This is a genomic window from Phytoactinopolyspora alkaliphila (genome assembly GCF_010550695.1).
Lineage (GTDB): Bacteria > Actinomycetota > Actinomycetes > Jiangellales > Jiangellaceae > Phytoactinopolyspora > Phytoactinopolyspora alkaliphila.
On record NZ_JAAGOB010000018.1, the window covers coordinates 57,672 to 98,194 of the forward strand.

The following is a 40,523-nucleotide window of genomic DNA, read 5'->3' on the forward strand; positions in this document are numbered from 1 at the left end:
ATCGAGCCCTTTCCCCGGCTCTCGCTGGTTCGCCAGGTCAGCGACGACGGCGCTGCCTACCTGGGCCCGTTCGGCTCCCGGCGGCTGGCCGAGGCCGCCATGACCGCCGTCCACGAGGCGGTACCGATCCGGCAATGCACCCAGCGGCTGTCACCACGCAAGCCTCAGGCAGCGTGCATCCTCGCCGAGATGGGCCGCTGCGGTGCGCCCTGCAACGGCGGAGAGAGCGTGGAGCAATACGCCGCTCACGTCGAGGCGGTGCGCTCTGCGTTCACCGGCGATCCCGGGCCTGTGGTCCGGCGCATCCGTGAACGTATCGACTCACTCGCACACCGGCAGCGATACGAGGACGCCGCATCTCATCGAGACCGGCTGTCCACGTTCGTCCGCACGGCGATGCGATGTCAACGCATCGCTGCGCTGGCTGCGGTGCGGCAATTGGTCGCCGCCCGGCGTCTGGAGGCCGGAGGTTGGGAGTTTCACGTGGTCAGGCATGCCCGTCTTGCCGCGGCCGGCACGTCGCCGCCCGGCGCTGATCCGCGTCCGTACGTCGACGCGCTCGCCGCCACCGCGGAGACCGTGCTGCCGTCCCCTCCACCCCAGCCGGCAGGAACCTCGGAGGAGGCTGAGTGCATCCTGCGCTGGCTGGAGATCCCGGGAGTACGGCTGGTCGAGGTGGATGGCAAGTGGTCCTTCCCAGTGCCCAGCGCGGCCGCCTATGCCCACATCGTCGGCGCCACCGAACAAGATCGGGCGCATGCCGCGCCGTTCGCCGACCGCCGGGGGCTGCGTCCGGCCGGCTGATCGCCGTCAGTGTCGAGTACTCAGCTCGCCCACCGGCCACATTCGCCACGTGCGTTCCCAGAGGCATCCGGCGGCTGCATTTCCCGAGTTGCCCCCTAAGTGCCAGCGCTTGGCGTCTTCCCGGCACGGGCGACACGCCGCCTCGCGGTCGGTCGGCGCGCGCCCACGGGTAGGGTCGGTGGCGAGTCGTGCACCGAAGGAGAGACTGTGATCACCGCGATTGTGTTCATTCAAGCCGATGTGGCCCGGATCCCAGAAGTCGCCGAGGAGATCGCAGCACTCGACGGTGTCAGCGAGGTGTACTCGGTCACCGGTGAGATCGACCTCGTCGCACTCGTGCGGGTCCGCACCCACGAGGCCATCGCTGATGTCGTCGCAGGCAGTTTGAACAGGGTGGACGGCGTCTTGAGCACCGAAACCCACATCGCCTTCCGGGCCTTCTCCAAGCATGACCTCGAAGCGGCGTTCGCGCTCGGCGCCGCCGACCCCAACGACTAGAGGCGTGCGCGCACCCTGTTTCCCGAATGCCGGCACGGGCGCCACGAACGTTCGGCGTAAAGCCGTGTGACATCAAAGCACCATGACCCGTTCAGATGACCTCGCCGACTCTAGGGCCGCGGCCTTCCCATCTGATCGTTTTCTGTCCGATCACTGAGACGGGATCAGGCGGCAAACCTCGCCCCAAGACGGGGTCTTCGTCACCTGATCTCGAGTCGCCGAAACGATCAGCTGACAAATCGACGATCAGGTGGGCAAACCGGGGAGAGTGTCACGAGCGTGCGGCAGTGATCCAGCGGTCCAATACGGCCGCGGCCGCGCCCGAGTCGATGGCCGCGCGCGCCGCGTCGAGTCCCGCCGCGAGCCGCTCCGTGAGATCTGCGCCGGAGTCGCGGTACGCGGCCAATCCGGCCGCGGCGTTGAGGGTCACCACGTCGCGCACCGGCCCGGCTTCCCCGTCCAGCATCCGGCGAACCACCGCGGCGTTGAAAACCGGGTCTCCCCCGCGCAGGTCCTCGCGCGTGGCGGGAGCGAGCCCCAGCGCCGACGGGTCGAACCGCTCCTCTGCCACCTCACCGTTTCGGACTACCCACACCCGTGACGTCGTGGTGGTGGTCAGCTCGTCGAGGCCGTCGTCGCCGCTGAACACCAGCGCGGACACGCCGCGCCCCGCGAGCACGCCTGCGAGCACGCCCGCCATGCGTGGGTCGGCGACGCCCACCGCCTGCGCCGTGGGCCGCGCCGGATTGGTGACGGGTCCGAGGAAGTTGAACACCGTCGGCACGCCGAGCTCACGCCGGGGCACGGCGACGAACCGCATCGACGGGTGGAACGCGGCCGCGAAACAGAAGGTGATGCCGACCTCGTCGGCGATCTGCGCAACCCGCTCCGGCGGGAGGTCGAGCTTGATACCCAGTGCCTCCAGCACATCGGCGGCACCGCTGGCCGACGATGCGGCCCGGTTCCCGTGCTTGACCACCCTGGCCCCGGCACCGGCGGCCACCATAGCGGCCATGGTCGAGATGTTCACGGTGCGCGCACGGTCTCCGCCCGTGCCGACGATGTCGAGCGCGTCGCGTGTCGGGTCCGCCGCAAACGGAGTGGCGTTGGCGTACATGGCCTCGACGAAGCCGTCGACTTCGGCCGCCGTCTCGCCCTTGGCCCGCAGCGCGATCACGAAGCCCGCGATCTGAACCTCGGTCGCGTCGCCGCGCATGATCTCGCTCATCGCCCACGCGGTCGACTCCGCGGGCAGGTCCTGACGAGCCAGCAGCGTGGACAAGATCTCCGGCCAGCTCAACGGGGCCGCGCTCATGACGCGGTTCTCAGTGCCTGGCGACGGCGCATCATCTCTGCGACAGCGGAGGCCAGGACCCGCGGGTCGATCGGGTGGGAGACCGCCGCCTCAGCCTTCGACCAGGTGGCCAGCCAGGCGTCCTGCGCCCGGCCAATGAGCAGCAGTATCGGGGGCGCCTGGTAGATCTCCTCCTTGACCTGACGCGCGATTCCCATGCCGCCGACGGGCACCGCCTCACCGTCGAGAATGGCGATGTCCACACCCCCGGCATCGAGCTGCCGGATGACCGCGGCGTGCGTCGCCACTTCGATGAACTCGACCAGCGGCACGTCGGCGGCCGGCCGGCGGCCCAGCGCGAGCCGGACTTTCTCACGCGTGGCGCGGTCGTCGCTGTAGACGAGGATCGTCATCTTCGGCTCGGTGCTGCTCATCACTTCGTCCTCGCTGGCGTCGGAACGCCGGTATGCGGTTCACCCGGCGGGGCGGCCCACGGGCGTCTCACGGGCTAGGTCTCGTCAACGAAGAATGGTACTGGCTCGCGAAACGCCGTGTGGGCGGGGCGCTGTCACATTCGCCGGGCACGCCCGCCATAATGGCGATGTGGCTTCCACAACTGCAGTCGACGCTGCCCACCCTCAGTCGCCGGTGCGGCCCAACCTCACGTCGGTCGGGACCATCGTGTGGCTGTCGAGTGAGCTCATGTTCTTCGCCGCGCTGTTCGCCATCTACTTCACGCTGCGGTCCAACGCGACCGAGCTGTGGAGTGAGCAATCACAGCTGCTGAACATCCCGTTCTCGCTGACCATCACCACCATTCTGGTGTTGTCCTCGGTGACCTGCCAGCTCGGCGTACTGCGCGCCGAACGCGGCCAGGTCGGCCGCACCGGCAGCCTGCTCCAGGTCGGTCAGTGGGGCATGCGGGAATGGTTCGTGCTGACGTTCGTCATGGGCGCGCTGTTCATCGCCGGCCAGGTGTTCGAGTACGCGGAGCTGGTGATGCACGAGGGCCTGACCCTCTCCAGTGATCCGTACGGCTCGATCTTCTACCTCGCCACCGGCTTCCACGGCCTGCACGTGACCCTCGGGCTGTTCGCGTTCCTGCTTGTCCTGGGACGTACGTATATGACCAAGCGGTTCACCCATGAGCAGGCCACCAGCGCCATCGTCGTGTCCTACTACTGGCACTTCGTCGACGTCGTCTGGATCGCCCTGTACCTCACGATCTACATCATCCAGTAATGAGGAGAAACGTGTCCCGATCTTCTTCCGGGCGGGGCGGCCGGTGGCTGAGCCGGGTGCTGTCGACACGCCGACGCCATCCACTGGCGGCGGTGGCGGTCCTGCTCGTCGCCTTGTTCGCCTGCGGTAGCGCGTACGCAGCGCTCTCACCGTCGACCGTCCCGGCAGCGGTGAGCCAGACCGCGCAGTCCACCCAGGTCGAGGAAGGGCGGCAGCTGTTCGCCATCGGCTGCGCCTCCTGCCATGGGCTCGGCGGTGAGGGCCTGGTCCGGGAGGACGGGACCGTCATCGGCCCGTCCCTGGTGGGCGTGGGCGCGGCATCGGTCGACTTCCAGGTCGGCACCGGCCGCATGCCGATGGCCGCACCGGCGGCGCAGGCACCACGCAAGCCGGTCGCCTACGACGACGAGCAGATCGCCGCCCTGGCCGCGTTCGTCGCCTCGCTGGCGCCCGGGCCGGAGATTCCCGACGACGCCATGCTGGACACCAGCGCCGACACCGTCGACATCGCGCGTGGCGGCCTGCTGTTCCGCACCAACTGCGCGCAGTGCCACAACACCACGGGACAGGGCGGCGCACTGACTTACGGCCAGGAAGCGCCCAACCTCACCGGCGTGGAGGCGAAGCACATCTATGAGGCGATGCGGACGGGTCCGCAGGCGATGCCGGTCTTCAACGACGAGCTCCTCACGCCGGAGGACAAGCTCGACATCATCGCCTACCTCGAGAACGTCGAAAGTCAGCCGGATCCGGGCGGCTTGGGCATCGGACGGGCCGGGCCGGTCTCCGAGGGCCTGTGGGCGTGGCTGGTCGGCATCGGCGGCCTGATCGCCTTCGCCGCCTGGATCGTCACGAGGTCCGCTTCTGCGAGGTCATCGTCATGAGTACGCCTAACAACGAGGAAATGAGCGGCGAGGCGACCAGCGCGGTGCAAGCACGTGATTCGCATGTTCCTGTCGATCACCCCGAGCAGACCGGCGAAGTAGAACGACGCTCCACCAGCGCCGATCCGATCCCCGACCCGGGTTTCCACGACCCGGGTCCCCGGTACACCGACGTCGAACCGAAGGCTGCCAAGCGTGCCGAGCGGCAGATCGCCGGCATGTTCATCCTCGCCTCGGTATTCATCGTCGCCTCCATCGCTGCCTACATCTATTTCGGCATCGACGGCGACGAGGCCACTGGAAACATCGGCGAGGTCCAGGCGTCCAACTTCGCGCTCGGAATCACGCTCGGCATGGCGTTCCTCCTGATCGGCGTCGGCGCCGTGCAGTGGTCGCGCGCGTTGATGACCAGCCCCGAGATCGTGGAGAAGCGCAAGCCGCTGCGGTCTCAGGACGACGTGCGCGAAGACACACTGGCGAGTTTCAACACCGGCACGGAGGAGACCGGCTTCGGCCGTCGCACCATGATCCGGAATTCTCTCCTCGGGGCGCTCGCCTTGCTGCCGTTGCCAGCCATCGTGCTATTGCGCGACCTGGGTCCGCTGCCGGGCGACACGAAGGAGAATACGGTCTGGGCCGAGGGCGTCCGTCTCCTGACCGACGTGACATACCAGCCGATCACCCCGGAGCAGATGGAGCTGGGCCAGCTCGTCAACGTCATGCCGGCCACCTATCGTGACCTGCCCGAACACGGGCCGGATCGGCTCAACGAGCGAGCCAAGTCCCCGGTCATGCTGATCCGCATGCTCCCGGAGGAGATCCTCGCCGCCGAAGGGCGGGATAACTGGCACGTCGACGGCATCATCGCCTACTCCAAGATCTGCACACACGTGGGCTGTCCCATCAGCCTGTACGAGCGGACCACGCATCACATGCTCTGCCCCTGTCACCAGTCGACGTTCGACCTGGCGGACAACGGTAAGGTGATCTTCGGTCCCGCCACGCGGCCGCTGCCCCAGCTTCCGCTGGCGGTCGACAGCGAGGGATACTTGGTAGCCCAGAGCGACTTCACCGAGCCCGTAGGCCCGAGTTACTGGGAGCGCGGAACACGATGAGTACCACGACGCCGCCCACACCGGGCACCAATGGCGCCCATCCGGTGGTCAAGAGCGCCGGTCGGGTGGTCGACTTCGTCGACCAGAGAATCACCGCCTCGAACTGGCTGAAGCGGAACATGCGCAAGGTGTTCCCCGATCACTGGTCCTTCCTGCTCGGCGAGATCGCTCTGTACAGCTTCATCCTGCTCCTTCTGTCCGGCGTGTTCTTGACCCTGTGGTTCAAGCCCTCCATGGCGCACGTCTATTACGACGGCGCCTACGTGCCGATGCGGGGCATCCTCATCTCCGAGGCCTACGCATCGACACTCGACCTGTCTTTCGAGGTGCGCGGTGGCCTGCTCATGCGGCAGGTTCACCACTGGTCGACCCTGGTCTTCCTGGCGGCCATGTCGGTACACATGCTCCGGATCTTCTTCACCGGCGCATTCCGCAAGCCTCGCGAGCTGAACTGGCTCATCGGCGTGCTGCTGCTGGTGCTCGGCGTCGCCAACGGCTTCACCGGCTATTCGCTCCCTGACGACCTGCTCTCCGGCACCGGCCTTCGTATCATCGAGGGCGGTGTGCTGGCCGTTCCCGTCGTCGGCACATACCTGTCGTACTTCATCTTCGGCGGGGAGTATCCGGGCGAAGACATCATCTCCCGGCTGTATCCGATCCACATTCTCCTGGTTCCCGGCTTGATCCTGGCGCTAGTCGTGGCTCACCTGATGATGATCTGGTACCAGAAGCACACCCACTGGGGAGGTGCCGGCAAGACCGACGAGAACGTCGTCGGCTACCCGTTCTTCCCCATTTACGTGGCGAAGGCCGGTGGGTTCAATTTCATCGTCTTCGGCTTCATCTTCCTGATGGCGGCCACCATCCAGGTCAACCCGCTGTGGTTCTGGGGACCGTACGATCCGTCGCAGGTCACGGCCGGAACCCAGCCCGACTGGTACGTCGGTTTCCTCGATGGCGCCCTGCGGGTGATGCCGCCCTGGGAACTGGACATCTTCGGGTACAACCTCACGTTGAGCGTGCTGATCCCCGCGTTGGTCCTGCCCGGGCTGATCTTGGTGCCGCTGGCGCTGTATCCCTGGCTGGAGCAGAAAGTCACGGGGGACACACGCGAGCACCACGTGCTGGACCGGCCGCGCAACGTGCCGGTTCGCACCGGGCTCGGCGTGGCGTTCATCGTCTTCTACATCTTGCTCTGGATCGCCGGCGGGAACGACTTCTTCGCCACGGTTCTCAATATGCCGGTCAACTGGATCTCCAGGTTCCTGCAGTTCAGCATCATTCTGATGCCACCGCTGGCGTTCTGGATCACCAAGCGGATCTGTCTCGGGCTGCAGCGCCGGGATCGCGACAAGGTGCTGCACGGGCGGGAGACCGGAACCATCATGGTCAGTCCCAGCGGGGAGTTCACCGAGCGCCACGCCCCGCTTTCGGTCGGCGAGGCGTACGCCCTCACCGCGCACGAGCGGCGCGAGCCGATCGAGCCCGGACCGGCAACCGACCCGAACGGGATTCCCAACCCGGCCTACAAGCGGGAACGCCGTCAGGCCCGCCTCTCGCGCTTCTACTTCGGCGACGTCGTCCAGAAGCCGACCCGTGAGGAGCTCGAGCACACCCATCACGATGGTCACGGTGAGATCACCGAGGGTGACACACGGGATCAGTCGGCTGCTGGGGACCACATCGCGAGCGGGCAGCAGTAGGGGAACAACGAGAAGCGCCCACGCGGCGGCCGGCCTCACACAGTGTGGGGCCGGCCGCCGCGTCAGTGGCCGGCGAGCATGGCGTTGAGTCCTCGCTCCCCCGCATTCATGACCACCCGGTGCCCCCAGGTGAATACCGGCCACAGCAGTGGTCCGGTCACGTTCATCCAGGCACGTTCCGTCGTCACCTGCCAGGCGACGTCGATTCGGGTGCCATCCCCGGCTTCGCAGAACCGCACCACCGCCGTCCCCGCGACGTCTCCCGTGACCACTAGGTCCACCCGGCGGCTCGGGTCGGCGTCGTTCAGGCGAACCGTCATGGACAGCCGGAAGCCCACCGGGCTTTTCCACACGCAATGGGCGGTGCTGCCCACCAGGCCGTCGCTCCGCCGCACGTCGATCGACTCCAGCCACGGCCACCAGTCCAGCCATCGCTGGCCGGGCGAGGTCAGGAAGCCCCAGCACACGTCAAGCGGCGCTCGTACTCGCCACACCGAAGTGAGCGAATACGAGCGCCGCTTCAACGAAAGACGTCCGCCCGGGTCAGTGGGCGTGTTCGCCCCGGTAATACTCGAAGACCCAGCCGAGCACGGCGATCGCCGCCAGTGCCAGCCCGATGATCAGGATGAACCACGCGTAGACCAGTCCGAGGAACACCACGGTGGCCGAGGCGCCGGCGGCCAGCGGCCACCAGGAGTGGGGGCTGAAGAACCCGTACTCCCCCGCGAGCTCCTCGATCTCACCGTCGTGACGGTCCTCCGGCCGCGGACCGATACGGCGTGCCAGAAGCATGAAGTAGAACGCGATCATGGCGCCCAGCCCGAACGTCACGGCGAGCGCCGTGGTGCCGGTGGGATCTTTGGAGAGGAACCAATACACCGGCGTCACTATGGCCAGGAACACGGCCACGACGGCGAAGACAAGACCCTCGATCCTCATCGGTTACCCTCGTCTCCTTCGTCGCCGCTCTTGTCCTGGACGTCCGGTGTTCCCGCCTCACCGGCCTGATCCACGTCCGCCGGGCCTAGGACTTCGGTCAGCACACCGGAGTCCGCAGGTTTGGCCTGTGCCGCGACTGCCGCCTCGGGGAACTTCAGATCGAACGCCGGCCGCTCGCTGCGAATGCGCGGCAGGGAGGTGAAGTTGTGCCGCGGCGGGGGCGAGGACGTGGCCCATTCCAGGGACTGCCCGTAACCCCACGGATCGTCCAGCGCGACCTTCGGCGTCAGACGCGATTTCCACACATTCCAGAGGAATGGCAGCGTGGAGATGGCCAACACGAAGGAACCGACCGTGGAAATCTGATTGAGCAGCTCGAAGCCGTCTTCTGGCAGGTAGTCCGCGTAACGGCGCGGCATGCCCTCGACACCGAGCCAGTGCTGCACCAGGAACGTGCCGTGGAAACCCAGGAACAGGAGCCAGAAGTGGATCTTGCCCATGCGCTCGTCGAGCATCCGTCCGGTGAACTTGGGCCACCAGAAGTAGAAGCCGGCGAACATCGCGAACACCACGGTCCCGAAGACGACGTAGTGGAAGTGCGCGACGACGAAGTAGGAGTCGGAGACCTGGAAGTCCAGTGGCGGCGAGGCCAGGATCACCCCGGTGAGCCCGCCGAATAGGAAGGTCACCATGAATCCGAGCGCGAACAGCATGGGCGTCTCGAACGTGATCGAGCCGCGCCACATGGTGCCGATCCAGGCGAAGAACTTCAGACCCGTGGGAACGGCGATGAGCATCGTGGTCGCCGCGAAGAACGGCAGGTTCACCGCACCGGTGACGTACATGTGGTGCGCCCACACCGTCACCGACAGCACCGCGATCGCCAGGGTCGCCAGCACCAGGCCCTTGTAGCCGAAGATTGGCTTGCGGCTGAACACCGGAATGACCTCGGTGATGATGCCGAAGAACGGCAACGCGATGATGTACACCTCGGGATGACCGAAGAACCAGAACAGATGCTGCCAAAGGATGGCACCGCCCGCTGACGGATCGAAGATCATGGTGCCGAAGTTCCGGTCCGCGAACAGCGCGAACAGGGCGGCGGCCAGAAGCGGGAAGGCGATCAGCACCAGGATGCTGGTGACCAGGATGTTCCAGGTGAAGATGGGCATCCGGAACATGGTCATTCCGGGTGCTCGCATGCAGACGATGGTGGTCACGAAGTTCACAGCACCGAAGATGGTGCCGAAACCGCTCATCGCCAGGCCGGCTACCCACAGGTCGCCACCGACAGAGGCGCTGTAGATCGCGTTGGACAGCGGCGTGTAGGCGAACCAGCCGAAGTCCGCCGCTCCGCCTGGCGTGAGGAATCCGGAGACGACGATCAGCCCACCGAAGACGAAGAGGTAGAAGCTGAACATGTTCAGCCTGGGGAACGCCACGTCGGGCGCGCCGATCTGCAGCGGCACGATGATGTTGCCGAAGCCGATGAACAACGGAGTGGCGAACAGCAGCAGCATGATGGTGCCGTGCATGGTGAACAGCTGGTTGTACAGGCCGTCGCTGACCACCTGGTTTCCGGTGGTGAACAGCTCCATCCTGATCAGCAGCGCCATGATGCCGCCGATGATGAAGAAGCCGAACGACGCGATCAGGTACATGTACCCGATCACCTTGTGGTCTGTGGATGTCATCCACCGGACCACGACGCTGCCTTTGCGGCGCGGCACGGCCGCCGGGCCGGGCGCCTCGGCTGCCGTGCGCTCCAGATACGTGGTCACTCTTCACTCCCGAGCTGGTTCAGCGGCGTCTGCGAGAAGGAGCCCCGCAGCGGTGCGTCGATCTGGCCCTCCTGGCCGGCCTGCCGCAACGCCTCCATCTGCGCGTCGTACTCCTCCGCGGACACGACCTCGACGTTGAACAGCATCCGCGAGTGGTAGACGCCGCAGAGCTCGGCGCACTTGCCGGCGAAGGTGCCCTCCTGGTTGGGAGTCACCTGGAAACTGTTGGTCCGGCCCGGCACCACGTCCATCTTCATGTAGAACTGCGGCACCCAGAAGGAATGGATCACATCCGGCGAATCAAGGTCGAACCGGACTGTCTGGTCCACCGGCAGGTAGAGCGTGGGGAACTCTTCAGGCGTGCCGATGTCGTAGACGTCCTCGTCGACATAGTTGAAGGTCCACGACCACTGCTGCCCGACCACGTTCACCGTCAGGTCCGGCGGGCTGGTGTCATCGAAGATCTCGTCCTGGTGCCGCACCGTGAAGAAGAACAGCACACCGATCACGATCAGCGGCGTGACCGTGTACAGGAACTCGATCGGCATGTTGAACCGGGTCTGCACCGGCAAGTCGTCGTTGCGCTTGCGGTAGGCCGCGGCGGCCCACAGGATCAGTCCCCAGACCAGGATGCCGACAGCGAACGCCGCCACCCAGGCACCGACCCAGAGGTCACCGATCAGGGGGGCTTCCTCGGTCACGCCTTCGGGCAGCCCGACACGCCCCCATTGCGACGGCGAATCAGCGGCACAGCCGCTCAGTATCATCACGGTGCCTACCGCGGCCGACGCAGTGATGACCCTGCGACGCACCGGGCGAGCCCACCTGAACCGACCCACGAGGCGCCCTTCCATGCCGTTGCGCCGCCTTGAGATGTCCGCCGTCCCGAGCATGAAACACCCGGCGCGCCACACCCAAGGCAAGCTTCTCCTGTCGCCGCCAAGACTAGCGGTTGCCCGTCGGCTCTCGGCCAGGAGGTCTGGCTATTACCGTACGTGTCGTGGAATCAAACGATGACCACCGTGTTCCCGAACAGGGTTCCGGATACTTCGACGCCGCCTCTGCCGAACCCTTGCACCCGAGCGCACGGGAGGTGTGGCTCGCGGCGGTGGACGAGGGCTGGGCCGATCCGGCTCGCCTGTACGGCGCGGCCCGGAGGGCACGGATGCTCCTGGACAACGCCCGCGAGGTGATCGCCTCCCTGCTAGGCGCCCAGCCGAGCGAAGTGTCGTTCACGGCCAGCGGCACGCAGGCCGTCCACCAGGGCGTGCTCGGCACGGCCCGTGCCCGGCGGCGCGCGGGACGCCAGATCGTGGCGTCGGCGGTCGAGCATTCCGCCGTATTGCATGCGGCCGCGCATAGCGCGGGCGACGACGCGGGGTCCCCCGCGGCACCCCGGCTCGTCGGCGTGGACCGTACCGGCCGGGTCGATCCGGCCGAGTTCGCCGCCGCGGTGGATGCGGACACCGCACTCGCCTGCCTGCAGTCCGCCAACCACGAAGTGGGCACGGTTCAGCCGGTCGACGACGTCTCGGAACACTGCCGGGACCGGGGCGTGCCCGTGTTCGTCGACGCCGCGCAGACCGTCGGGCGTCAGCCGGTCCCCCGCGGGTGGTCGGTGCTGGCCGCGAGCGCACACAAGTGGGGTGGACCTCCAGGCGTCGGAGTCCTGGCGGTGCGGCGTGGCACCCGGTGGCGTTCGGCGCTGCCGGAGGACGAGCGTGAGGACGGGCGCGTCCCCGGGTTCGGCAACCTGCCCGGCATCCTCGCTGCGGCCTCGGCGCTGCATGCACGGGCGGGCGAGGCTGAGCAGCTGGCCGCGCGGCACCGTGCCCTGGTGGACCGGATACGCGCGGAAATACCCGCCCGGGTCCCCGATGTGGAGGTGGTGGGCGACCCGGACCGGCGCCTGCCGCACCTGGTGACGTTCTCCTGCCTGTACGTCAACGGTGAAGCGCTGGTGGGCGAACTGGACCGGGCCGGTTTCGCGGTCTCGAGTGGCTCGTCGTGCACCGCCAGCACCCTGCGCCCGAGCCATGTGCTGGAGGCGATGGGCGTTCTCACCCATGGCAATGTCCGGGTGTCGTTGTCCCGCGACGTGACCTCAGCCGACGTCGACCGTTTCCTGGACGTGGTGCCGCAGGTGGTCTCCCGGCTCCGGGCGGAGGCCGGGATATGACCGGCCCGCTGGTTCTGGACTGCCGGGGTATGCGCTGCCCGTTGCCGGTGATCGAGCTGGCCAAACGGATCGGTGACGTGCCCGTCCAAGGCTTGGTACGGGTGATCGCCGACGATCCCGCGGCGGCCACCGACGTTCCAGCCTGGTGCCGCATGCGCGGACACGAGTACGCCGGACCCGGTGAGGCCGTGGGCGATGCCCCGTCCTACCTGGTCCGGCGTACTCGATGATGATCGGGCGCGCTGTCAGCCGATCAGTGGAACGAATCTCCGCAGGCGCAGGAACCGCCCGCGTTGGGGTTGTCGATGGTGAAGCCCTGCTTCTCGATGGTGTCGACGAAGTCGATGGTGGCACCGGTGAGGTACGGGGCGCTCATGCGGTCGACCACCACGTTCACGCCGCTGAAGTCCTGCACGATGTCACCGTCGAGCGAGCGCTCGTCGAAGAAGAGCTGGTAACGCAGACCGGAACAGCCACCGGGCTGAACAGCGATACGCAGCTGGAGGTCATCCCGGCCCTCCTGGTCGAGCAGGGCCTTCACCTTGGAAGCGGCGCCGTCGGTGAGCACCACACCCTGGTCGGTCTGTTCCTGAACCGTCATCGTTGTTCTCCTGACGAATAGCGGACTGCGTCTGTAGCGATTAACGTCTGCGACGGCAATGTCATTCCGTACCTGCAATGCCAGTGTAGGGTGCCCGGCCCCGAATCGCGCCAACACCGGCGGCATCCACGCATGGCCTGCGCGTCAGCCTCCCCGGCTCCACGTCTTCGCCACCCTCTCGGCGACGGCGGCCAAGCTGTCCGCCGGCCGGGCGAAGGCCTCCTCGCGGCCGACGATGTCGACGAGGGCATAGGCTGCTTCGATCCCGTTGGCGCGCAGCTCCCGGTTGCCCACTTCCACGGCTCCAGCCACGGCGATGCACGGACGCAGCGCGGCGTTGGCCAGCTCCGCTACCCCTACCGGAACCTTGCCGTTCATCGACTGCCAGTCGAGCTTGCCTTCCCCGGTGATGACCAGGTCCGACGCCGCGACCAGGTCCGGCAGGCCGACGGCGTCAGCCACGGTGGTGAAGCCAGGCTCCCTGCTGCCGCCGAGGAGGAGGATCGCGTAACCGAGCCCACCGGCGGCGCCCGCTCCCTTGGCATCGGCCGTCTTACGTCCCGCGAGCTGGGCGAACGTGGTCAGAGCGGCGTCGGCCGCCAGCTTCGGCTCGTCGCCTGTCAGGCCCTTCTGCTCGCCGAAGACATTGGTGGCGCCACGGAGTCCGAGCAGCGGGTTGTCTACGTCCGACGCCGCGACCAGCTCGATCCCGGCGAGCCGGTCCCGGGCGGCAGCCATGTCCAGACCGGTGAGTCCGGCGAGCGCGTCCGGTCCGCCACGCAGCGCCCCCTCCGGTTCCGCGCTCGCTCCCAGCGCCGCGAGCATGCCCGCTCCCCCGTCGTTGGTGCCCGAGCCGCCGAGACCGACGACGACGCGGCCCGCGCCGGCGTCCACGGCCGCCGCGATCAGCTGCCCCACTCCGTACGACGACGCCCGGGAGGCGACGCCGGGCTCGGGGCTGCGTCCGTCGCTGGACCTCGGCAACAAGTCCAGGCCACAGGCCTGGGCGGACTCGATGTACGCCGTGGTGCCCGCACTCGCGTCCTTCACCAGGAGCAGGGTGGCCGGCACCGGTACGCCGAGGGGTCCTTCCACGGTCACAGCGAGCAGGTCCCCGCCGAGGCTCGCCTGCAGGACATCGACGAAGCCCGGACCTCCGTCGGCCATCGGCACGGCGACAACCTCGTCGTCGGGCGTGGTTCGCCGCCATCCCGCGGCCACCGCGTCCGCGGCCTCGACAGCCGTCAGCGTCCCGGCGAACTTGTCCGGAGCAACAAGGATGCGCATAGCGCAGAGTCTGTCAGACGGGACACCAGCGGCCGCACACTACGCTGTCAGAATGGATGACGCGATCCTCGAGACCCCCCATGCCCGCTGGAGCCGCCCGATGCGAATTCGCCCGATGCGACGCACGGATGTCGAGGCCGTGGAGCGCGTCACCGACCGCGCGTTCAGGCCGGCCGGAGGTGGCCGTTCCACCGTCGCGCGGCACCGCTGGATCAAGCGCCTCGCGCACTTCCTTGACGTGGACCCAGGTGGCTGCTGGGTGGCCGAGGACCAAGCCGGCGTCGCGGGCGTCGCCGTCGCGCTGCGCCGGGACGAGATGTGGGTCCTGTCCACACTGGCCGTCGACCCGGCCCACCAGGGACGCGGCATCGGCAAAGCACTGTTCGACGCAGCCGTGGCGTACGGCGACGGATGCCTGCGCGGCATGCTGTGCGCGATGCCGAACCACGCCGCCCTGCGCCGCTATCGCCACGCGGGCTTCACGCTGTATCCGACCCTGCGCCTGAGCGGCACCGTCGATCCCGGCGCCGCGCCGGACGTCGGCGGAGTCCGCGTGGGCAGCCAGTCCGACCTGGACCTGGTCGATTCCGTGGACCGGCGTGTTCGCGGCGCCACGCACCGAGCCGACCATGCGTTTCTCGCCACCGGCGGACCACTACTCGTCTGCGACATCCTGACCGGGTCCGGGTACGTGTACCTCGACCAGTTCGGGGTAGGCCCGCTGGCCGCCACCAGCCGGGCCGTCGCCCAGCGCCTGCTGTGGGCCGCGCTGAACACGGTGCCACCCGGCGAGGAGCTGAGTGTGCGTCATCTCACGTCCGATCAGGAGTGGGCGCTCGACGTGGGGCTCGCCGCCGGCCTGCGCGTCGAGACCGACGGGTGCCTGGCACTGCGGCACATGCGGCCACCGGCGCCGTACGTCCCCTCCGTCTTCTTCGGGTGACCACACCCCCGACCGCCCCCAAATGATCATGTAAACCATGGTTTCTCGTGCTTTACCAGGGCTGCAGGCATGGTCAAGCACGAGAAAGCCTGGTGATACCGCTGCGCTGGATCAGCCGCCCAGACTCGGATCGTCTCCCCTGGCGGCCCGCCGGATGTCCTCGATCGCCGCGTCCAGCTGAACGGCCATGCCGGCGTCGAGCCGGGTGTCGTGTGACAGCGAGCGCAACGCCTGCTCAGCCACGCCAAGCGCACGTTCGAGCCGGTGGTTCTGCTCCGACAGCGCCTCGGCCCGGCGCTGCGCGTCGTCGGCTCGACGCTGGGCCGACGAGACGAAACCCAGCGTGCCCAGCACGGCCACGACGATCACGGCGGCGAACATGACGGTCATCACATGGGAAGTCTGCCACTCCCTCCGTTGTTGGGCATATGGGACCATGTAGAGGCATCTGCCCGTGAAAGTGAGGCGTCATCCCGTGACCGTCACCGATTCCCATCCCGCAACACCGCTGCCGTTGCTGTTGCTAGGCCGCGGCGCGGACTCCGCCACCGAGCGCGGGGTAGAGTGCCCCGGGGATCTCCCGGCCGCCAGCGATCCCGACCTGGTGGATCGGGCTCGCCGCGCACGCGAAGCGCTCGGAGAGCGTGCCTTCTTGCTTGGGCATCACTATCAGCGCGACGAAGTCATCCAGTTCGCCGACGTCACAGGTGACTCGTTCAAACTGGCCAAGGACGCCGCGGCCCGCCCGGAAGCGGAGTACATCATCTTCTGCGGCGTGCACTTCATGGCCGAGTCGGCCGACATCCTGACCGGCGACCATCAGCAGGTGATCCTGCCGGATCTCGCCGCCGGGTGTTCTATGGCGGACATGGCCAGGCTGCTGCAGGTCGAAGACGCCTGGGCCCGCCTCACCGACGCCGGGGTCGCCGCCTCGACGGTGCCGATCACCTACATGAACTCCTCCGCCGACATCAAGGCGTTCGTCGGCCGCAACGGCGGCGCCGTGTGCACGTCAAGCAATGCGCAGCGTGCGCTGGAGTGGGCGTTCGAGCGCGGGGAGAAGGTCCTCTTCCTGCCAGACCAGCACCTCGGCCGGAACACCGCCGTGCTGCAGCTGGGCATGTCACTGGACGACTGCGTGGTCATCGACCCGCACAAGCCGAACTTCGGTGTCTCCGACGACGAGCTGGCCAACGCCCGCATGCTCCTGTGGAAGGGGCACTGCTCGGTCCACGGCAGGTTCTCCATCGACTCGGTGAACGACGTGCGAGCACGCGTCCCCGGTGTCAACGTCCTAGTGCACCCGGAATGCAAGCACGAGGTAGTCAACGCGGCCGACTACGTCGGCTCCACCGAGTACATCATCAAGACCATCGCCGACGCGCCTTCCGGGTCGGCTTGGGCGGTGGGTACCGAGCTCAACCTGGTCAAGCGGCTGGCCCAGGAGTACCCGGACAAGAACGTGGTCTTCCTCGACCGCAACGTGTGCTTCTGCTCCACCATGAACCGCATCGATCTTCCGCATCTGGTGTGGGCCATGGAGAGCCTGGTGGAGGGTCGCGTGGTCAACCGCATCGAGGTCGACGCCGACACGTCGCACTGGGCCAAGGTCGCCCTGGACAGGATGCTGGCACTTCCTGCCCGCTGACCAGTCATTACGCGTGAGAATGATCAGGTGACCGAGCGCGGCAAATGCTGTCCTATTGTCCAGCACGCACGCACCGAACGTCGCGCACGCATTAACCGTGAGGTGTAACCGCATGTCCTTTGTCATGACCGAGGCAGAGCGCGAGACGTTCCTGTCGGGGATCCACGTCGGGGTGCTGGCCGTGGAGCGAGACGGTCGCGCACCCCTGGCCGTGCCGATCTGGTACAACTATGAACCCGGCGGCGAGGTCCTACTGTGGATGCACCGGGACACCGTCAAGGATCGCTGCATCCGCAAAGCCGGCAGGTTCAGCCTCGTGGCGCAGACCGAGGATGCGCCGTACAAGTACGTGACCGCGGAAGGTCCGGTGGTGGCCAACGACGACCCACCCACCCGCGCGCAGGCTCTGGCTATCGTGCGTCGGTACCTTTCCGAAGACGACGCCACCGCCTACGTCGACGACGCCCTTGGCCCGAACTCGATTTTGGTCAGGATGCGCCCGGAGAAATGGCTCAGCAACGACCAGAGCAAGTAGACCGGACCCGGCCCGGCGTAGATTTGCCGCATGAGTGACGAGTCCATGCATCAGCTGCTCCGCGCGACCGATGGTCCGGAACCGCTCGAGTCGCTGAGGGCTGTGGCGGCCCTGCGCCGGGAGACCCAGCGCAGGGAGTCCGTCCTGGTCCGCCGGGCCCGTGTGAGCGGCGCGTCGTGGACCCAGATCGCCGAGGCGCTGGGTGTGTCCAAGCAGTCCGCGCATCGCAAGTACGGGGGCCGGGGCCTGCTGCGCAACGAGCCCTGACCTCGCGCACCATCCGCTGTTCCTTCTCCTTGTCCGATGCGCACTATCCGACGAGCGCTGGCCAGCCCGAGCCATATCACGCCGAGCCCTTTCCGACAGAGCACCCCACCAACGCAGCGTTCCGCCGACACAGCACCCCGCCGAGACAGCACTCATCCGCCATGGTCCCGGCCAGCGGCGGCCGCCACCGAATCGATCAGCTCGACGACCCGCTCCGGCACCCGCAGCGGCACAGCGTGATCACTGTCCAGCCAGGTGAGTGGCACATCTGGGTGCGCTGCCTGCAGCTTATGAACGCCGTCACGCCAACGGGCCAGACCGGCGTCGTCGTAGCCGCCCGAGGGCGACGTCGCCACAGCGACGTGCACGGGACAACGGAGTCGCGGGTACGCGTCGGCGATAGCCGTTCGCCGCTGCTGAACCTCATTCACCAGCCCCGCCAACGCACCGCGATCGAGACGCACCCCCACCCGCAGCAACCGCGCCAGAGCGTCAGCAGCGCGGGCGACGAGACCGTCCCGTCCTTCAGCAGGCGCCTCGCCGGGTGATCCCAGATCCGCGGGGACGGCTCCGTCCAGGACAAGTACCCCCGAGCACGAGGTGGGGTATAGCGCGGCATGCCAGACGGCGAGATCTGCGCCCAGTGACCAGCCACAAAGGAGCGGCGCACGAACGCCGCAGCTCTTCACCACGACCCGGACGTCGTCAAGAAACCGCTCGAATCCGTAATCCTCCGCTGTGCCCGAGCGTCCGTGCCCACGGTAGTCGAAGGTGATGACCCGGTATCGACCGGTCAGCAACCGGGCGACCCGGTCCCATACACTCTGCGGAGCTCCGAGGCCGGACAGGAGTACCACGGCCGGGCCGTCGCCACCGCTGTCCCGGGTGGCGAGCGTCACGCCGTCCACCGTGCCGAGTGATCCCCGCTGCCATCTCATCGCGCCACGCGTCACCGGACTCCGCCCAACGTCAGCATATGTTGACGATTCACGCCGTCAACATATGCTGACGATGGTTCCGCCGTCAATCACCCGGCGCAGCAGCCGTACCAGCGTTGGACTTACCGGCGCATCTCACGGGAGAGCTTTTCCAACGGAAGGTGCAGCACCTGACCCTGCGCCGGTCCGGCGTTCTCCGTGGCCAGATCAGCTATCTCGTCCTCGCTCAACGCCTGGTTGTAGAGATACAACTCGTCGAGCTGGCCGGTCAGGGGATTCACGCCATCGGGGCGCTGGCCGGCGTACACGCCGATGCTCGTCGCCCGCGACGTCGATCCGGGGATATTGTCCGCCTCGGCCACCGCCACACCGTCGACGTACAGGACCACTGCGTCAGCGGACCGAGTCAGCGCCACGTGATGCCAGGCGCCATCCGCCAGGTTTCCCGGAGCGACGAGCGAACGCGACCCGCTGCCCGTGTCCACCAGGGCGCGCAGCCGATCCGAGCCGGGCTCCACCCGGATCCACCACTGAGGCGCCCCGGAACCCACGCCGTACGCCCACATAATCGCCTGCGACGCGGGAGAGTCGGTGCGGAACCACGTGGCCGCGGTGAACGTCCCGCCTGCACCGAGAACCGACTCCGACGGCGGAACGACGAGATAGTCATCGGCGCCCAGGTCGAGTGCCTGGCCGAATCGACCCTCGGTCAACGCCGCCCGCTGATACACCTCGGCGTCGTTGCCGTGGCCGGAGCCGTCAGGGGTGACGGTCACCCGCCGCGGCGGTTCCGGCGGCTCCGGCGCGTCCAGCTGGCCAGTCGTGTAACGGGCAAAGGTGATCGTCTCGTAGGGACCGTCCACTCCGGCTTCGTACAGGATTCCCACCCGATTGTTTCCCAGGCGGACCATGTCCGAGTAGGCCGCGGGCCCATCCCAGATCAATTTTCCGGCGGTCCAGGTCTGGCCCTCGTCGAAACTGCTTGAAATCCGCATTCCGGCACGTGCCGGACCCTTCGGCGCCGAGAAGAGCAGCCGATCCTTCGGCGCCCCTAGCGCTGTCGACGACAGCCGAAGCGTCGCGGCCTGCACTACGGGCGCTGGTAGCTGTGGCTCTTCCTGGTAGGGCTGGTCGAAACTGGCGCCGCCGTCGCTGCTGTGCGTCACCGCGCGCGTCGACTCCGACGTCCCATTCTGATCGCGCGTGTTGAAATAGACCCGTCCGTCGTTGAGCTCGACGGCGGTGTTCTCGTTCGGGTTGATCACACCGTCCTCGGGGCGATCCACGCCACCGATCTGCCACGTCTCACCACCGTCGTCGCTGTACAGGGAGTGCGCGCCGTAGTACTTGTTCTCCGCGCCGGTGTCGGCGGATCCCTCAGGTGGCGCAGCCGAGTGGTTTGCCGGGATGACCAGCCGGCCCGCGTAAGGCTCGTGCCGCAACTGGATGCCGTGCACGGGGCCGGTGGCGTACCACCGCCAGTCCGGTTCTTTGGTCTGCGCGGTGATCTCCCGCGGATCCGACCAGGTGGCGCCGTGATCGTCGCTGTACTGCACGAAGACGCGCCGGCTGTCCTCGTCAGAGACGTCACCACGCCGGATGGCGGTCTCCGTTGCCGTGCCGGAGTTATGGGTGGTCAGTAAGATCACCCGACCCGTTTCCCGGTCGACGACGGGAGCGGGATTGCCGAACACGTTCGGCCCGTTGTCGCCGACGACCTGGAGTTCCCCCCAGCTGTCGCCGCCGTCCGTCGAGCGCTTGAGCACGAGGTCGATGTCGCCGGTGTCGCCAGCGCCTGCGACGCGGCCCTCGGCGAAGGCGAGCAGGGTTCCGTCTGCGGCCTGGACGATGGCCGGGATTCGGAAGGTGTCGTATCCGTCGGTGCCGGCCTCGTAGACCGCCGTGCCGGGCGGCGCGGCCGGATCTTTCGCGCCGGCTGCCGGGACACTCGATCCGGAGACGGCCACGATGGCGGCGAGCGCCACGGCGCTCGCCGACGCGAGCACCGAACGCCTCCGGCTTGTTGGGCGTGTGTGTTGCGGGTGGGTCACAACGGTTCTCCTTGCGTTCACGCGGACATCGGTCGACCGTGGGCGAAACTTGCCTTCCATACCTTCGGCGTTCGGATTCCCGGCCCCACCTCCCCGCTCACAATGATCAGGTCGTCGCCCCAGCTGACGGCGGGCGCGGTCGCGGGCGGGGAACCCGGGAAGTGGCCCAGTATCTGCCAGCTGTCTTTGCGGACGTCGTAGAGCAGGAGCTCCGTGTTGAACCCGGTGTGATGGTCGAAGAGCCACGTGACGACGTCGTTGTGGGCGTGCCACTCGTCCGACCCGGGCGGCGCGGCCCTACGCAACGCACTGTGAGCCTCAATCAGGTTCCAGCGGTCGAGATCCTTGTCTCCGCCCACAACGAGCATCTGGTGCTTGCCGACAGGGTGGGCGAGACCGGCGGTGACACACCACGGCAGATCGGAGATCCGGTCCCACCGCCGGCGTGCCGGGTGGTAGGCATACGCATCGCGGTGGAATCGCCAGTCACCGGCTTCGTCCTGGCTACGGCCGCTGAACAGGTAGAACCGGCCGGCTTGTGCGGCGCCGACGGCGACTGCCCGGGCATCACCGGGCCATGACGGCAGCACCGACCAGCCTTCCGCGGGCCGGGCCAGGTCGAGACTGTAGAAGTCTCCGCCCTGGGCGACATACACGACATCATCGATCACGCCCGCCACCGCGTAGGACATCGGCCGGGGCAGATCCGGAAGGTCCTCCCGCACCAGCGTCTCGGATGCCGCGTCGAAGCGCAGGACGTACGCGTCGGCGAACAGCTCCAGTGCCGCCTGTGCGTTGCCGTTGGCGCCGCCGCGGAAACCTTCGCCGCCGAGTACGACGACGCCGTCCTCGGTGCTGACCGTAGCAGCGTAGGCAACGGCGTCGGGCAGCCGGAGCTCGTGGGTCAGCCATTCCACACCAGAGGCGGTGCGCTTGAGAACGAAGGCTTCGGCCCAATAGACCTTGCCGAGCGTATTGTCGCGGGTGGCGGTGCGTGCAACCTCGGGGAAGTTGGCTCCTCCCGCAGCGATCAGATAGTCGCCATGTGCGCCCGCGACCATTGCTGCCAGGCCAACCTGCTTCCAGTGCGGCTCGCCGATCGGCAACGTGGAGGTCCATGCGTCGGTGTTGGACGGGACATCCGGCAGTGCCGTCCACGAGATTCGGGGCACGCGGTTGCCGGGCCGGGCCGACGCCGTGGCCGGTGGCAGGTGAATAGCGGCACCGGTTAGGGCAGCCGTCGCGGATGCGGCGCCGGCCAGGAGAACCCGGCGTCTGCTCAGGGGATTTGTGCGGGAACGGGTCATCGGTTGACTCCCACGTCACGGTGGCGGTCGAGCAGGCCCTCATGCCCTCCCTCGGCACCGATATCGGGCTGATGAACCGACTCCTGGCCACATGTCTGATATCTAACATCTCGAGATGCCGGACATTTAACCGGCGAGAAACACACCGCGTCAAGGGGTTGACAGATATCCGATATCTGATGTGAGATCCAGGTCAAGCGTAACCACGCAAGCCCACGAGTGGAGTCACCCACGATGCGCGTCCCTCTGTACCAGCAGGCTCAGCAAGCGCTACGGCAGTACGTCCTCGACCACGGTCTCGAGCCGGGTGACCCGCTGCCCTCCGAGGGAGAGCTGGCCGAGCAACTCGGCATGAGCCGAGCATCGGTGCGCGAGGCCACCCGAAGCCTGGAGTCCTTCGGCGTCATCGAGGCCCGGCACGGCACCGGCCTCTTCGTGGGAAAGTTCACCTTCGGCCCCATCCTCGAGCATCTTCCATACAGCCTCATGCTCGACGGGGCCGCGTTCGAAGAAGTTCTTGAGGTTCGGCATGCCCTCGAAGAGCACCTCATCGTCAAGATCAGCAAGGTGCTGACCGAACAGGACCTCGCCGACCTTGAGGAGATCGTCGAGCAGATGCGCGTTCAACAGGTCGACGGCCAGCCACCACCCGAGCTCGACCTCGCCTTCCACCGGCGGCTCTTCTCGCCCTTGGGCAACCACCTGGTGCTGGACCTCATCGACTTGTTCTGGCAGCTCTACAACCGCATCGGCGAACATCTGCCGGAGAAGAACCCACACGCGGTCGAGATCCACGCCGAAATCGCCGCCGCGCTGCGCTCCAGAGACCCGCAACGCCTCGTCGAAGCCGTCAATCAGCACTTCGCCGGCATCGAGCATTCGGTCGAGGCCATTCACATCGATGACGACTAGTACAGGGCGCTAGGCATCTCCCGATGGCATCCGCTGCCACCCACCCAGTCTTGTCCCGGCCGCCCGCCTCGGGCACGCCGACACAGCAGCGGACAGTCCCGCGGCTTGCCCGCCGACCCTCTCCGTCGGCCCCTAACACAAAGGAGTGTGTGTCAACCATGAATTCGTCCCGACTGATCACCCGCCGTGCCTGGTTCGCCTTTCCCGCCGCAGCCGCGTTGGCGCTCGCCGCCTGTGGCTCCGACGACGGTGACCCCGATAGCGCCAGCGGTGGCAACGCCAACATCGAAGACGCCGACGCTGAGCTGCAGTTCATCTGGCCCGGTACGTCCGACCCCGAGATGCGGGTGGCCGAAGACTTCCAGGCCGATCTCAACGAGGACAACCCCAACCTGAAACTGGAGTACAACTTCATGTCCTGGGGGGACATGCAAGACCAGCTGGCCATCCGTATCCAAGCCGGCAATCCTCCTGACCTTACGATGACCCAGGATGTCCTCGACCTGGTCCGGATGCAGGGACTCGAGCCGCTCCGCGATCGCCTCGAGGGCAGTGACCTCGAGGCCTCCGAGTTCCGGCCCGGCACCCTCGAGTACTCCACCGTGGACGGCGAGCTCTACGCGGTGCCGTATCTGGCACAGGCATTCACCCTCGTGGTCAACGAGGAACTCCTCGCCGAAGCCGGAATGGCCGTGGAGGATCTGAAGACGTGGGCCGACATGGAGGCCGCCGCGGAGGCGATGACCACCGAGGACACGTACGGTTTCGCCTACCCGATGGGCAATCCGCGATTCGCGTTCCGGGTGCCGATGACAGCCGCGTACAGCAACGACCTGCTCATGAATGACACCAGCCCGGAGGCCGAGCAGCAGTGGCGGGAGCTACTCGACCACTTCGAGGCGATGCGTCCGTACCGGCCGGCCGCGGATGTCACCTGGGACTACGCGGACATGTTCCGCGCCTACGCCAACGGCGAGGTCGGCATGATCGCCGCCGGAACGTTCTTCACCCCAAACGTGTATGAGCTCAACCCGCAGATCATCGACGTGTCGCGGCAGATCGCCTACCCGGCCGGACCGTCGGCCGAGCAGAGTAAGGCTCCGGTGATGAACGTCGGCTATGGCATCTTCGCCGGTGGACAGAACCCGGATCTGTCGTGGAACGTGCTCGAACGGCTGGTGGACGACGAGTGGGTGGCCCGGCAGGCCTCCGTCGTGCACGTGCCCGCCCGCACTACGGTCGGTGTCGACGCCATCGTCGAACACCTGCCCGACATCTACCCCGAGGCGATCGACGGCCAGACCCGGCAGATCGAGGACATGATGGCGCTGATCGACGAAGGCGGCGTCGCCTACGAGCCGATTCCCGGACAGCCCGAGATGGAGCCCGAGGTACAGGAGATCATGCGGACGTTCAACGACGGCAGCATCGACGCCGACGAAGCGTACGCACTGCTCATGGAACGCATCGGCGAGGTCAAGGACCGGCAGTGAACCAGACCGGTACGCGGCGCCGGACCGCGGATCCCCGCCCGACGCGGCAGACGGGCGCCACACCCGCCGGCCGCCCGGGCCGTGGGCGCCGATGGCTGCAAAAGCACGGCTTCTGGGTCCTGCTGATGTCACCTGTCCTGCTCTACCTGCTGGTCGCCCAGTTTTACCCACTGGTGGAGACAGTCAGGCTCAGCGTCTTCGACCACCGCCCCACCAGTCCCGAGCCGCAGTCCTTCACCGGATTGGACAACTACCGAGAGCTGTTCACCGAGGACCGGAACTTCTGGCGGGTCGTCCGCAACAGCTTCCTGTGGGTCCTGGGCTCCACCGGCCTGCAGCTGATTGTCGGCACCACCATCGCCCTGGTCCTCAATCAGAGACTACGCCTCCGCGGGCTGTGGCGTGGCCTGATGCTGATCCCGTGGGTGATGCCGGTCATCGTCGTCGCCATCATCTGGCGTTGGATCTTCGACGGCCAGCATGGATTGGCGAACCACTATCTGACCCAGATCGGCCTCCTGGACGAGCCGATCGTGTGGCTCGGGTCGGAGATCTGGGTGTGGCCGGTACTGCTTCTCACGGCCACCTGGATGGGCTCGCCGTTCATCGCCTTGATGGTGCTCGCCGCGCTCCAGGGCATCTCGCGGGACGTCCTGGAAGCGGCCGCCGTCGACGGCACCACTGCCCGGCAACGCCTGTTCCACGTCATCCTGCCCATGATCAGGCCGACGCTCTTCGTCGCCGGAATGATCGCCGTGGTGCTGACCTGGTTCAAGTTCGAGGTGATCTGGGCGCTGACCAATGGCGGGCCTGGCTTCGCCACCAGCATTCTGCCCACCTACGTGTACACCCAGGCGTTCCAGCGCTTCGACTTCGGCATGGCCGGCGCCGTGGCAGCCACGGCCATGGCTATCGTCCTCGTCGTCGCCGGGATACTGGCCAAACTGTTCGGCCCTCGCAAGGACTAAGCAGGTTCGCCGCGCCGGTAAATCCCGGCGTCGCGCTACCGCAGCAGGAGGCATCCACCGTGTTCAGAGACTCGGCAGTCCGCGTGATCGGACGCTACGGCTCGCTCGTCGTCGTCATGGGCTTCATTTTGCTCCCGGGACTGTGGCTGCTCGTCTCGTCGCTGAAGACCAATCAGACCATCTTCTCGTCCACCCCCAGCTGGCTGGTCGAGGAAGGCACGCTCGACCACTACGCCTGGGCGCTCGGGGGTCGAGGGCTGGACATGACGCGGTTGATGGGAAACACGCTGATCGTGTGCGTCCTCACCGCCGCGATCACTGCCTTCTTCGCCTGTCTCGCCGGATACGGCCTGGCGAGATACCAGGGCAAGGGCGCGCGGGTGGCGATCATCGGACTACTGATCGCGCAGATGGTCCAAGGCCCCATGATCATGCTGCCGTGGTACCAGATCGCGATGAATCTACAGCTTCTGGATACGCGCACGATACTGGTGCTCATTTACCAGACGATGACGCTGCCCGCTGCGGTGTGGTTGATGAGCGGCTTTTTCAAGAACGTGCCCACCGAGCTGGAGGACGCCGCGCAGATGGACGGCGCCGGGAGGCTGCGCACGCTGACCAGTGTCATACTTCCTCTCACGAAGCCCGGCCTGGTGGCCGTTGGCCTCTACGCCTTCATCCTTGCCTGGAACGATTACCAGTACGCCCTGATCATGACGAACTCCTCCAGCACTCGCACCGTCCAGATCGGTATCGCGCAAGTCATGGAAAGCATGGGCGCGCAGAACTGGGGCGGCATCCTGGCCGCCGGTGTGCTCGCGGTGGTGCCGGTGGTTGTGCTCTTCGCGCTCGCCCAGCGCTACCTCATTCAGGGCCTGACCGCGGGCGCCGTGAAGAATTGACCCCGTGCGCCCCGGTGTCACCTGATCGTCGATGTGTCACCTGATCGTCCCGGTGGCAACGATCAGATGACACGTCCGCGCTCAGGCGCCGTCATACGTCGTCCGATCAGATCTCACGATACGGACGAGCGGCGATCAGATGACCTAACCGCGCCACGCGGCCCCATCAGGTCATCTGATCGTCAAGGCCCGAGCACCACAGGGGAATCGGACGACATATCGACGATCAGGTGACCCAACGGCTAGACGCCGGGAGCGCCCCAGACGGGGAACCAGCGGCTGACATCCGACTCGATTGGCAGGTCGCCGCTGACGAGTGCCCGCACCTGGAGTTCCAGCGCGTTGTCCCTGCGCTGAGCAGCGCCATCCACCGGTGCGAACGGATAGAAGGTGCCCCGCTTGTAGAGGTAGACCAGGGCCAAGCCGCGATTGTCGTCGGAGCGCAGGCCGATGGTGGTACACAGCAGAGAGGGCCCGAACCCGGAGGCCTCGAGGGTCGAGTTGACCGCATGCAGGTCCGTGCACAGGGCGGACATATCTTCCGGCGGACGTTTGACCACGAGCCAGGTGTAGCCGTAGTCGTCCCGGATCTCTTCCGGTTCCGAGCCGCCGAGTAGAGCGGTGATCTCTTTCTTCAACCGGGCGAACGGCCCGCCTTCGGCCTGCCGGAAACACACCGCCCCCACGCCCGTGGGGTGCATCTGCGCCGACGTCTCGAGCGTCAGTGCAGCGGTAGGCAGAGCGAACAGGGCATCGAGATTCGGCTCGGCCGGCTTGGACCGGCCGAAGATGGTGTCCCAGAAACCCATGATGCGAACGAACCTACTCCCGGCCGAGTTCGACGGAGATCTTGTCGAGTTGCGCCAGCCGCTTGTCGAGCGGCGGGTGGCTGGCAAACAGCGACGCGATGTCGAGTTTTCCGGTGAGCGCCGGTACGAAGAAGAAGGCGTTGTACGGCTCCGCTGCGCGCAGATCCTTCGCCGGGATGCGTGCCATGTCTCCGGAGATTTTCGTCAGTGCGCTGGCCAATGCCGATGGCTGCCCGGTGAGGACGGCGCCGGCGCGGTCCGCGGCGAGCTCCCGGTACCGGGACAACAGCCTGGTGAGCAGGAAGCTGACGAAGTACACGACAGCAGCCACGACCATCACGACGAGCACCATCAAGGCGGCGTTGTTGTTGTTGCCGCGGCTGCGGGTCATCCCGCTCCACAAGAACATCCGGGTGATGAACCCCGCCAGCACACCCACCACGGAGGCGACCGTCATCACCAGGACGTCACGATGCGCGACGTGCGACAGCTCGTGCGACATCACGGCCTCGAGCTCGCGCTCGTCCAATCGTCGTCGGATGCCATCGGTCACGCACACCACCGCACGTTTCGGGCTGCGCCCAGCGGCGAAGGCGTTGGGCAGATCGGTGTGCGCCACGGCCACCTTGGGTTTCGGCATGTCCGCCAACGCGCAGAGCCGATCCACCATGGCGTGCAGACCGGGATCCTCCTCCGGTGACACCTCGCGGGCACCCATCGCCGAAAGTGCCAGCTTGTCGGAGAAGTACCACTGCCCCCACAGCACGCCCAGACCAATGAGAATGCCGAGAATCCATGCTTCTGTGGCCAACGAGATGGCGGCGATCAGCACCACGTACAGAACCGCGAGCACCACCATGGTCAAGACCATGCGGAAAGTAAGCCCTCGGTCGGGTGCGAACCTGCTGCGTGCCACCGGCGTTCCTCCTGATCGGGCCCGATTAGCGCTCATCCTGTCACCACGGACGTGCTCGCTTGTATCAACGTCCCTGGATGCTGACGCGTTCCGCGCCGCGCTGCGCCGGAAGCGAACATCGGTTCCGGCGCAGCACCCTGTCTAGAGGTCAACGAGCCGGGGGCTCCAGCGGGATCAGGCCCTCTTCGGTCAGCAGTTCCCGAACCTCATCGATGTGCGCCTCGGCGTACGGCAGCACCAGATCGCTGTCGACCAGCTCGTCGTCCGCCAGCGGCGTGCCGACCTTGCGGACCTCGTCGAGCAGCGTGACCAGAGCAGCGCGGAACCGCTCGTCGTCGCCTGCCTCGATGGCCGCGCCGAGCTCGTCGTCGAGCTGGTTCAGCGTCGTGAAGTGCTCGTCGGCGATGCGAAGCTGGCCCTCGCCCATGATGCGTACGATCACCGCTGCTCCTCCTCACGCTGAGCCTGCGCCTCGGCGGCCGGAGCCGCGCCGGCGTCTCCTTCGAGAGCCTTCGGCGCCTCGGAGGATCCTCCAGTGAGCTCCTGCTTCATGCGGGCGAGTTCGAGATCGACGTCTCCGCCCGCGGACAGCCGGTCGAGCTCGATGCTCAGGTTGTCCGAGGAGGTACCGGTGACGTCGTCCAGTGCGCCGGAGGCGAGAAGCTCGTCGATGGCGCCGGAACGAGCCTGCATCTGGGCCGTCTTGTCCTCGGCCCGCTGGATCGCCATGCCGACGTCGCCCATCTCCTCGGAGATGCCGCTGAAGGCCTCACCGATGCGGGTCTGCGCCTCGGCGGCGGTGTACGTCGCCTTGATCGTCTCCTTGCGGGTGCGGAAGGACTCGACCTTGGCCTGCAGCCGCTGCGCGGCGAGTGTGAGCTTCTCTTCCTCACCCTGCAGCGCCTCGTGCTGCACGCGCAGGTCGCTGACCTGCCCTTCCAAGCCGGAGCGACGGCTCAGCGCCTCCCGTGCCAGGTCCTCCCGCCCGAGGGACAGCGCCTTCTTGGCCTGGTCCTGGAGCTTGTTGGACTGCTGCTGGAGCTGAGTCATCTGGACTTCGATGCGCTTACGGCTGGTGGCGACGTCCGCCACACCGCGCCGCACCTTCTGAAGCATGTCGAGCTGCTTCTTGTACGAGTAATCGAGGGTCTCCCGGGGGTCCTCGGCGCGATCAAGCGCCTTATCGGCCTTGGCCCGGAAGATCATGGACATTCGCTGGAGGATCCCCATGTGGCCAGGTAGCCCTTTCTCGAGCGGTGGTTCACGTCATGATGAAGCGTTCGCGTCCTACCCTACGGTGTCAAGGCCCTGGATGGCAGGGCAGGCTTCACAACCTGAGAATGCGTACCCGAAACGTTGTGGGCACCGGCGGATGGTCTACGGACAACGTCTAACTTACTCTGTAGGTGTGTTCCGCCGCCGATCCGACTCCGAAACCGCCGACGCGCACACTGACGCGTCCACCACGCCGACCGCCGACGCCAACGGACATACCGATGCCGATGGCCATGTTCAGCCTCCCCGCAAAGGGCGGCCGACCCCCAAACGCAGCGAAGCGGAGAAGGCTCGTAAAGAGCGCGTCAAGCCGCCGCTGAACCGCCGTGAGGCCATGCGCCGCGATCGCGAGCGCATCCGTGCCGAACGGGCCCGCGCCCGTACCGCGATGGCCTCCGGCGACGAGCGGTATCTCCTCAAGCGGGACCAGGGGCCGGAGCGCAAGTTCTTGCGCGACTACGTCGACGCTCGCCGCACGGTGGGCGAGTTCTTCCTGCCGATCATCATCGTGGTGTTGCTCGGCAATTTCATCCCCATACCCGCGGTCAACGTCTTCATGATGACCGTCTGGCTGGTGGTGATGCTGATGCTCTTCGTCGATATGGCCATCCTCAGCATTCGCATCAAGAAGGAGTTCCGCAAGCGGTTCCCTGATGACACCGGACGCGGCCACACGTTCTACGCCATCATGCGCGCCATGCAGATCCGACGGCTGCGCCTTCCCAAGCCCACAGTCAAGCCTGGAGATCTGGTGTGACGGACATCTCGCTCGGCACGAGCGACGCCCCCGAGATCATGATCCGCGCGTTGCGGTACTCGGACCCCGTCGTGCGCGCGCTGGAGGACGAGCTTCAGCAGGAGTACATCGAACGGTACGGCGGTCAGGACAACAGCCCCGTCTCGCCCGACGAGTTCGGCCCGCCGGAGGGGCTGTTCCTGGTGGGCTTCGTCGGCAACGAACCAGTCGCCACCGGCGGCTTTCGCCGGCACGCCGACGGCGTCGCCGAGATCAAGCGGATGTACGTCGCGCACGATCACCGGGGCGGCGGCCACGCTCGCCGGCTGCTGGCCGAACTGGAGACACGCGCCGCCGCGGCGGGATACCAGCGCATCGTGCTGGAGACCGGTGACCGGCAGCCGGAGGCCATCACCCTGTACGCCTCCAGCGGCTACTCCCCCGCCGATCCGTTCGGCTATCACGCCGAGGAAGAGCTCAGCCGGTTCTTCACCAAAGACATCTCCCTCACCGCGACCGCCTGAGGGTCGGCCGCGCCGGCATCCGGCGAAGCTCAGGACGGCGGGCGAAGCGGCCCCGGTTGCTCGCCACGATCGCCCGGCGCCAGCGTCCGGGGGCTGCGGTAGCGTCGGAAACATGGAATTCCGCGCACTCGGCCGTTCCGGCCTCAAGATCAGCGAGATCACATACGGCAATTGGATCACGCACGGCTCCCAGGTCGAGGAGGACGCCGCGCAAGCATGTGTGCGGGCTGCGCTCGATGCGGGCATCACCACGTTCGACACCGCGGACGTCTACGCCGCTGGGCGGGCCGAGGAGGTCCTCGGCCGGGCGCTGGCCGGCCAGCGTCGCGAATCCGTGGAGATCTTCACCAAGGTGTTCTGGCCGTCCGGCGGCAGCGGGCCGAACGATCGCGGACTCAGCCGCAAACACATTCACGAGGGAGTCAACGCCTCCCTGCGCAGGCTCGGCACTGACTACGTCGACCTGTATCAGGCGCACCGATTCGACCACTCCACGCCGCTCGAGGAGACGATGGAGGCGTTCGCCGACGTCGTCCGCGCGGGCAAGGCCCTGTACATCGGCGTCTCGGAGTGGACCGCGGAGCAGATTCGCGCCGGTCACGCCCTGGCTCGTGAACTCCGGGTGCCGCTGATCTCCAACCAGCCGGAGTACTGGATGCTGTGGCGCGTCATCGAGTCCGACGTCGTGCCGGCGTGCGAGGAAGCCGGGGTGTCGCAGATCGTCTGGTCGCCGATCGCGCAGGGCATGCTCACCGGCAAGTACCTGCCGGGGCAGGCGCCACCGGCCGGCTCCCGGGCCACCGACAACAACGGCGGAGCCGGGATTATCCGTCGGTGGCTGGACGACGACGACCTCCTCGAACGGGTACAACGGCTGCGTCCCCTGGCCGAGCAGGCTGGGCTGACCCTGGCCCAGCTCGCCGTCGCCTGGGTGCTGCAGAACCCGAATGTCGCGGCTGCGATCATCGGAGCGTCACGACCCGAGCAAGTGGCGGAGAACGTCAAGGCGGCCGGGGTGACACTCGAACCCCACCTGATGAAGGCGATCGACGAGATCCTCGGCGACAAGGTGGAACGAGACCCGTCCGTCACGGCCACCCGCTCCCCCGTCTTCGACTGACGCGTCCGCTGACGAGGGGGCGGCTCGGCATCCGGATTAGCGGCGGGAGCCGCCCCCGCGCCGCCCTCCACCCGAGCTGCGTCGCGACGATCCTCCGCGCGACGAGCTGCGCCGCGACGAGCTACTGCGCGACGACGAGCCGCGGCTGCCGCCGAACGACGAGCGGCGGGTGGTTCCACTGCTCCAGGAGGACCGGCGCGACGAGCTGGATCCCCAGACGGCCGCGGTGGCGCCGGCCGCACGCCGCTGCCGGGCGAGCTCAGCGTCCCGGCGGCGCTGTTCCTCACGCCGCCGCGCCTTCTCCTCCTCGGAGGTAGCCGCGTTCACCTGGTTCTCGATCGCGGCCAGCTCGTCGTTCAGGGCGATCCAGTCCGGGTGGGAGCCGGTGAGGTCCACGTCGCTCAGCCTGGCCTCGGCGGCCGACGCCTCGCTGCGCACGCTTTGCGGCGCGGCGGAACCGAGCTGTGTCACCAGGCTCCTCAACGCGGCCACCCGGGCGCTGACGGACGCGTGCCGCTCAGGTACGGACTCACTCAGCCGTCGCGCATGCTTCAGCCGCTCCGTCACTTCGCCCAGTGCCGCGCGGGCGAGACCCTGGGCTGCCTCCGCGTCGTTCAACCGACATTCGGCACCGCCCAGGTCCCGGCGCTGCACCAGCCCGTTCGCCTCGTCCAGCAGGCCGGCGGCGGAACCGATCTCCTCCCGGCCGTGTTCGACCTTGCCGTCGATCGGGACGCTGATGCTCTCGGCGAACTCCGTCCGCAACGCGGCCTCGGCGTCGGCTGCCGGCCCTTCGAGGGCCTCGATCTCTGCCTGCTCGCGGTTCAGCGCCGCCAGCCGTTCGGCGAGATCCGCCTCACGCTGGGCGAGCCGGCCGAGCGCCTCGCGGGACGCCTCCAGATCCGAGATCAGCGAGGAGAGCTTCTCATCCGTGGCGATCAGGCGTTTCTCGTCAAGCAGGCGGTGGATCTCCCGCACCCGCTCGTCGTACACGTCGAGGACAGCGGCGTCGTCGGTCACCACGTACCCGGCGGCATTGCCCGTGGCAGCGGCTTCCCGCACGTCTGCGGCAAGCTCGTCGGCACGGGCCAGGCGATCGGCCGCCTCGCCGTCGACGGCGACAACCGCGGCGATCCGGGCCTCTTCCTCCGCGAGCCGTGGAAGGAGGCCGCGTACCTTCGTCTCCAGCCGTTCCCAAGCCTGAACATCGGTCTCCAGCGCCGCGAGACTGCGCTGAGAGAGCAGCTGATCGCGATCAGCGCTGAGTTCGGAGCGCTGATAGATCATCTGGTCGGCCGAGTCCAGCATCTCCTCGGAATCTCCCAGCGCGACCTCGATCTCCTCAGCCGCGACCGCGCTCTTCGCCAGTTCGATGTCTCGCCGCAGCGACTCGGTCACCGGGTCCAGCTTCAGAGTCAGCTCGTCCAACTGGGACGTCGTCCGGGTGAACCGGGCGGCCAGTTCCTGACGCCGCCGGCGACGACGCCACGCCACGGTCCCGCCCACCAGCCCCACGCCCGCGACGCCCACCACCCCGGCAACAGCGCCGCCGTTGCCCGGCGGAGGGTCGATGACGTCACGGATCTCCGCCAGGCCGCCGGTAATGCCCCGTTCCCACTCCCCGACGTTCAGCGCCGGGTTGATGACGTCGGCCTGAATGTCACGCCACTCGTCGTCCAGGGCGGACGGCGCCTGGTCGCCGTAGAAGACCACGGTCTCGCCGGTGTCCTGCGCGGTGTCCGTGGTGAAGGCGAGCACCACGAGGTTGTCCCGGAAGCCCCCGGAGGTGTTCTGCCACGAGCCGCATGCCTGCTCCTCGGCGTCCACCCAGCTTTCCAGGTGCGGGGCCTGCTCCTGCGTGAGCACCCGGACGCGCACTTCGAAGGCGAGCGCGCTGCGGAAGTCTCGTGCCGCTGTCTCGATCGCCGCCGACTCGTCCGCGGACAGCACACCCGCGTGGTCGACTAGCACCACGTCACAGGACTGGCCGGAGGGCGCCAAGGTCGTCGCCCAGGACGGCGTGGCGACGGCCGGTGCGGACCATGCCGCCGGGCCCGCCAGCGCCAGGACCACGCCCACGGCGTATACGGAGAGGGCGGATCCGCTCCGCCGGGCACCAGTGAACACGCCGATCATCATCTCACTCAGGCGGCTCGAGACTCATCGGGCCGTAGACCTCGCGTCCGTCCTCGTACAGAGTCACTGAATGCACTCCGGACTCCGACAGCTGCCGCCAATGCTCCCCGATCCAGCTCTCCGCGTCTGACTGGGTGGGGAACTCCACCGTGCTTCCCGCGTCGGCGCCGTCCTCGTCCTTCATCAGCTCACCACCGGCATCGATGAACCGCCAGCTCCACGCCATCGCAATCTCCTCCAGGCTCGTCGACACCACTGAGGTTCTCATACCGCCGTTTTGACCCGGTCACAAGCGCGTGGGACAGTGAGAACACCTCTATGTACCGGTTGGGGGAAGTCGGTCGGATACCGACGCTGACCCGCAGCCGTAGGCCGCGCACGCGGTGGTCCTGCTCGCATGTCGCAGGAGTCGCCCCGTGTCCATCATCGCGGTGAGCCGGAACGCCGGACCGGTACGAGCGGCTTCACGTCCCGTCGAGGTCTGCGGGACGAGGCACAGGACACGACGGTGATAGCCGACCGCACAGCGGCCGGAGGGCGTCGAGCGGTCCGGTCCTCGTTCCCGGACCGCTCATGAAAGGTTCGCGACACCGATGCGTTCGCTGCGCCGCATGGCTTTGGCCGTCCTGGCCGCCGTCCTCCTCCCCGTTGCCGTCGCCGGCACCGCGGAGGCGGACTCTTATCGATTCTGGGGCTACTACCAGTGGGCGGACGGCGAGTGGGCGTTCGCACCCACCGGGCCCGCCGACACCACGCCCGAGGACGGAGCCATCGAGGGCTGGCGGTTCGCGGTGGGCGGCGAGTCGGCGACCCGGTTCCCCCGTACCGGTGACGTCTTCGAGGAGATCTGCGGTGGCGCCGCCGCGGAGGACTCCGAGAAGCGCGTCGCCGTCGTCATCGACTACGGCACACCCGAGGACGCGCCCGAGGGCGACGAGCCGCCCGCTCCTCGCGGGGAATGCGCCGTAGTCGCCGACGACGCCTCCGGCTCGGATGTGCTCGCCGCCGTGGCGCAGGCCCGCTTCGGCGACGGCGGGCTGATGTGCGGTATCGACGGATACCCCAGCTCGGACTGCGGCGGACCGGTGGACGGCCCGGCGCCCACCGACGACGAGACGGCCGTCGAGCTGGTCCTGCCGAGCGACGGCGAGACCTCCGATGACCCAACGGACGACGCCGAGGCCACAGACCCGGCGAATGCCGCGGACGCCGATGACGACGGCGGCTCGCAGCTCGCCCTCGGCATCGCCGCCGCGGCCGTGGTGCTGATCGGGATCGCGGCGGTGTGGCGGATGCGCCGTTCCCCAGGCACGTGATCCTCGTCAGGGCCGGTCGGTGGGGGCAGCTACGGCTTCCCCGGGCATTGCACGCAGGGGCGTGGTGGCTGTGGGCGCTCGGCCTGGCGGCAGCGGCCAGCCGCACCACCAATCCCGTGCTGCTCGCGCTGCTGATCGCCGTGGCCGGATACGTGGTGGCGGCCCGCCGGGGGTCCGAGCCCTGGAGCCGTTCATTCGTCGTCTTCCTCAAGCTCGGTCTGCTCATCATCGTGATCCGAGTGCTCTTCCAGGTCCTGTTCACCTCGCCGCCGGGCGGCGCCACGTTGCTGTTCCGGCTGCCTGAGCTGACGCTGCCGGGATGGGCCGCCGGCTTGAAGCTGGGCGGACCGGTCACACTGGAAGCGGCGACCCTCGCCTTCTACGACGGCATGCGCCTGGCGACCGTCCTGGCGTGCATCGGCGCCGCCAACGCGCTGGCTGACGCCCGGCGCCTGCTGCGTTCGGTACCCGGGGCGCTCTACGAGGCCGGCGTGGCCGTCGTCGTCGCGATGACCTTCGCGCCCCGGCTGGTCGAGGACGCGGGCCGGGTCCGGCGCGCGCATCGGCTGCGGGGACGGCGAGTGCGCGGAGTGCGGGCCGTGGGCCGGATCGGGATGCCGGTCCTGGAGGGCTCCCTGGAGCGCTCACTCGAGCTCGCGGCGGCGATGGACTCGCGTGGGTTCGGCCGCGCCGCCGCCGTCGATCCCCGCCTGCGGCGCTCGTCCGGCGGGCTGGTCCTGCTCGGCCTGGTCGGGGTGTGTATCGGGCTGTACGGGCTGCTCGACGGCGGAGCACCCGGCGCGGTCGCCACGGGTGCGCTGGTGGCCGGGCTGGCGTTGGCTGTCGCCGGGCTGGTGCTCGGCAACCGTGGCTCACGGCGCACCCGCTACCGGCCGGATCCGTGGCGGCTGCCGGAATGGCTGGTGGTCGCTTCCGGCGCGGCTGCCGCGGCGGCGTTCGCCACGGCATCCGCGCAGGCACGTCCCGGCATGAATCTGATGGTGGTCCCGCTGCTGGTGCCCGCGATACCGCTCTTGGCGGTCGCCGGCGCTCTAGCCGGACTCCTGCCAGCATGGGCGGCTCCACGGCCACGATCCGCGACGGAGGCCGCAGCATGATCGTCTTCGACGAGATGTCCCTGCGCTACGACGAGGGTGCTCCTCCGGTGCTGCGCGACGTCGACCTCCAGATCGCCGAGGGTGAGCTGTGTCTCGTCGTCGGGCACACGGGTTCCGGCAAGTCCAGCCTGCTGCGTACGGTCAACGGCCTGGTCCCGCACTTCAGCGGCGGTATCCTCTCCGGCCGGGTCCTCGTAGAGAGCCGCGACACCCGCACGCACCGCCCGCGCGACCTCGCCGACGTGGTCGGCTTCGTCGGCCAGGACCCGCGAGCCGGCTTCGTCGCGGAGGTGGTCGAGGACGAGCTGGCGTTCGGCATGGAATGGCTGGGCCTCGCACCCGACGTCATGCGCCGGCGCGTGGAGGAGACGCTGGACCTCCTGGGGCTCGCCGACGTCCGTCGCCGCGCCCTGTCGACGCTCTCCGGCGGCCAGCGGCAACGGGTCGCGATCGGGGCCGTGCTGGCCGCTCATCCCCGCATCCTCGTGCTCGACGAGCCGACCTCGGCGCTGGACCCGCAGGCAGCGGAGGATGTCCTCGCCGCGCTCCACCGGCTGGTCCACGATCTGGGCACCACCGTGCTGCTCGCTGAACACCGCCTCGAGCGGGTGGTCCAGTATGCCGATCACGTCCTCTACCTTCCGGGTGACGGGAAGGTGATCGACGGCGCCCCTGGCGAGATCATGAGGACGGCTACCGTGGCACCGCCGGTGGTTGAGCTCGGCAAGCTGGCCGAGTGGTCGCCCCTGCCGCTGTCCATCCGCGACGCACGGCGGGCGGCCTCCGGACTGCGAGAGCGCCTGGCCGATGTCGACCCGGGTGTGGGTGCGCGGGCGATCACCGTCATCCAGGAGCACCGCGGGTCCGCCGGGAGCACACCAGGAACCGAGGCCACCGGTCAGCGGCGAGGACCCTGGTGGCGGCCGTTCAGCCGATTCCGGCCGGGTCATCACGCGCAGGCAGCGCTGCCGGCCGGCACCTCAGGCGACCTGAGCGTGTCCGACGGCGGCGGTGCCGGTCACGCCTCCGTCGGGCGCACCGGCGCGGTCCTGGCCGAGGTCAGCGGACTCGCGGTGCGGTACGGCGAGACGGTGGCGTTGCGTGGCGTCGATGTGGTGATTCACGGGCACGAGGTGGTGGCGGTGATGGGCCGCAACGGCGCGGGGAAGTCGTCGCTTCTCGGCGCCATGGCCGGGCTGATCGAGCCCGCGGCCGGCTCTGTCCGTGTCGGCGGCATCGATCCGCGCTCCGCCGAGCCCTCCGCCGCGATCCGGACCACCGGCATGGTGCCGCAGGAACCGACCGACCTGCTCTACGCCGACAGCGTCGCCTCCGAGTGCCACGACGCCGACCACGATACCGGCGCCGCGCCGGGCAGCTGCCGGTCGCTGCTGTCCAGGCTGGCACCGGAGATCGACGACCGGACGCACCCGCGTGACCTGTCCGAAGGGCAGCGACTCGCGCTGGCCCTCGCCGTCGTCCTGGTCGCCCGGCCGCCGCTGGTCCTGCTCGACGAACCCACCCGAGGCCTGGACTATCCGGCGAAGCGGCGACTCGCGGGAATCCTTCGTGGCCTTGCGGCCGAGGGCCACGGCGTGGTCCTGGCCACCCACGACGTCGAGCTCGTCGCGGACTTGGCCACGCGCGTCGTCGTCATCGCCGACGGCGAGGCGGTGGCGGACGGCGAGACCGCGGACGTGGTGGTCGGCTCACCCACCTTCGCGCCTCAGGTGGCCAAGATCATGGCTCCCCTACCGTGGCTCACCGTCGGCCAGGTCGAATCCGCGCTCGAGGCCGTTCCATGACCGTCGGCCGACGTCCCGGTCATCCGACGGACTCGCCACCGGCGCTCCCGGGCCAGGTGGTGTCCGTGCTGCGGATGGGTCCGCGGAGCGTCGCCGCGCTGGGTCTGGTCTCGCTCGTGGGGCTCGCCTCTTTCGGCTGGCCGCTGTTCATCGGCGCCGACGCCGCTCTGGCTCACTCCGGTGACGCGCCGTGGCTGTTCGCCGCACTCCTCCCCCTGCTGTTGCTCATCGTGCTCGCACAGCTCACCGAGGGCGGCATGGACGCCAAGGCGGTGGCCCTGCTGGGGGTGCTCGCGGCCCTGGGGACCGGGTTACGGGTCCTGGGCGGGGGCGCGGGCGGGCTCGAGCCGGTGTTCTTCCTGTTCGTTCTTGCCGGACGTGTGCTCGGGCCGGGATTCGGTTTCGTGCTCGGCCAGCTCACCCTCCTGGCAAGCGCCCTGGTGACTGGTGGCGTCGGCCCGTGGCTGCCGTTCCAGATGATGGCCGCGGGCTGGATCGCACTGCTGGCGGGTCTCCTCCCACCGATGCGTGGCCGGGGTGAGATCCTGCTGCTCGCCGCGTACGGCGCCGTCGCTGGCCTGCTCTACGGCGTGCTGATCAACCTGTGGTTCTGGCCGTTCGTCAGCTACGCGGACACCGGTATCAGTTATGTGGCGGGTGCACCGGTCACGGAGAATTTGGCGCGCTACGCCGCGTTCCTCGTCGCCACGTCGCTCGGATGGGACGTTACTCGCGCGGCGTTCACAGCCGTGTTCTGCTTGGTGGCGGGCCGGCCAGTCCTGGCGGCGCTTCGGCGCGCCGCTCGCCGGGCCAGATTCGAGCTCGCCCATCAGCCGCATCAGGCCCCAACCGGCACGAGCTAGTCCTGGTCATCATCGCCGCCCGCACGAGCGTGGTCGGTGTGGCGGGTGGCTACCGTCGCCGACGCACGAAGGGATGACGGTCACAGGCGCCGAGCGCCGGTAGCGGGTGCGCTCATGACAGCAGCCTTGACAATTCATCCGTCATACTGTTGTCTCCAGGGTAAAGACGGATGCCGGGCGCGAGCGGAGTTATGCGTGCATTCTTCCTCTGCCGGGCCTGACCGCCCGCTTCTGCACGACCCCGATCTTCGCCGCTACGTGGCGGCTCGACTCGTCTCGCTCGCCGGTTCGGCCATCACGTACGTCGTCATGCCGGTCCTGGTGTACAGCCTCACCCAGTCGGCTACCTGGACCGCCATGGTGGCCGTCGTCGAGGGCATTCCGTACCTGGTCACGGGGTTATGGGCCGGGCTGCTGGCGGACCGGTTCGAACGCCGGCGCGTGATGATCGGCGCGGACATCGCCGCCGCCCTTGTGCTGTTCAGCATCCCGCTGGCCGCCTGGGCGGGCCAGCTCACGGCCGTGCACGTCCTGCTGGCCGCGTTCGCGGCGCAGACCGTCTTCGTCTTCTTCGACGCCGCCAATCTCGGAGCACTTCCCAGCCTGGTACCGCGCCGTCGGCTGCCGTCGGCGAATTCGGTCATCGCCGGCGGCGGAACCGTCGTGGAGGCCACCGTTCCCGCCCTCGCCGGTCTCCTGCTCGTCGTGATGACACCGTCGTCGCTGATCGTGATCGACGCCGTCACGTTCGTGGCCTCGGCGTTACTGGTGCGCGGCATCATCCGGCCGCTGAGCCATGCCCGGACGCAGCGGCCGCAGACCGGGCGTGCCGCCATCGCCGAAGGACTCCGTTTCATTCTCGACCACCCGGTATTGCGGCATATGACCGTGATCGGGTCCCTGGTGGCCTTCAGCGGTGGCTCGCTGGTCGGCATCCTGGTGGTGTGGGCGGACCGGAGCCTTGGCGTGCGCGACGGTGACTGGCGGCTGGGCTTCGTCTTCGCTGCGTGGGGCGCCGGCGCGATCGTCGGGAGCATGGTGATGCCGCGCCTGGTCTACCGGCTGGGCGGTGTCCGGGCCGCACTCGTCTGCCTGCCCCTCTCCGGCCTCGGTGGGGTGTCCACTGCCCTGGCGACAAGCTGGTTGTCCGGGGTGCTGGCCATCGCGGCGTGGGGCGCCGCCTACATGGTGGTCGCGGCGACGTCGGTGACCCTGCGCCAGCAGGTCACGCCGGAGCCATTGATGAGCCGGGTGATGACGATCGGGCGGATGACCTCGTTCGGCGCCGGGTTCCCCGCGGGAGCGCTGACTGTGGGGATGCTGGCGGACCGCCTCGACGTGGCGTCGGCATTGTTGGTATGCCAGCTCAGCATCGCACTCGCGACTCTGATCGGCTGGTTGTCTCCGTTGCGCACGGCGCCCCGGACGCTGACCATGCCCGAAGATGCCCCGCACTAGCCCCGTGCCACGCCCGCTCCACCCCGCTCCAAATGAGGCTCTTGTGACATGTCCGTGGGTGGGTTGAGCGTGTCATAGCAGCGCACGCCGTTCTTTCCGCCTAGGTTTTTGATTGTCGAAGATCAAAAACAAGGTGTGAGGAGAACGGCGTGCGTG

42 protein-coding genes and 1 riboswitch (1 of these 43 only partly in view) are annotated in these 40,523 nt (G+C 67.8%); of the genes, 24 read left to right on the forward strand and 18 right to left on the reverse strand.

The window, feature by feature from the left end; all coding sequences use genetic code 11:
- Positions 1 to 804: the 3' end of a DEDD exonuclease domain-containing protein gene (locus tag G1H11_RS23565; RefSeq protein ID WP_163821068.1), read on the forward strand. The gene continues 975 nt to the left of window position 1, outside the view; the window shows 804 of its 1,779 coding nt (coding positions 976-1,779); its start codon lies off the left edge, out of view; its stop codon occupies positions 802 to 804.
- Positions 805 to 1,011: 207 nt separating this feature from the next.
- Entirely contained in the window at positions 1,012 to 1,302 is a 291-nt protein-coding gene (locus G1H11_RS23570) for an Lrp/AsnC ligand binding domain-containing protein (protein ID WP_163821069.1), read from the forward strand.
- A gap of 271 nt (positions 1,303 to 1,573) precedes the next feature.
- On the opposite strand, the gene trpD is transcribed toward G1H11_RS23570, so the two are convergent.
- Positions 1,574 to 2,617: an anthranilate phosphoribosyltransferase gene (gene trpD, locus G1H11_RS23575; RefSeq protein ID WP_163821070.1), complete on the reverse strand. Its 1,044-nt coding sequence runs from the start codon at positions 2,615 to 2,617 to the stop codon at positions 1,574 to 1,576.
- Entirely contained in the window at positions 2,614 to 3,030 is a 417-nt protein-coding gene (locus tag G1H11_RS23580; RefSeq protein WP_163821071.1) for a response regulator, read from the reverse strand. The genes trpD and G1H11_RS23580 overlap by 4 nt, the downstream gene beginning before the upstream one ends.
- Before the next feature lie 169 nt (positions 3,031 to 3,199).
- Between G1H11_RS23580 and ctaE the strand changes: the two genes are divergently transcribed.
- The 4 genes from ctaE to qcrB are packed head-to-tail and all read left to right on the forward strand — an operon-like array spanning position 3,200 to position 7,540.
- Positions 3,200 to 3,838: an aa3-type cytochrome oxidase subunit III gene (gene ctaE, locus G1H11_RS23585; RefSeq protein ID WP_343074915.1), complete on the forward strand. Its 639-nt coding sequence runs from the start codon at positions 3,200 to 3,202 to the stop codon at positions 3,836 to 3,838.
- 11 nt (positions 3,839 to 3,849) lie between these two features.
- On the forward strand, positions 3,850 to 4,722 hold the full coding sequence (gene qcrC / locus G1H11_RS23590) for a cytochrome bc1 complex diheme cytochrome c subunit (protein WP_425501274.1): 873 nt from the start codon (positions 3,850 to 3,852) through the stop codon (positions 4,720 to 4,722).
- On the forward strand, positions 4,719 to 5,837 hold the full coding sequence (gene qcrA / locus G1H11_RS23595; protein ID WP_216844076.1) for a cytochrome bc1 complex Rieske iron-sulfur subunit: 1,119 nt from the start codon (positions 4,719 to 4,721) through the stop codon (positions 5,835 to 5,837). Before qcrC ends, qcrA begins: the two co-directional genes overlap by 4 nt.
- Positions 5,834 to 7,540, forward strand: a complete 1,707-nt coding sequence (qcrB, locus tag G1H11_RS23600) for a cytochrome bc1 complex cytochrome b subunit (protein WP_163821074.1) — start codon at positions 5,834 to 5,836, stop codon at positions 7,538 to 7,540. The genes qcrA and qcrB overlap by 4 nt, the downstream gene beginning before the upstream one ends.
- A gap of 62 nt (positions 7,541 to 7,602) precedes the next feature.
- Here the strand turns inward: qcrB and G1H11_RS23605 are convergent, their stop codons facing one another.
- The 4 genes from G1H11_RS23605 to ctaC are packed head-to-tail and all read right to left on the reverse strand — an operon-like array spanning position 7,603 to position 11,153.
- Entirely contained in the window at positions 7,603 to 8,034 is a 432-nt protein-coding gene (locus tag G1H11_RS23605; protein WP_216844077.1) for an SRPBCC family protein, read from the reverse strand.
- Between the two features lie 49 nt (positions 8,035 to 8,083).
- Positions 8,084 to 8,479: a cytochrome c oxidase subunit 4 gene (locus G1H11_RS23610; protein ID WP_163821075.1), complete on the reverse strand. Its 396-nt coding sequence runs from the start codon at positions 8,477 to 8,479 to the stop codon at positions 8,084 to 8,086.
- Positions 8,476 to 10,260 carry an aa3-type cytochrome oxidase subunit I gene (gene ctaD / locus G1H11_RS23615; RefSeq protein WP_484555962.1) on the reverse strand — a complete coding sequence of 595 codons (1,785 nt, stop codon included), beginning with the start codon at positions 10,258 to 10,260 and terminating at the stop codon, positions 8,476 to 8,478. Before ctaD ends, G1H11_RS23610 begins: the two co-directional genes overlap by 4 nt.
- Positions 10,257 to 11,153 (reverse strand): aa3-type cytochrome oxidase subunit II, encoded by an 897-nt coding sequence (gene ctaC, locus G1H11_RS23620; protein WP_484555963.1) that lies wholly within the window; start codon positions 11,151 to 11,153, stop codon positions 10,257 to 10,259. The genes ctaD and ctaC overlap by 4 nt, the downstream gene beginning before the upstream one ends.
- A 107-nt stretch (positions 11,154 to 11,260) precedes the next feature.
- Here ctaC and G1H11_RS23625 point away from each other — a divergent pair, with 107 nt between their 5' ends.
- Positions 11,261 to 12,439 (forward strand): aminotransferase class V-fold PLP-dependent enzyme, encoded by a 1,179-nt coding sequence (locus G1H11_RS23625; protein WP_163821076.1) that lies wholly within the window; start codon positions 11,261 to 11,263, stop codon positions 12,437 to 12,439.
- Entirely contained in the window at positions 12,436 to 12,669 is a 234-nt protein-coding gene (locus G1H11_RS23630; protein ID WP_163821077.1) for a sulfurtransferase TusA family protein, read from the forward strand. The genes G1H11_RS23625 and G1H11_RS23630 overlap by 4 nt, the downstream gene beginning before the upstream one ends.
- Before the next feature lie 23 nt (positions 12,670 to 12,692).
- Here the strand turns inward: G1H11_RS23630 and erpA are convergent, their stop codons facing one another.
- On the reverse strand, positions 12,693 to 13,040 hold the full coding sequence (gene erpA / locus G1H11_RS23635; protein WP_163821078.1) for an iron-sulfur cluster insertion protein ErpA: 348 nt from the start codon (positions 13,038 to 13,040) through the stop codon (positions 12,693 to 12,695).
- 144 nt (positions 13,041 to 13,184) lie between these two features.
- The gene (locus tag G1H11_RS23640; protein ID WP_163821079.1) at positions 13,185 to 14,327 is read right to left on the reverse strand and encodes a glycerate kinase family protein; all 1,143 of its coding nucleotides are present in this window, start codon (positions 14,325 to 14,327) and stop codon (positions 13,185 to 13,187) included.
- A gap of 52 nt (positions 14,328 to 14,379) precedes the next feature.
- Here G1H11_RS23640 and G1H11_RS23645 point away from each other — a divergent pair, with 52 nt between their 5' ends.
- The gene (locus G1H11_RS23645; protein ID WP_216844079.1) at positions 14,380 to 15,270 is read left to right on the forward strand and encodes a GNAT family N-acetyltransferase; all 891 of its coding nucleotides are present in this window, start codon (positions 14,380 to 14,382) and stop codon (positions 15,268 to 15,270) included.
- 111 nt (positions 15,271 to 15,381) lie between these two features.
- Here the strand turns inward: G1H11_RS23645 and G1H11_RS23650 are convergent, their stop codons facing one another.
- Complete coding sequence (locus G1H11_RS23650) at positions 15,382 to 15,663, reverse strand: hypothetical protein (RefSeq protein WP_163821080.1); 282 nt, start codon at positions 15,661 to 15,663, stop codon at positions 15,382 to 15,384.
- An 82-nt stretch (positions 15,664 to 15,745) separates the two neighbouring features.
- Between G1H11_RS23650 and nadA the strand changes: the two genes are divergently transcribed.
- The 3 genes from nadA (at position 15,746) to G1H11_RS23665 (ending at position 17,720) form a co-directional block, all read left to right on the forward strand.
- Positions 15,746 to 16,918, forward strand: coding sequence for a quinolinate synthase NadA (nadA, locus tag G1H11_RS23655; RefSeq protein ID WP_163821081.1), 1,173 nt, complete (start codon positions 15,746 to 15,748; stop codon positions 16,916 to 16,918).
- Between the two features lie 112 nt (positions 16,919 to 17,030).
- The gene (locus G1H11_RS23660; protein WP_163821082.1) at positions 17,031 to 17,453 is read left to right on the forward strand and encodes a pyridoxamine 5'-phosphate oxidase family protein; all 423 of its coding nucleotides are present in this window, start codon (positions 17,031 to 17,033) and stop codon (positions 17,451 to 17,453) included.
- A 30-nt stretch (positions 17,454 to 17,483) separates the two neighbouring features.
- Positions 17,484 to 17,720 (forward strand): hypothetical protein, encoded by a 237-nt coding sequence (locus G1H11_RS23665; RefSeq protein ID WP_163821083.1) that lies wholly within the window; start codon positions 17,484 to 17,486, stop codon positions 17,718 to 17,720.
- Between the two features lie 152 nt (positions 17,721 to 17,872).
- On the opposite strand, the gene G1H11_RS23670 is transcribed toward G1H11_RS23665, so the two are convergent.
- The 3 genes from G1H11_RS23670 to G1H11_RS23680 form a co-directional block, all read right to left on the reverse strand.
- Positions 17,873 to 18,658, reverse strand: coding sequence for an alpha/beta fold hydrolase (locus G1H11_RS23670; protein WP_163821084.1), 786 nt, complete (start codon positions 18,656 to 18,658; stop codon positions 17,873 to 17,875).
- A 122-nt stretch (positions 18,659 to 18,780) separates the two neighbouring features.
- Positions 18,781 to 20,664, reverse strand: coding sequence for an exo-alpha-sialidase (locus G1H11_RS23675; RefSeq protein WP_216844080.1), 1,884 nt, complete (start codon positions 20,662 to 20,664; stop codon positions 18,781 to 18,783).
- Between the two features lie 62 nt (positions 20,665 to 20,726).
- Positions 20,727 to 22,016: a galactose oxidase gene (locus G1H11_RS23680; RefSeq protein WP_163821086.1), complete on the reverse strand. Its 1,290-nt coding sequence runs from the start codon at positions 22,014 to 22,016 to the stop codon at positions 20,727 to 20,729.
- Positions 22,017 to 22,250: 234 nt separating this feature from the next.
- Between G1H11_RS23680 and G1H11_RS23685 the strand changes: the two genes are divergently transcribed.
- The 4 genes from G1H11_RS23685 to G1H11_RS27310 all read left to right on the forward strand — a co-directional run bounded on the left by G1H11_RS23685 (position 22,251) and on the right by G1H11_RS27310 (position 26,291).
- Positions 22,251 to 22,928: a FadR/GntR family transcriptional regulator gene (locus G1H11_RS23685; protein ID WP_163821087.1), complete on the forward strand. Its 678-nt coding sequence runs from the start codon at positions 22,251 to 22,253 to the stop codon at positions 22,926 to 22,928.
- Positions 22,929 to 23,086: 158 nt separating this feature from the next.
- On the forward strand, positions 23,087 to 24,421 hold the full coding sequence (locus G1H11_RS23690; protein ID WP_163821088.1) for an ABC transporter substrate-binding protein: 1,335 nt from the start codon (positions 23,087 to 23,089) through the stop codon (positions 24,419 to 24,421).
- Positions 24,418 to 25,389, forward strand: coding sequence for an ABC transporter permease subunit (locus G1H11_RS23695; RefSeq protein ID WP_163821089.1), 972 nt, complete (start codon positions 24,418 to 24,420; stop codon positions 25,387 to 25,389). Before G1H11_RS23690 ends, G1H11_RS23695 begins: the two co-directional genes overlap by 4 nt.
- A 59-nt stretch (positions 25,390 to 25,448) precedes the next feature.
- Complete coding sequence (locus tag G1H11_RS27310) at positions 25,449 to 26,291, forward strand: ABC transporter permease subunit (protein ID WP_163821090.1); 843 nt, start codon at positions 25,449 to 25,451, stop codon at positions 26,289 to 26,291.
- Positions 26,292 to 26,533: 242 nt separating this feature from the next.
- Here the strand turns inward: G1H11_RS27310 and pspAB are convergent, their stop codons facing one another.
- From pspAB to G1H11_RS23720, 4 genes are all read right to left on the reverse strand, one after another.
- Entirely contained in the window at positions 26,534 to 27,100 is a 567-nt protein-coding gene (gene pspAB / locus G1H11_RS23705) for a PspA-associated protein PspAB (RefSeq protein ID WP_163821091.1), read from the reverse strand.
- A 13-nt stretch (positions 27,101 to 27,113) separates the two neighbouring features.
- Positions 27,114 to 28,016, reverse strand: a complete 903-nt coding sequence (gene htpX, locus G1H11_RS23710; RefSeq protein WP_216844081.1) for a zinc metalloprotease HtpX — start codon at positions 28,014 to 28,016, stop codon at positions 27,114 to 27,116.
- A gap of 148 nt (positions 28,017 to 28,164) precedes the next feature.
- Entirely contained in the window at positions 28,165 to 28,458 is a 294-nt protein-coding gene (pspAA, locus tag G1H11_RS23715) for a PspA-associated protein PspAA (protein ID WP_163821093.1), read from the reverse strand.
- A complete protein-coding gene (locus G1H11_RS23720; protein WP_163821094.1) occupies positions 28,455 to 29,246 on the reverse strand; it encodes a PspA/IM30 family protein in 792 nt (263 codons plus the stop codon). Before G1H11_RS23720 ends, pspAA begins: the two co-directional genes overlap by 4 nt.
- An 82-nt stretch (positions 29,247 to 29,328) precedes the next feature.
- On the opposite strand from G1H11_RS23720, the gene G1H11_RS23725 reads away from it, so the two are divergent.
- From G1H11_RS23725 to G1H11_RS23735, 3 genes are all read left to right on the forward strand, one after another.
- Entirely contained in the window at positions 29,329 to 30,048 is a 720-nt protein-coding gene (locus tag G1H11_RS23725) for a DUF3043 domain-containing protein (RefSeq protein WP_216844083.1), read from the forward strand.
- A complete protein-coding gene (locus tag G1H11_RS23730; protein WP_216844084.1) occupies positions 30,045 to 30,551 on the forward strand; it encodes a GNAT family N-acetyltransferase in 507 nt (168 codons plus the stop codon). Before G1H11_RS23725 ends, G1H11_RS23730 begins: the two co-directional genes overlap by 4 nt.
- Before the next feature lie 112 nt (positions 30,552 to 30,663).
- Positions 30,664 to 31,671 (forward strand): aldo/keto reductase family protein, encoded by a 1,008-nt coding sequence (locus G1H11_RS23735; protein ID WP_163821095.1) that lies wholly within the window; start codon positions 30,664 to 30,666, stop codon positions 31,669 to 31,671.
- A 36-nt stretch (positions 31,672 to 31,707) separates the two neighbouring features.
- Here the strand turns inward: G1H11_RS23735 and G1H11_RS23740 are convergent, their stop codons facing one another.
- Both G1H11_RS23740 and G1H11_RS23745 read right to left on the reverse strand, forming a co-directional pair.
- A complete protein-coding gene (locus tag G1H11_RS23740) occupies positions 31,708 to 33,798 on the reverse strand; it encodes a TPM domain-containing protein (protein WP_163821096.1) in 2,091 nt (696 codons plus the stop codon).
- 13 nt (positions 33,799 to 33,811) lie between these two features.
- Positions 33,812 to 34,033 (reverse strand): hypothetical protein, encoded by a 222-nt coding sequence (locus G1H11_RS23745; RefSeq protein WP_163821097.1) that lies wholly within the window; start codon positions 34,031 to 34,033, stop codon positions 33,812 to 33,814.
- Positions 34,034 to 34,115: 82 nt separating this feature from the next.
- Positions 34,116 to 34,274: riboswitch (cobalamin riboswitch) on the forward strand.
- A gap of 126 nt (positions 34,275 to 34,400) precedes the next feature.
- Here G1H11_RS23745 and G1H11_RS23750 point away from each other — a divergent pair.
- The 5 genes from G1H11_RS23750 (at position 34,401) to G1H11_RS23770 (ending at position 40,367) form a co-directional block, all read left to right on the forward strand.
- Positions 34,401 to 35,123 carry an SCO2322 family protein gene (locus tag G1H11_RS23750; protein WP_163821098.1) on the forward strand — a complete coding sequence of 241 codons (723 nt, stop codon included), beginning with the start codon at positions 34,401 to 34,403 and terminating at the stop codon, positions 35,121 to 35,123.
- Positions 35,093 to 36,241 carry a CbiQ family ECF transporter T component gene (locus G1H11_RS23755; protein WP_216844085.1) on the forward strand — a complete coding sequence of 383 codons (1,149 nt, stop codon included), beginning with the start codon at positions 35,093 to 35,095 and terminating at the stop codon, positions 36,239 to 36,241. The genes G1H11_RS23750 and G1H11_RS23755 overlap by 31 nt, the downstream gene beginning before the upstream one ends.
- Positions 36,238 to 38,046: an ABC transporter ATP-binding protein gene (locus tag G1H11_RS23760; RefSeq protein WP_163821099.1), complete on the forward strand. Its 1,809-nt coding sequence runs from the start codon at positions 36,238 to 36,240 to the stop codon at positions 38,044 to 38,046. The genes G1H11_RS23755 and G1H11_RS23760 overlap by 4 nt, the downstream gene beginning before the upstream one ends.
- The gene (locus tag G1H11_RS23765) at positions 38,043 to 38,909 is read left to right on the forward strand and encodes an ECF transporter S component (protein ID WP_163821100.1); all 867 of its coding nucleotides are present in this window, start codon (positions 38,043 to 38,045) and stop codon (positions 38,907 to 38,909) included. The genes G1H11_RS23760 and G1H11_RS23765 overlap by 4 nt, the downstream gene beginning before the upstream one ends.
- A gap of 195 nt (positions 38,910 to 39,104) precedes the next feature.
- Positions 39,105 to 40,367 carry an MFS transporter gene (locus G1H11_RS23770; RefSeq protein ID WP_163821101.1) on the forward strand — a complete coding sequence of 421 codons (1,263 nt, stop codon included), beginning with the start codon at positions 39,105 to 39,107 and terminating at the stop codon, positions 40,365 to 40,367.
- Positions 40,368 to 40,523: the final 156 nt, after the last annotated feature.

Bases quoted from the DNA above. Each gene is read 5' to 3' on its own strand.
- G1H11_RS23720 (WP_163821094.1), bottom strand. From the start codon at position 29,246: ATGGGGATCCTCCAGCGAATGTCCATGATCTTCCGGGCCAAGGCCGAT.
- G1H11_RS23725 (WP_216844083.1), top strand. From the start codon at position 29,329: ATGGCAGGGCAGGCTTCACAACCTGAGAATGCGTACCCGAAACGTTGT.
- G1H11_RS23745 (WP_163821097.1), bottom strand. From the start codon at position 34,033: ATGGCGTGGAGCTGGCGGTTCATCGATGCCGGTGGTGAGCTGATGAAG.
- G1H11_RS23580 (WP_163821071.1), bottom strand. From the start codon at position 3,030: ATGAGCAGCACCGAGCCGAAGATGACGATCCTCGTCTACAGCGACGAC.
- trpD (WP_163821070.1), bottom strand. From the start codon at position 2,617: ATGAGCGCGGCCCCGTTGAGCTGGCCGGAGATCTTGTCCACGCTGCTG.
- qcrA (WP_216844076.1), top strand. From the start codon at position 4,719: ATGAGTACGCCTAACAACGAGGAAATGAGCGGCGAGGCGACCAGCGCG.
- G1H11_RS23735 (WP_163821095.1), top strand. From the start codon at position 30,664: ATGGAATTCCGCGCACTCGGCCGTTCCGGCCTCAAGATCAGCGAGATC.
- G1H11_RS23665 (WP_163821083.1), top strand. From the start codon at position 17,484: ATGAGTGACGAGTCCATGCATCAGCTGCTCCGCGCGACCGATGGTCCG.
- qcrB (WP_163821074.1), top strand. From the start codon at position 5,834: ATGAGTACCACGACGCCGCCCACACCGGGCACCAATGGCGCCCATCCG.
- G1H11_RS23645 (WP_216844079.1), top strand. From the start codon at position 14,380: ATGGATGACGCGATCCTCGAGACCCCCCATGCCCGCTGGAGCCGCCCG.
- G1H11_RS23630 (WP_163821077.1), top strand. From the start codon at position 12,436: ATGACCGGCCCGCTGGTTCTGGACTGCCGGGGTATGCGCTGCCCGTTG.
- G1H11_RS23685 (WP_163821087.1), top strand. From the start codon at position 22,251: ATGCGCGTCCCTCTGTACCAGCAGGCTCAGCAAGCGCTACGGCAGTAC.
- G1H11_RS23660 (WP_163821082.1), top strand. From the start codon at position 17,031: ATGTCCTTTGTCATGACCGAGGCAGAGCGCGAGACGTTCCTGTCGGGG.
- pspAB (WP_163821091.1), bottom strand. From the start codon at position 27,100: ATGGGTTTCTGGGACACCATCTTCGGCCGGTCCAAGCCGGCCGAGCCG.
- ctaC (WP_484555963.1), bottom strand. From the start codon at position 11,153: ATGCTCGGGACGGCGGACATCTCAAGGCGGCGCAACGGCATGGAAGGG.
- G1H11_RS23670 (WP_163821084.1), bottom strand. From the start codon at position 18,658: ATGAGATGGCAGCGGGGATCACTCGGCACGGTGGACGGCGTGACGCTC.
- erpA (WP_163821078.1), bottom strand. From the start codon at position 13,040: ATGACGGTTCAGGAACAGACCGACCAGGGTGTGGTGCTCACCGACGGC.
- G1H11_RS23760 (WP_163821099.1), top strand. From the start codon at position 36,238: ATGATCGTCTTCGACGAGATGTCCCTGCGCTACGACGAGGGTGCTCCT.
- G1H11_RS23610 (WP_163821075.1), bottom strand. From the start codon at position 8,479: ATGAGGATCGAGGGTCTTGTCTTCGCCGTCGTGGCCGTGTTCCTGGCC.
- G1H11_RS23640 (WP_163821079.1), bottom strand. From the start codon at position 14,327: ATGCGCATCCTTGTTGCTCCGGACAAGTTCGCCGGGACGCTGACGGCT.
- G1H11_RS23765 (WP_163821100.1), top strand. From the start codon at position 38,043: ATGACCGTCGGCCGACGTCCCGGTCATCCGACGGACTCGCCACCGGCG.
- G1H11_RS23690 (WP_163821088.1), top strand. From the start codon at position 23,087: ATGAATTCGTCCCGACTGATCACCCGCCGTGCCTGGTTCGCCTTTCCC.
- G1H11_RS23750 (WP_163821098.1), top strand. From the start codon at position 34,401: ATGCGTTCGCTGCGCCGCATGGCTTTGGCCGTCCTGGCCGCCGTCCTC.
- G1H11_RS23680 (WP_163821086.1), bottom strand. From the start codon at position 22,016: ATGACCCGTTCCCGCACAAATCCCCTGAGCAGACGCCGGGTTCTCCTG.